Annotated in this window: 51 protein-coding genes and 2 pseudogenes (2 of these 53 only partly in view); 31 read left to right on the forward strand and 22 right to left on the reverse strand. The window is 60.8% G+C overall.

Translation table 11 applies throughout. The features are described 5' to 3' along the window. Positions 1–897 carry the 5' portion of a LysR family transcriptional regulator gene (locus LOY38_RS26205; protein ID WP_258697695.1) on the reverse strand. The gene continues 33 nt to the left of window position 1, outside the view, so only the first 897 of its 930 coding nucleotides appear in the window; it begins with the start codon at positions 895–897; its stop codon lies beyond the left edge, outside the window. 118 nt (positions 898–1,015) lie between these two features. Between LOY38_RS26205 and LOY38_RS26210 the strand changes: the two genes are divergently transcribed. Next, positions 1,016–2,029, forward strand: a complete 1,014-nt coding sequence (locus LOY38_RS26210) for a zinc-binding alcohol dehydrogenase family protein (protein WP_258697696.1) — start codon at positions 1,016–1,018, stop codon at positions 2,027–2,029. A gap of 268 nt (positions 2,030–2,297) precedes the next feature. Continuing rightward, positions 2,298–2,468, forward strand: a complete 171-nt coding sequence (locus LOY38_RS26215; protein WP_258697697.1) for a hypothetical protein — start codon at positions 2,298–2,300, stop codon at positions 2,466–2,468. An 8-nt stretch (positions 2,469–2,476) separates the two neighbouring features. Here LOY38_RS26215 and LOY38_RS26220 read toward each other — a convergent pair whose 3' ends face one another. Next, entirely contained in the window at positions 2,477–3,673 is a 1,197-nt protein-coding gene (locus LOY38_RS26220; RefSeq protein ID WP_258697698.1) for a multidrug effflux MFS transporter, read from the reverse strand. Positions 3,674–3,782: 109 nt separating this feature from the next. After that, positions 3,783–3,980 carry a heavy-metal-associated domain-containing protein gene (locus LOY38_RS26225; protein WP_258697699.1) on the reverse strand — a complete coding sequence of 66 codons (198 nt, stop codon included), beginning with the start codon at positions 3,978–3,980 and terminating at the stop codon, positions 3,783–3,785. A 161-nt stretch (positions 3,981–4,141) separates the two neighbouring features. Between LOY38_RS26225 and LOY38_RS26230 the strand changes: the two genes are divergently transcribed. The 3 genes from LOY38_RS26230 to cueR all read left to right on the forward strand — a co-directional run bounded on the left by LOY38_RS26230 (position 4,142) and on the right by cueR (position 7,437). Next, complete coding sequence (locus LOY38_RS26230) at positions 4,142–4,525, forward strand: hypothetical protein (RefSeq protein ID WP_258697700.1); 384 nt, start codon at positions 4,142–4,144, stop codon at positions 4,523–4,525. A gap of 108 nt (positions 4,526–4,633) precedes the next feature. Beyond that, entirely contained in the window at positions 4,634–7,027 is a 2,394-nt protein-coding gene (locus LOY38_RS26235) for a heavy metal translocating P-type ATPase (RefSeq protein ID WP_258697701.1), read from the forward strand. Then, positions 7,024–7,437, forward strand: a complete 414-nt coding sequence (gene cueR / locus LOY38_RS26240) for a Cu(I)-responsive transcriptional regulator (RefSeq protein ID WP_258697702.1) — start codon at positions 7,024–7,026, stop codon at positions 7,435–7,437. The genes LOY38_RS26235 and cueR overlap by 4 nt, the downstream gene beginning before the upstream one ends. A 164-nt stretch (positions 7,438–7,601) precedes the next feature. On the opposite strand, the gene LOY38_RS26245 is transcribed toward cueR, so the two are convergent. Next, the gene (locus tag LOY38_RS26245; protein ID WP_258697703.1) at positions 7,602–8,495 is read right to left on the reverse strand and encodes a PA4780 family RIO1-like protein kinase; all 894 of its coding nucleotides are present in this window, start codon (positions 8,493–8,495) and stop codon (positions 7,602–7,604) included. A gap of 436 nt (positions 8,496–8,931) precedes the next feature. Here LOY38_RS26245 and LOY38_RS30430 point away from each other — a divergent pair. Together LOY38_RS30430 and LOY38_RS30435 are read left to right on the forward strand one after the other, a co-directional pair. Continuing rightward, a pseudogene (locus tag LOY38_RS30430) lies at positions 8,932–10,020 on the forward strand (cache domain-containing protein); the annotation flags it as partial. Between the two features lie 129 nt (positions 10,021–10,149). Beyond that, on the forward strand, positions 10,150–10,878 hold the full coding sequence (locus LOY38_RS30435) for a methyl-accepting chemotaxis protein (RefSeq protein WP_408980642.1): 729 nt from the start codon (positions 10,150–10,152) through the stop codon (positions 10,876–10,878). Between the two features lie 102 nt (positions 10,879–10,980). Here the strand turns inward: LOY38_RS30435 and LOY38_RS26255 are convergent, their stop codons facing one another. Next, a complete protein-coding gene (locus tag LOY38_RS26255) occupies positions 10,981–11,772 on the reverse strand; it encodes a helix-turn-helix domain-containing protein (RefSeq protein ID WP_258697705.1) in 792 nt (263 codons plus the stop codon). A gap of 84 nt (positions 11,773–11,856) precedes the next feature. On the opposite strand from LOY38_RS26255, the gene LOY38_RS26260 reads away from it, so the two are divergent. Further along, the gene (locus LOY38_RS26260; RefSeq protein WP_258697706.1) at positions 11,857–12,885 is read left to right on the forward strand and encodes a bile acid:sodium symporter family protein; all 1,029 of its coding nucleotides are present in this window, start codon (positions 11,857–11,859) and stop codon (positions 12,883–12,885) included. Here the strand turns inward: LOY38_RS26260 and LOY38_RS26265 are convergent, their stop codons facing one another. Beyond that, the gene (locus LOY38_RS26265; RefSeq protein WP_258697707.1) at positions 12,886–14,163 is read right to left on the reverse strand and encodes an acetyl-CoA C-acetyltransferase; all 1,278 of its coding nucleotides are present in this window, start codon (positions 14,161–14,163) and stop codon (positions 12,886–12,888) included. It lies immediately after the preceding gene. Positions 14,164–14,429: 266 nt separating this feature from the next. On the opposite strand from LOY38_RS26265, the gene LOY38_RS26270 reads away from it, so the two are divergent. Together LOY38_RS26270 and LOY38_RS26275 are read left to right on the forward strand one after the other, a co-directional pair. After that, entirely contained in the window at positions 14,430–15,782 is a 1,353-nt protein-coding gene (locus tag LOY38_RS26270; RefSeq protein ID WP_258697708.1) for a 3-oxoacyl-ACP reductase, read from the forward strand. 2 nt (positions 15,783–15,784) lie between these two features. Next, on the forward strand, positions 15,785–16,639 hold the full coding sequence (locus tag LOY38_RS26275; protein WP_258697709.1) for a MaoC/PaaZ C-terminal domain-containing protein: 855 nt from the start codon (positions 15,785–15,787) through the stop codon (positions 16,637–16,639). A gap of 63 nt (positions 16,640–16,702) precedes the next feature. Here the strand turns inward: LOY38_RS26275 and LOY38_RS26280 are convergent, their stop codons facing one another. Together LOY38_RS26280 and LOY38_RS26285 are read right to left on the reverse strand one after the other, a co-directional pair. Beyond that, positions 16,703–17,113 carry a response regulator gene (locus LOY38_RS26280; protein ID WP_258697710.1) on the reverse strand — a complete coding sequence of 137 codons (411 nt, stop codon included), beginning with the start codon at positions 17,111–17,113 and terminating at the stop codon, positions 16,703–16,705. An 85-nt stretch (positions 17,114–17,198) separates the two neighbouring features. Next, a complete protein-coding gene (locus LOY38_RS26285) occupies positions 17,199–17,396 on the reverse strand; it encodes a Flp family type IVb pilin (protein WP_258697711.1) in 198 nt (65 codons plus the stop codon). Between the two features lie 324 nt (positions 17,397–17,720). Here LOY38_RS26285 and cpaB point away from each other — a divergent pair, with 324 nt between their 5' ends. The 5 genes from cpaB to LOY38_RS26310 all read left to right on the forward strand — a co-directional run bounded on the left by cpaB (position 17,721) and on the right by LOY38_RS26310 (position 23,004). Next, the gene (gene cpaB, locus LOY38_RS26290; RefSeq protein ID WP_258697712.1) at positions 17,721–18,650 is read left to right on the forward strand and encodes a Flp pilus assembly protein CpaB; all 930 of its coding nucleotides are present in this window, start codon (positions 17,721–17,723) and stop codon (positions 18,648–18,650) included. A gap of 89 nt (positions 18,651–18,739) precedes the next feature. Then, complete coding sequence (locus tag LOY38_RS26295) at positions 18,740–19,945, forward strand: pilus assembly protein (protein WP_258697713.1); 1,206 nt, start codon at positions 18,740–18,742, stop codon at positions 19,943–19,945. After that, entirely contained in the window at positions 19,942–21,222 is a 1,281-nt protein-coding gene (locus LOY38_RS26300; RefSeq protein WP_258697714.1) for a CpaF family protein, read from the forward strand. Before LOY38_RS26295 ends, LOY38_RS26300 begins: the two co-directional genes overlap by 4 nt. A gap of 10 nt (positions 21,223–21,232) precedes the next feature. Then, a complete protein-coding gene (locus LOY38_RS26305) occupies positions 21,233–22,117 on the forward strand; it encodes a type II secretion system F family protein (protein ID WP_258697715.1) in 885 nt (294 codons plus the stop codon). After that, positions 22,114–23,004: a type II secretion system F family protein gene (locus LOY38_RS26310; RefSeq protein ID WP_258697716.1), complete on the forward strand. Its 891-nt coding sequence runs from the start codon at positions 22,114–22,116 to the stop codon at positions 23,002–23,004. The genes LOY38_RS26305 and LOY38_RS26310 overlap by 4 nt, the downstream gene beginning before the upstream one ends. A gap of 199 nt (positions 23,005–23,203) precedes the next feature. Here the strand turns inward: LOY38_RS26310 and LOY38_RS26315 are convergent, their stop codons facing one another. The 3 genes from LOY38_RS26315 to LOY38_RS26325 all read right to left on the reverse strand — a co-directional run bounded on the left by LOY38_RS26315 (position 23,204) and on the right by LOY38_RS26325 (position 25,825). Further along, entirely contained in the window at positions 23,204–23,581 is a 378-nt protein-coding gene (locus tag LOY38_RS26315; RefSeq protein WP_258697717.1) for a DUF6124 family protein, read from the reverse strand. Positions 23,582–24,443: 862 nt separating this feature from the next. Then, positions 24,444–25,232: a response regulator transcription factor gene (locus LOY38_RS26320; protein ID WP_258697718.1), complete on the reverse strand. Its 789-nt coding sequence runs from the start codon at positions 25,230–25,232 to the stop codon at positions 24,444–24,446. A gap of 122 nt (positions 25,233–25,354) precedes the next feature. Further along, a complete protein-coding gene (locus LOY38_RS26325) occupies positions 25,355–25,825 on the reverse strand; it encodes a prepilin peptidase (RefSeq protein WP_258697719.1) in 471 nt (156 codons plus the stop codon). 75 nt (positions 25,826–25,900) lie between these two features. Between LOY38_RS26325 and LOY38_RS26330 the strand changes: the two genes are divergently transcribed. Together LOY38_RS26330 and LOY38_RS26335 are read left to right on the forward strand one after the other, a co-directional pair. Then, a complete protein-coding gene (locus LOY38_RS26330; RefSeq protein WP_258697720.1) occupies positions 25,901–26,341 on the forward strand; it encodes a TadE/TadG family type IV pilus assembly protein in 441 nt (146 codons plus the stop codon). After that, positions 26,338–29,106, forward strand: a complete 2,769-nt coding sequence (locus LOY38_RS26335; protein WP_258697721.1) for an ATP-binding protein — start codon at positions 26,338–26,340, stop codon at positions 29,104–29,106. The genes LOY38_RS26330 and LOY38_RS26335 overlap by 4 nt, the downstream gene beginning before the upstream one ends. Here the strand turns inward: LOY38_RS26335 and LOY38_RS26340 are convergent. From LOY38_RS26340 to LOY38_RS26360, 5 genes are all read right to left on the reverse strand, one after another. Beyond that, the gene (locus tag LOY38_RS26340) at positions 29,076–31,058 is read right to left on the reverse strand and encodes a pilus assembly protein TadG-related protein (protein ID WP_258697722.1); all 1,983 of its coding nucleotides are present in this window, start codon (positions 31,056–31,058) and stop codon (positions 29,076–29,078) included. The two genes, LOY38_RS26335 and LOY38_RS26340, sit on opposite strands and share 31 nt — an antisense overlap. A gap of 171 nt (positions 31,059–31,229) precedes the next feature. Continuing rightward, positions 31,230–31,787: a DUF4136 domain-containing protein gene (locus tag LOY38_RS26345; protein WP_258697723.1), complete on the reverse strand. Its 558-nt coding sequence runs from the start codon at positions 31,785–31,787 to the stop codon at positions 31,230–31,232. 38 nt (positions 31,788–31,825) lie between these two features. After that, positions 31,826–32,437, reverse strand: coding sequence for a DUF4136 domain-containing protein (locus LOY38_RS26350; protein WP_258697724.1), 612 nt, complete (start codon positions 32,435–32,437; stop codon positions 31,826–31,828). A 12-nt stretch (positions 32,438–32,449) separates the two neighbouring features. Next, positions 32,450–33,199 (reverse strand): methyltransferase domain-containing protein, encoded by a 750-nt coding sequence (locus LOY38_RS26355; RefSeq protein WP_258697725.1) that lies wholly within the window; start codon positions 33,197–33,199, stop codon positions 32,450–32,452. Beyond that, positions 33,199–33,501: a MazG-like family protein gene (locus LOY38_RS26360; protein ID WP_205887656.1), complete on the reverse strand. Its 303-nt coding sequence runs from the start codon at positions 33,499–33,501 to the stop codon at positions 33,199–33,201. Before LOY38_RS26360 ends, LOY38_RS26355 begins: the two co-directional genes overlap by 1 nt. 271 nt (positions 33,502–33,772) lie before the next feature. Between LOY38_RS26360 and LOY38_RS26365 the strand changes: the two genes are divergently transcribed. Together LOY38_RS26365 and LOY38_RS26370 are read left to right on the forward strand one after the other, a co-directional pair. After that, a complete protein-coding gene (locus LOY38_RS26365; RefSeq protein WP_258697726.1) occupies positions 33,773–34,066 on the forward strand; it encodes a hypothetical protein in 294 nt (97 codons plus the stop codon). Between the two features lie 181 nt (positions 34,067–34,247). Next, positions 34,248–35,588 (forward strand): MATE family efflux transporter, encoded by a 1,341-nt coding sequence (locus LOY38_RS26370; RefSeq protein WP_258697727.1) that lies wholly within the window; start codon positions 34,248–34,250, stop codon positions 35,586–35,588. Positions 35,589–35,611: 23 nt separating this feature from the next. On the opposite strand, the gene LOY38_RS26375 is transcribed toward LOY38_RS26370, so the two are convergent. The 6 genes from LOY38_RS26375 to LOY38_RS26400 all read right to left on the reverse strand — a co-directional run bounded on the left by LOY38_RS26375 (position 35,612) and on the right by LOY38_RS26400 (position 42,387). Continuing rightward, complete coding sequence (locus LOY38_RS26375) at positions 35,612–36,409, reverse strand: DUF4123 domain-containing protein (protein ID WP_258697728.1); 798 nt, start codon at positions 36,407–36,409, stop codon at positions 35,612–35,614. Then, entirely contained in the window at positions 36,406–37,728 is a 1,323-nt protein-coding gene (locus LOY38_RS26380; protein ID WP_258697729.1) for a contractile injection system protein, VgrG/Pvc8 family, read from the reverse strand. Before LOY38_RS26380 ends, LOY38_RS26375 begins: the two co-directional genes overlap by 4 nt. A gap of 233 nt (positions 37,729–37,961) precedes the next feature. Further along, positions 37,962–39,875 (reverse strand): arginine decarboxylase, encoded by a 1,914-nt coding sequence (gene speA / locus LOY38_RS26385; protein ID WP_258697730.1) that lies wholly within the window; start codon positions 39,873–39,875, stop codon positions 37,962–37,964. A 222-nt stretch (positions 39,876–40,097) separates the two neighbouring features. After that, positions 40,098–40,469 (reverse strand): translation initiation factor Sui1, encoded by a 372-nt coding sequence (locus tag LOY38_RS26390; RefSeq protein ID WP_105340398.1) that lies wholly within the window; start codon positions 40,467–40,469, stop codon positions 40,098–40,100. Positions 40,470–40,746: 277 nt separating this feature from the next. Continuing rightward, the gene (locus tag LOY38_RS26395; RefSeq protein ID WP_258697731.1) at positions 40,747–41,316 is read right to left on the reverse strand and encodes an NUDIX hydrolase; all 570 of its coding nucleotides are present in this window, start codon (positions 41,314–41,316) and stop codon (positions 40,747–40,749) included. A gap of 3 nt (positions 41,317–41,319) precedes the next feature. After that, on the reverse strand, positions 41,320–42,387 hold the full coding sequence (locus tag LOY38_RS26400; protein ID WP_258697732.1) for a DUF2333 family protein: 1,068 nt from the start codon (positions 42,385–42,387) through the stop codon (positions 41,320–41,322). Between the two features lie 316 nt (positions 42,388–42,703). Between LOY38_RS26400 and gcbA the strand changes: the two genes are divergently transcribed. From gcbA to fis, 12 genes and pseudogenes are all read left to right on the forward strand, one after another. Next, positions 42,704–44,374 carry a diguanylate cyclase GcbA gene (gene gcbA, locus LOY38_RS26405; protein ID WP_258697733.1) on the forward strand — a complete coding sequence of 557 codons (1,671 nt, stop codon included), beginning with the start codon at positions 42,704–42,706 and terminating at the stop codon, positions 44,372–44,374. A gap of 1,491 nt (positions 44,375–45,865) precedes the next feature. Continuing rightward, a pseudogene (locus LOY38_RS30440) lies at positions 45,866–46,372 on the forward strand (methyl-accepting chemotaxis protein); the annotation flags it as partial. 153 nt (positions 46,373–46,525) lie between these two features. Then, entirely contained in the window at positions 46,526–47,023 is a 498-nt protein-coding gene (locus LOY38_RS26415; protein WP_258697735.1) for a hypothetical protein, read from the forward strand. Positions 47,024–47,371: 348 nt separating this feature from the next. Beyond that, positions 47,372–49,111: a protein-disulfide reductase DsbD gene (locus LOY38_RS26420; RefSeq protein ID WP_258697736.1), complete on the forward strand. Its 1,740-nt coding sequence runs from the start codon at positions 47,372–47,374 to the stop codon at positions 49,109–49,111. A 132-nt stretch (positions 49,112–49,243) separates the two neighbouring features. Beyond that, positions 49,244–49,696 (forward strand): type II 3-dehydroquinate dehydratase, encoded by a 453-nt coding sequence (gene aroQ / locus LOY38_RS26425; protein ID WP_123358611.1) that lies wholly within the window; start codon positions 49,244–49,246, stop codon positions 49,694–49,696. 46 nt (positions 49,697–49,742) lie between these two features. Continuing rightward, positions 49,743–50,204, forward strand: a complete 462-nt coding sequence (accB, locus tag LOY38_RS26430; RefSeq protein WP_258697737.1) for an acetyl-CoA carboxylase biotin carboxyl carrier protein — start codon at positions 49,743–49,745, stop codon at positions 50,202–50,204. Between the two features lie 17 nt (positions 50,205–50,221). Beyond that, positions 50,222–51,580: an acetyl-CoA carboxylase biotin carboxylase subunit gene (accC, locus tag LOY38_RS26435; protein ID WP_258697738.1), complete on the forward strand. Its 1,359-nt coding sequence runs from the start codon at positions 50,222–50,224 to the stop codon at positions 51,578–51,580. A gap of 156 nt (positions 51,581–51,736) precedes the next feature. Then, positions 51,737–53,290 carry a Fic family protein gene (locus tag LOY38_RS26440; protein WP_258697739.1) on the forward strand — a complete coding sequence of 518 codons (1,554 nt, stop codon included), beginning with the start codon at positions 51,737–51,739 and terminating at the stop codon, positions 53,288–53,290. A gap of 178 nt (positions 53,291–53,468) precedes the next feature. Then, on the forward strand, positions 53,469–54,347 hold the full coding sequence (gene prmA / locus LOY38_RS26445; protein ID WP_258697740.1) for a 50S ribosomal protein L11 methyltransferase: 879 nt from the start codon (positions 53,469–53,471) through the stop codon (positions 54,345–54,347). Positions 54,348–54,377: 30 nt separating this feature from the next. Further along, a complete protein-coding gene (locus LOY38_RS26450) occupies positions 54,378–55,601 on the forward strand; it encodes a DUF3426 domain-containing protein (RefSeq protein WP_258697741.1) in 1,224 nt (407 codons plus the stop codon). 185 nt (positions 55,602–55,786) lie between these two features. After that, complete coding sequence (dusB, locus tag LOY38_RS26455) at positions 55,787–56,797, forward strand: tRNA dihydrouridine synthase DusB (RefSeq protein WP_258697742.1); 1,011 nt, start codon at positions 55,787–55,789, stop codon at positions 56,795–56,797. Next, positions 56,794–56,991 carry the 5' portion of a DNA-binding transcriptional regulator Fis gene (gene fis / locus LOY38_RS26460; protein WP_003186237.1) on the forward strand. The gene runs 123 nt beyond the window's last position, so only the first 198 of its 321 coding nucleotides appear in the window; the start codon lies at positions 56,794–56,796; its stop codon lies off the right edge, out of view. The genes dusB and fis overlap by 4 nt, the downstream gene beginning before the upstream one ends.

Below are 56,991 nucleotides of genomic sequence, written 5' to 3' on the forward strand. Positions count from 1 at the left end.
ACTGCTTATCCGAGCGCATCGGCTGGCAAGCATTTCCCGCAAAAGGTTCACCGGCTTACTCAATTGTGCGCGATGGGCGCACAGCAAATTCAGCGGTGCGCGCTCACAGAGCAGCTCTGGCATTAACACGTTCAATCGACCGGCGAGCACATCGGCGGCGACATCGAGCCAGGATTTATACGCAATCCCCGCCCCCGCCACGGCCCACAGCCGCACCACATCGGCATCGTCACTGAAGCGATCGCCGCTGACGGTCAGGCTCACTTCGCGTTTGCCGTCGTGGAAACTCCAGTGATCGTGGACCCGGCTGCCGAGCATGAATAACAGGCAATTGTGCTGAGCCAGTTGCTCCAGATGCCGCGGTTCGCCATGCCGGGCCAGATAGCTCGGCGCAGCACAGAGCACGCGGCGGTTGTGCGGGGCGACAGGTAGCGCCACCAGGCTCGAATCTTCCGGCTCGCCGTAACGCAGGGCGATGTCCACCGGTTGGCGGAACAGGTCGGCGATGCGGTCACCGAGCAGCAAACGCACCGTGAGCCTGGGATGTTCACGCTGAAACTCGTCGAGCCATGGCAATAGCAAGTTGCGCCCGAAATCCGAAGGCGCCGACAGCTGCAAAATCCCGCTGACCTGATCCTGACCGCTGGCCAGCAAGCGGCGGCCCTCATCGAGGCTGCTCAAGGCGGCCCGGGCGTACTCCAGAAAGCCCTCGCCTTCGGCCGTCAGGCGCAGGCTGCGGGTAGAACGGGCGAGCAAGCGTGCGCCGAGCTGTTGTTCGATGCGTTTCAACGCCGCGCTGGCCACCGCCGCCGACATATCCATCCCCCGCGCCGCCGCCGACAGACTGCCCAGGTCCGCAGCCCGAACGAACAACTGCAAGTCATCGAAACGCAACATCGTCAGCCCCCATTATCAAAAAAATATTGAAAGAGACTGCTCTTTTAGCGGGTTTTATCTTGCAGAGAAATAACCAATCATCCTTCCCATCGAAATCATGCCTTCCCCGGAGCCCACCATGAAAGCCGTTGCCTACTACGCCTCCTTGCCAATCAGCGACGAAAAATCCCTGCAAGACATCGAACTGCCAGAACCGGTCGCCGGCCCGCGCGACCTGTTGGTGGAGGTCAAAGCCATCTCGGTCAACCCGGTGGATACCAAGATTCGCCAGAACATCCAGCCTGAAGGTGGCGTGGCAAAGGTGCTGGGCTGGGACGTGGCCGGTGTGGTCAAGGCCGTCGGTAGCGAAGTGACCTTGTTCAAGGCCGGCGACAAGGTGTACTACGCCGGCTCCATCGCCCGTGCCGGCGGCAACAGCGAGCGGCATGTGGTGGATGAGCGCATCGTCGGCCATATGCCGAAGACCCTCGGGTTCGCCGAAGCCGCCGCTCTGCCGCTGACCGCCATCACCGCGTGGGAACTGCTGTTCGAACGCCTGCAAGTGCATGAGGGCAAAACCGATGAAGGCCAGAGCCTGCTGATCGTCGGTGCCGCTGGCGGTGTGGGTTCTATCCTTACGCAACTGGCCAGCCAGCTCACCGGACTGAAAGTCATTGGCACTGCTTCCCGTGCGCAAACCCAGAGCTGGGTGCGTGACCTGGGCGCCGATCAAGTGATCAATCACAGCCATCCGCTGAGTGAAGAACTCAAACGTGCCGGGTTCGAGCATGTGACCCACGTCGCCAGCCTGACCCAGACCGACCAACACCTGGATCAATTGGTGGAGGCGTTGGCGCCGCAAGGCAAGCTGGCGCTGATCGATGATCCGAAGGCGCTGGACGTGACCAAGCTCAAGCGCAAGAGCCTGTCGCTGCACTGGGAATTCATGTACACCCGCTCGCTGTTCGAAACCGCAGACATGATCGAGCAGCACAAACTGCTCAACCGCGTCGCCGGGCTGATCGATGCGGGCACGCTGAAAACCACGGTCGGCGAGCACTTCGGCACCATCAACGCAGCCAACCTGCGTCGTGCCCATGAACTGCTGGAAAGCGGCAAGTCCAAGGGCAAGATTGTGCTTGAAGGGTTCTGAGTAGCAGCGCCTGCGCACCTGTGGGAGCAGGCTTGCTCGCGAAAGCGGAGTATCAGTCAACATTGATGTTGGATGTGATGGGCCCTTCGCGAGCAAGCCCGCTTCCACATTGGGCGCCGCGATCTTTTGCCGTCAGTCAGAGAGTTGACCTTTGTCACAATTGCGATCGTATTCGGGTCTACAATCGAACACTCTGCGAACAATCATTTATGTGATGTCTTTTACGAGACGTCTTTTGCGAGACGTCTTTTACAAGAGGAGATCAGCAATGAAGATCCTGATAAAAGAACTGGCAACATCCCGCTGGCAGGTCCGCCTGGATCAACATGCTGTGACGTTCCGCAGTGAAGCCGAAGCCTTGGCCTTCACTAAAACGCTTGAAGCGCGCCTGCACGCGCCCCATCAGTTTCCCGACCGTCAGCAGCGCGCTGCTGGCTGAGTCCGTCCTCAGACTTGGGCTTGCGTCAGCGCCCGAGCATTTTGCAAACGCTGGGTGAGCATCGCCACGCTCACCACCAGAATCCCGCACAGGCTGATGACCATGGCCATCGGCATGGCGCTGCCATCGTGCAAAACACCCAGCAATGCTGCGGCCCCGGCGGCGACGCTGAACTGCAGGCAACCGAGCATCGCCGAGGCGCTGCCCGCCCGCGCGCCCTGCCCGTTCATGGCGCAGGCCGAGGCGTTGGGCACAATACAACCCAGGCTGGCGATGCAGAGGAAAAGCGGGATCAACAACGGCCACAGGTGCATGGTGTGCAACGCGCTGACCGCCAACAGGGCCAGACCGCCCGCCAGGTAGAACCAGACGGTACGCGCCAGTAAAAAGGCCGGACCGCGCTTTGCCAGCAACCGTGCATTCAACTGGGCTACTAGAATGAATCCCGCCGCGTTAATGCCGAATAGCCAGCCGAAATGCTCGGCCGGCACACCATAGAGTTTGATGAACACGAACGGTGAACCGGCGATGTAGGCAAACATCCCGCCGATGGCGATACCACCGGTCAGGGCGTGGCCAAGGAATATCGGGTCCGCCAACAACCGACCATACTGGCGCAGCGCGCCCGACAACGGTTGGCGCGGCACATGGGACGGCAAACTTTCCGGCAGACCGAGGGCCACGGCCCCCCCTACCAGCGCACTGAAACCGGTCAGCACGAGAAAGATCGACTGCCAGCCCGTCGTGTTGACCAAGAACCCGCCCAGCATCGGCGCAAGGATCGGTGCCAGGCCCATCACCAGCATCAGCTGCGAAAAGACTTTCGCCGAACCCACCGCATCGCATTTATCGCTGACCACGGCCCGGGAAATCACCATGCCCGCGCAACCGCCCAGCGCCTGGACGAAACGCGCGCCAATCAGCCACTCCAGATTCGGCGCGTAAGCGCAGGCCAACGAGGCTGCGGTGAACAAGCCGACGCCTGTCAGCAAGGGGATGCGTCGCCCAAAGCGATCCGCTACAGGGCCATACGCCAGTTGACCAATGGACAAGCCGAGGAAATAGGCCGCCAGGGTCAGTTGAACGTGTTTTTCGTCGGTACCGAAAGCGAGCGCCATTGCCGGAAATGCCGGCAGGTAGAAATCGATCGCCAGCGGACCGAAAGCGCTCAAGGCGCCGAGAATCAGGATTGTGCGGAAGTTCATCAGGCGTCCAGGTTGGGCATGCAGGTTAGCCATGGATCGGCAGGCTGACAGTCTAGCCGGGCGTGGACGCCTTGAACATTCCGTTAGGTCGCTAACTATTAAAAATAACTTAGACCTGTTTTACGCCGTAACCCTCTTCGGTGATGGCGGCGATCACCTGATCGGCCGTCAGCGCACTTTCTACGCCGACTTCTTTTGTCGCCAGATCGATACGCACGCTGGCCGCCGGATCCTTGGCTTGCAGCGCCTGAGTAATGGCCTTGACACAGTGACCGCAGGACATGCCTTCAACATTGAACACTTGCATGGGACGTCTCCTTGAATGAAGCCCTTTCATGAGGGTTGTGTGCAGTCTCGAGCTTGCCACCATGGCAAGGTCAAGTTCTAAAGTGAGCTGCCGGGCTGGCAATCAGCGCCGCGCTCGGCCAAGCTGCGTCCATCTATGACTCGACATCAGGAGATTCAGCCATGCGCTGGTCAGTTCTCAGCCTGTTTGGCTTCCTCAGCCTCTTTGCCGCGACACCTTCGGTCCAAGCCGCCGGGGAGGACTACGGCGTGCTGATCATTTCCCGCGAGCGCCTGGAAGTGTCGACTTCCTGCGAAATCGGCGTGTACATCCAGGATCAGTTATCGGGGCGCCTGTTCCAGGAACAGAGCACCTCGTTCAACCTGCCGCCGGGCACTGTGTCCCTGCGCCTCAAACTGCTGCCGGGCCAGGCGCCGGGTTGCAACCCGGGCATGCTCGCGCCGGGGTCGCAGAACATTACGATCAAGGCCGGGGATGTGTTGAAGTTCCGGATTGCGATGACGCAGGAAGGGATGTATCTCAAGCCTGCGGCTCTCGGGTATTGACGCAAGCCCGCTCCCACATTTGGTCTGCGGCGACTTGTAGACTGGCGCTTGACCTTAACCGCATGGCAAGGTTGATCCTGTAGGCAATTTCTACAGGGAGCGTGACCGATGTCCGAATCCACCACCTTCGATCTGCCGATCGCCGGCATGACCTGCGCCAGTTGTGCCGGGCGTGTCGAGCGCGCCTTGAGCAAAGTCATCGGCGCCACGGCCGTCAGCGTCAACCTGGCCACCGAACAGGCCCGGGTTCAAGCGCCCAGTGACAGCCTGCCGGCCTTGATGGACGCGGTGCAACAGGCCGGTTATAGCGTGCCGCAGCAGAGCCTGGAATTGAACATCGACGGCATGACCTGCGCGTCCTGCGTCGGCCGCGTCGAACGGGCGCTGACCAAGGTGCCGGGGGTGAAGACTGTCAGCGTCAACCTGGCCAACGAACGTGCGCACCTCGAACTGCTCGGCCAGGTCGACCCGCAAACCTTGATCGGCGCCGTGACCAAGGCCGGTTACTCCGCCAGGGTCTGGGAAGTCGAACACCCGCAAGCCGATAATCAACCACAACGACTGCACCGCGAGCGCTGGGCCTTGCTCGCGGCCATCGCCCTCGCCTTGCCGCTGGTGTTGCCGATGCTGCTGCAACCTTTGGGCGTGCACTGGATGCTCCCGGCGTGGGTACAGTTCGCGTTGGCCACACCCGTGCAGTTCATCTTCGGCGCACGCTTCTATGTCGCGGCGTGGAAAGCCGTCCGCGCCGGCGCCGGCAACATGGATTTGCTGGTGGCCCTGGGCACCAGTGCCGGTTACGGCTTGAGCGTTTACGAATGGGCCACCGCCGTCGGCCGCCTGCCGCACCTGTATTTCGAAGCGTCGGCGGTGGTGATCGCCTTGGTGTTGCTGGGCAAATACCTGGAAAGCCGCGCCAAACGCCAGACCACCAGCGCCATTCGCGCCCTCGAAGCCTTGCGTCCGGAACGAGCCATTCAGGTAATCGATGGCCGTGAGCAGGAGGTTGCCATCAGCGCTTTGCGCCTCAACGATCTGGTCATGGTCAAACCCGGCGAACGCTTCCCGGTGGATGGCGAGGTGATGGAAGGCCAAAGCCACGCCGATGAAGCCCTGATCAGCGGCGAAAGCCTGCCGGTCCCGAAACAACCGGGCGACAAAGTCACCGGGGGCGCCATCAATGGCGAAGGTCGTCTGCTGGTTCGCACCCTGGCGCTCGGCGCGGAAACCGTGCTGGCGCGGATCATCCGCCTGGTCGAAGACGCGCAGGCGGCAAAAGCGCCGATACAGAAACTGGTGGATAAAGTCAGCCAGGTGTTCGTGCCTGCGGTGCTGCTGATCGCGCTGGCGACTCTGGTCGGTTGGTGGTTGTACGGCGCGCCGCTGGAAACCGCGTTGATCAACGCCGTGGCGGTGTTGGTGATCGCTTGCCCTTGCGCACTCGGCTTGGCCACGCCGACGGCAATCATGGCGGGCACCGGTGTGGCTGCGCGCTACGGGATTCTGATCAAGGACGCCGAAGCCCTGGAGCGCGCCCACGAAGTCAGCGCGGTGGTGTTCGACAAAACCGGCACACTGACCTCCGGCACTCCGCGTATCGCGCATTTGAGCGCCATCGAGGGTGATGAAACCGCCTTGCTGCAAATGGCCGGCGCTCTGCAACGCGGCAGTGAGCATCCGCTGGCCAAGGCGGTGCTGGATGCCTGCGCCGAACGCGGCTTGACCGTGGCCGATGTCGGCGACAGTCAATCGCTGACCGGACGCGGCATTGCCGGCAGCCTCGATGGTCGACGGCTAGCCCTGGGCAATCGGCGTCTGCTGGAAGAAAGCGGCCTGAACGCCGGGCCATTGGCTGACTCCGCAACTGCCTGGGAAACCGAAGGCCGGACCCTGTCCTGGCTGATCGAACAAAGCCCCGAACCACGAGTGCTGGGCCTGTTCGCCTTCGGCGACACGCTCAAACCCGGCGCCTTGCAAACGGTGCAACAACTGAGTGCACGGAACATCAGCAGCCATCTGCTGACCGGCGATAACCGCGGCAGCGCCAAGGTCGTCGCCGAGGCGCTGGGCATCCGCGACGTGCACGCCGAAGTACTGCCGGCGGACAAGGCCGCCACCGTCGCCGAACTTAAAAAGACCGGCGTGGTGGCGATGGTCGGCGATGGCATCAACGACGCGCCGGCCCTTGCCGCGGCAGACATCGGCATCGCCATGGGTGGCGGCACCGACGTCGCCATGCACGCCGCCGGCATCACTCTGATGCGCGGCGACCCACGGCTGGTACCGGCTGCGCTGGAGATCAGCCGCAAGACCTACGCGAAGATTCGCCAAAACCTGTTCTGGGCCTTCGTCTATAACCTGATCGGCCTGCCACTGGCGGCATTCGGCTTCCTCAACCCGGTGCTGGCCGGCGCGGCCATGGCGTTGTCGAGCGTCAGCGTGGTCAGCAATGCGTTACTGTTGAAAACCTGGAAACCCAAAGACCTGGAGGACAACCGATGAACATTGGCCAAGCGGCCCGGCAGAGCGGCCTGAGCGCGAAGATGATCCGCTATTACGAGTCCATCGGCCTGCTCAAGGCGGCCCTTCGTACCGACAGTGGCTACCGGGTCTATGGCGACGACGACCTGCACACCCTGGCGTTCATCAAGCGTTCTCGGGATTTGGGGTTCTCGCTGGAGGAGGTCGGCAAACTGCTGACCCTCTGGCAGGATCGCCAGCGGGCCAGTGCCGATGTGAAGGCGCTGGCCCGTCAGCACATCGACGAGCTGAACCAGAAGATTCGCGAACTCGGCCAACTGCGCGACACCCTGCAAGACCTGGTGGAACACTGCCATGGCGACCACCGCCCAGACTGCCCGATCCTCAAGGAACTGGCGTCGGGCTGCTGCGCCGAACCCGCCCTTTCCTGAGCGCGCGCCCTTCACCGGGGGATGGTGTGAACACGGTTTCACTTACACCAATAATCTAGTGTGGGGGCGGGCTTGCTCGCACACATTGGATCTTCGCCAAATTCTGGCTTTCGGTGACCGTTTGAACGAAAAACCCGGCCGAAGCCGGGTTTTGGGTCAACCGTTCACTGCATCCACGGTGGAGGCGGTTCTTCGGTCTTGCTCGGTGGCGCATCGTCCGCCGCCCGAACCGCTTGGCGACGCTCTTCATCGAGACGGGCCGCCTCGATCTCGCGCATGATCCCGCCCACGTCCGCCAGCTCTTCCGGCTCGTCGAACTCGCCAGTCAAGACACTGGCCGGGTGCAAGGTGCCGGCTTCGTACAACGCCCACATTTCCTTGGCGTACTTGGTGCGTTTCAACTCCGGCGCAAAGCGACCGAAGTACGACGCCATGTTGCCCACGTCCCGCTCCAGCATGCTGAACGCGTGGTTGTTGCCCGCCGCGTCCACCGCTTGCGGCAAATCGATGATGACCGGACCGGTCGGCGTCAGCAGCACGTTGAACTCGGACAGGTCACCGTGCACCAGACCGGTACACAGCATCAGCACGATTTGCGAAATCAGAAACCCGTGATATTCGCGCGCCTGGTCCGGCTCCAGCACCACGTCGTTCAGACGCGGCGCGGCATCGCCGTACTCGTCGGCCACCAGCTCCATCAGCAGCACGCCTTCGAGGAAGTCATACGGCTTGGGCACCCGCACACCGGCACTGGCCAGACGGAACAGCGCCGCCACTTCGGCGTTCTGCCAGGCGTCTTCGGTTTCCTTGCGGCCAAACTTGGAGCCCTTGGCCATCGCGCGAGCCTGCCGGCTGTTGCGCACCTTACGGCCTTCCTGATACTCGGCCGCCTGACGGAAACTGCGTTTGTTCGCCTCCTTGTAGACCTTGGCACAACGCAGCTCGTTGCCGCAGCGCACCACATAAACAGCTGCTTCTTTACCACTCATGAGTGGGCGCAGCACCTCGTCGACCAGACCGTCCTCGATCAGGGGTTCAATGCGTTTGGGAGTCTTCATCAGCTTTTATTGTGGGTCCTTTATTACCAAACACGCGAAAGTCATTCGTTATACGGCAATCCTCTCATTCGGGGGAGGGGTTGCCGACCTATGAACGTTCCCATGAACATCAAGAAGCACACAATGTGCCGGAATAATCGGGCACAACCCATTGAGCGCTCAGGATCATAGCCGAGCCTGCGCCACTTGTTGATGAAGGGCTACAGGGGCATTTGCGACAGAATCTGACACGTGGATCCCGACCCTTCGCCGTTTTTTTCTCGACAGACCTAAATTTCCACGTTCCTCAGCCGAAGTCATTAGAGAGAAAAGGATTTGTCCGACAATCGCCCCAACGAGGGCGAACCCAAGGATTGGGCTATCAAACGTTTTCGGCTGCCAATAATCCGCGAGTCATCTGCACTGCGTGGGCCTACAAGAAAAAACTGGAGCGCGGATGAACATCAAACAGAAGTTGACCTGGGCGTTTGCAATCATCGCCTGTTTGCCCGTGGTGCTGGTCGCCACCCTCGTGGTGCTGAACTTGCGCAGCGATGCCAAGGATAATTTTGTCGACGGCAGTGGTCGCGAGATTCGTCAGGTCAGCAATGCCATGCAACTGTTCTTCGACGGCATCAGCCAGAACGTCGATTACCTGGCCACCCAACCGCTGATCAAGAACTCCGACGACAGCCTCAAGACCTACATGAGCGCCAACGCCGAGAGCATTCCCCAAGGCGAGATGGACAAAAAAGTCTTCGCCCTCCTCCAGGACCTGGGCAACAGCCACCCGGCCTACGCCTATGCCATCCTCGGCACCGCGGCGGGCGGTTACGTGTCCTGGCCGGACGATGCGAAGCTGAGCAATTACGATCCGCGCCAGCGCCCGTGGTACAAAGCGGCCCAGGCCAAACCGGGCAAGCCGCTTCGCACCGAGGCCTATTACTGGGCGCAGGATGACGCGACGTACGTCAGCACCGTGCGCACCATCGATAACAAACTGGGCACCAACGGCGGCGTCGTCAGCATCGACGTGACGCTCAAGCAGCTCACCGAAATCGTCAAACAGATCAAACTCGGCGAAACCGGCTACCTGATGCTGGTGGAAAACACCGGCGCGGTGCTGGTCGATCCGAAGCAACCGGAACACAACTTCAAAACTCTGAGCAGCCTCGGCGACGGCTACGCGCAACTCGCCAAGGCCGGTAAAGGGCTGGTGGAAGTCGAGCTCAATGGCGAGCGCTACATGGCCAACGTCTGGCCGTCGGAGCAACTGGGCTGGACCTTTATCGGCCTGATCAAGCAGACCGACGTGATGAGTTCGGCCACTCAACTGACCTGGCTGATCGCAATCATCGCAGCGGTATTGGCGGTGTTCTTCGCCATCGTCGGCGCCAGTTTCGCCAGCCTGATCGTGCGGCCGATTCGCAGCGTGGCCAGCGGTCTGGAAGGCATCGCCCAGGGTGAAGGCGACCTGACCAAAAACCTGCACATCCGTGGCAGTGACGAAACCGCGCAACTGGCCAACTGGTTCAACCAGTTTCTGGCGGCGATTCGCAACCTGATCCAGAGCATCGGCGGCGCCGCGACCAAGATCCTCGCCACCTCCCAGAGCTCGACGCAAGTGTCCAGCGACATGGCCGAAGCCGCCGGGCGTCAGCGTGAAGCGGTGGACATGGTGTCCACGGCATTCCACGAAATGGTCGCCACCGCCAACGAAGTCGCGCGCTCTTGCAGCCAGGCTGCCGAGTCGGCCGACAGCGGTCAGCGCCAGGCGCGTGAAGGTCAGCAGCAGATCGATGCCGCGGTGAGCAGTGTCGATCGCTTGAGCCAGGAAATCGAACAGTCGGCGCAGTCGATGCAACAGCTTGAGCGCGATAGCAACGACATTCAGTCGATCCTCGGGACCATTCGTTCCATCGCCGAACAGACCAACCTGCTGGCACTGAACGCCGCCATCGAAGCGGCCCGGGCCGGTGAACAGGGTCGTGGTTTTGCGGTGGTGGCGGATGAAGTTCGCGCCCTGGCCAAACGGACTGCCGATTCCACGGCGGAAATCGACGGCCTGCTGGGCAACCTGGCCAAGCGCACCAGCCAGGTGACGCAGCAGATGCATGCGAGCCTGGAGGTGTCTCAGCAATCGGTGACCCGCATCGGCGAGGCGCGCAACAGCTTCGGGCAGATTCGTGAGTCGGTGGATGTGATTCGCGACATGAACACTCAAATCGCCACGGCGGCTGAGGAACAGCATCAGGTGGCCGAAGACATCAATCGCCACATCAGCCAGATTCATGGCGATGCGCAGTTGGTGGCGGAGCTGGCGAACTCGGCGCGCCTGGATTCTCAGAGCCTGGCGGGGTTGTCGAATGAGCTGGACGGGTTGGTTCGACGGTTCAGAACCTGATCCAATATCCCGGTGGCCGCTTCGCGGCCAATCGCGAGCAGGCTCGCTCCCACAAGGACAGCGCAAAACCCTGTGGGAGCGAGCCTGCTCGCGATGAGGCCTTCACTGCCTAAACAATTCGCCGGGGGTAAATCCGAACAGCCCCTTGAACGCCGCAATAAACGCCGACGTCGAGTCATACCCGCAAGACAGCGCGGCATTGGTCACGCTGTCTCCCTCCTCCAGCAAACTCAAGGACGACAGCAGCCGCATACGCTGCCGCCAGCCTCTAAAACTCAACCCGGTTTCACGCTGAAACAAGCGCATCAGGGTTTTCTCCGACGTGCCCAAACGCTCGGCCCATTCCTGCAAGGTCACCGTGCGCTCGGGGCTTTCGATCAGCTCGTTGCACAAGCTCAGCAAACGCTCATGCCGGGGCAGCGGCAGGGAAAACCCCACCTCCGGCAGACTCGCCAACTGATCCAGCAGCACACCCACCAATCGCGCCTCCTGGCTGTCGCCCTGTGGATATTCCACGGGAAGCAGGCAAAAGCGCTTGATCAACTCCCGCGCCAATGGCGTGACTTCCAGCACCCGGCAACGCCCGTCCGCCCATTGGCAGTCCTCGCGACGTACGTACAGGCTGCGCATTTCGGCCCGCATCGAGGTCACGACCTGGTGCTCGAGATCCGCCGGAATCCAGATGCCCCACTGCGGCGGCGCAAAGAAACTGCCCTCGGCGGTGTGCACGCCGAGAACGCCGCTGATGGCGTAGGAGAACTGCACCCAATCGTGACGATGTGGCGGCGTCCACGAACCGGCGTTCAGACTTTCCGCCCGCGCATACAACGGGCGCGGCAACACCGTCAGCGCCGGGATGGTCCGCTCGAGGGAAAGTTGTCCGTTAGTCGGCATTGATTGGCCTTATGTCGCAAGACGGCTGATGGGGCCGACGTTAGGCTAAGTCATCAATTCTTACAAATGTATTCGGTGCCGGTTATGCATGCCTTCAAACACCTCAAACGCGTGGTCACCGACTGGTTCTTGTGCGGCATGCTGATCGCCACGCTGCTGGCGTATGTCTTCCCGAGCTTCGGCGCTACCGGCGGCGGGATGCACGCGGAGTACGTGATCAACATCGGCGTGTTTCTGGTGTTCTTCCTGCATGGGGTCAACCTTTCCAGCGAGCAGATCCGCCACGGGCTGAAAAACTGGAAGCTGCACGTGATGGTTCAAACCTTCACCTTCGCGGTGTTTCCGTTGATCTGGCTGCTGAGCGACAAGCTGCTGGGCTCACACATTCCATCACTGCTGATGCTCGGTTTCCTCTACCTCTGCGCCCTGCCCTCGACCATTTCCTCCTCCGTGGCCCTGACCGGCAGCGCGGGCGGCAACGTACCAGCGGCGATTCTCAACGCGAGCCTGTCCAGCGTGCTGGGGATTTTTTTGACACCGTTGCTGGTGAGTTTCGTGGTCGGCAGCGGCGCGGGTGGTATTGACCTGGGTTCAACCCTGCTCGACCTGTGCGCGATGTTGCTGTTGCCGCTGGTGCTCGGGCAATTGCTACGGCCGTTGCTGGGCAAGTTTTTCGCTCGGCACAAACGCTACACCAACATTGCCGACAAACTGGTGATCCTGCTGCTGGTGTACTCGGCGTTCTGCAACTCGATGGTGTCGGGGATGTGGCAGAAACAAGGCAACAGCGTGATTCTCACTGCGCTGATGGGCAGTGCGATGTTGCTGGCGATCATTCTGTGGATGACCACCCGCACCGCCCGTGCGCTGAGGTTCAGTCCCGCCGATGAGATTGCCGCGGTGTTCTGCGCCAGCAAGAAATCCCTGGCGGCCGGCGCGCCGATGGCGGCGCTGATCTTCGGCGCCAACCCCGGCCTTGGGTTGATCCTGCTGCCGATCATGATCTATCACCCGTTGCAGTTGATCGTCTGCTCGGTGATGGCCGAGGGTTACGCCAACCACCACCGGGAACTGGCCGCGCAGCACAACGCGGCGGAGCCCAATCCTCAATAATCAGCGCTCGATAATCGCCGTCACGCCCTGACCGCCGGCAGCGCAGATCGAGATCAACCCTCGGCCCTTGCCCGCGGCGTCGAGCAGCTTCGCCAGGTTGGCGACGATGCGCGCACCGGTGGCGGCAAACGGATGCCCGGCGGCCAGTGAACTGCCCTTGACGTTCAAGCGGCTGCGGTCGATGGAGCCCAGCGGTGCGTCGAGGCCGAGGCGGGTTTTGCAGTACTCCGGATCTTCCCAGGCCTTCAACGTGCACAGCACCTGCGCGGCGAATGCTTCGTGGATTTCGTAGTAATCGAAGTCCTGCAAGGTCAGGCCATTGCGCGCCAGTAAACGCGGCACCGCATAGACCGGCGCCATCAGCAGCCCTTCGGCACCCTTGACGAAATCCACCGCCGCCGCTTCGCCGTCACGCCAATAGGCAAGAATCGGCAAACCGCGCTCTTTCGCCCATTCCTCACTGCCCAACAGCACCACCGACGCGCCATCGGTGAGTGGCGTGGAGTTGCCTGCGGTCAGGGTGCCCTTGGCACTTTTCTCGAAGGCCGGTTTGAGTGAGGCAAGTTTTTCCAGGGTCAGCTCCGGGCGCAGGTTGTTGTCCCGGGTCAGGCCGAGGAACGGCGTCATCAGATCGTTGTGCCAGCCTTCGGCGTAGGACGCGGCCAGTTTCTGATGGCTTTCAAGGGTCAGCCGATCCTGCTCGTCACGGGGGATGCTCCAGGTCTGGGCCATCATTTCACAGTGTTCACCCATCGACCGGTGGGTGCGCGGCTCGCCGATGCTTGGAAAGTCGGGCATCAAGTGTCGGGGACGCAGTTGCAGGAAGGTTTTCAGTTTGTCGGCGGTGCTTTTGGCGCGGTTGGCCTGCAAGAGGATCTTGCGCAGGCCTTCGTTGACGCCGATCGGCACGTCGGAAGCTGTGTCGACACCGCCGGCAATGCCACATTCGATCTGGCCCAACGCGATTTTGTTCGCCACCAACAACGTCGCCTCCAGCCCCGTGCCACAGGCTTGCTGGATGTCGTAGGCCGGCGTCGTCGGCGACAACCGCGAGCCCAGCACGCATTCTCGGGTCAGGCCGTAATCGCGCAAATACTTGAGCAACGCCCCGGCCGCCACTTCGCCCATGCGCACACCGTGCAGGTTATAGCGCTCGATCAGGCCTTCCAGCGCTGCGGTGAACATCGCCTGGTTACTGGCAGTGGCGTACGGCCCGTTGGACCGGGCAAAGGGGATACGGTTACCACCGATAATCGCGACGCGGCGCAGCTGAGTCATGAAAAAGCTCTCCTTCCTGATATTCAATTGTGAATACATATCCCTGTGGGAGCGGGCTTGCCCGCGAAGGGGCCGGCTCATTCAACATCTCTGCTGACTGACACACCGCTATCGCGGGCAAGCCCGCTGCCACAGGTTCTGCACTCCCCGAAAGTCCCGTTACAAACTAACCTGCAATGATCAAGCGTAGGCCTTATCTCGTGGCCCGAACGACTAATTGCCATTCGTGGTCCACACTTTCAACCCCGGCTACTGGAGCGTAATCCATGTCTGATCGCTATATCGACTTCGCCAATTCGTCCATCGGCCATCGCGTGGTCGGTGCCCTGGGTCTGCCGTCGCCGGTACGACTGGAACGCTGGCAAGCAGGCCGGCTGCGGCCTATCGAGGGTGCCCTGTTGATTGGCGGTGGCCCATTGGCGGAAAAAGTCAGCACTCTCGCCAACCGCCTGACCGACACGATTTACAGCTACGGCACCGACCCTACCCTGGCCACCGCGTGGATTCCCGGCCACGGCCAGAAACTCAAAGCCGTGGTGTTCGACGCCAGTGACCTGGTGCAGGTCGATCAGTTGAAACAGCTGCGCGAGTTTTTCCAGCCGCTGATGAAAAACCTCGATCACCATGCACACCTGGTGATTCTTGGCCGGGCGCCAGAGACCTTGAGCGACCCGTTTGCCGCCAGCACCCAGCGAGCCCTGGAAGGTTTCAGCCGTTCGCTGGCCAAGGAACTGCGCAGCGGCGGCACCTTGCAGCTGATCTATGTCGGCGAAGGGGCCGAAGATCAACTGGAAGGCCCATTGCGGTTTTTCCTCTCGCCCAAAAGTGCCTTCATTTCCGGGCAAGTCTTACGCTTGAAGGCGTGTGAGGCGCAGGTGATGGACTGGACTCGCCCCTTGTCAGGGCGCAAGGCACTGGTGACGGGCGCGGCCCGTGGCATCGGCGCCTCGATCGCTGAAACCCTGGCCCGCGATGGCGCCGAGGTGATCCTGCTCGACGTGGCGCCGGCCAAAACCGATCTCGACGCCCTGGCCGCACGCCTCGGCGGGCGCGGCATCACTCTGGACATCTGTGCCGAAGACGCCGCCACGCAACTGATCGAACACTTGCCGGACGGCGTCGACATCGTGGTCCACAACGCGGGCATCACCCGAGATAAAACCCTGGCCAACATGACCCCGGAATTCTGGGACGCGGTGCTGGCGGTCAACCTCAACGCGCCGCAAGTATTGACCAAGGCTTTGCTCGACAGCGGCACCTTGCGCGACAACGGCCGAGTGATCCTGCTGGCGTCCATCAGCGGCATCGCCGGCAATCGCGGGCAAACCAACTACGCCGCGAGCAAGGCCGGGTTGATCGGCCTGGCCCAGGCCTGGGCGCCGCTGCTGAGTGAGCGCGGCATCAGCATCAATGCGGTGGCGCCCGGGTTTATCGAAACCCAAATGACCGCGCACCTGCCCTTCGGCGTACGCGAAGCCGGGCGGCGCTTGAGTTCGTTGGGCCAGGGCGGGCTGCCGCAAGACGTCGCCGAAGCCGTGGCCTGGCTCGCGCAACCGGGCACCGGAGCGTTTAGCGGGCAAGCGCTGCGTGTGTGCGGGCAAAGCGTTTTGGGAGCCTGACCATGACCACCGACTGGCACACACTCGATAGCGAACCGGGCCTGCAAAAGCTGTATGTGAAGGCGGCGACGCGACGCAAAATCACTGGCGCCACACTGCCCGACCTGGGTTATCACTGCTGGGTCAACGTCGATCCGAAACGCCTGGAGGCTTATCGCAAGGTCTGTGGTTTCGCCGACAACGGCCTGCTGCCACCGACGTATCCACACATCCTGGCGTTTGCCTTGCAGATGCAATTGCTCACGGCCAAGTCGTTTCCGTTCCCACTGCTGGGGCTGATTCACTTGAGCAATCGCATCCGCATCTTGCGCCCCATGGGCGGCGTGCACCGAGTGCGGGTCAGCGTGAAAGTGCAGAACCTGAAACCTCATGCCAAGGGGGCGACGTTCGACTTGGTGACGACACTCGACGATCAGTTGGGGCCGCTGTGGGAGGCTGAAAGCCAGATGCTCTGCCGCGGCGTCAAGCTGGAAGGCGAACCCGTCGAGCAAGCATTTGCATCGACGCTGTCGCTGACCGAGGTGGCCCACTGGAAAGCACCGGCGGACATTGGCCGCCGATATGCCAAGGTGTCCGGAGACTACAACCCGATCCACCTGAGCGCGATCAGCGCGAGACTCTTCGGTTTTCCCAGCGCCATCGCCCATGGCCTGTGGAACAAGGCGCGTACGCTAGCAGCCCTGAGCGATCATTTGCCGACGGCCAACGTCGAGATTGCGGTGCAGTTCAGAAAACCGGTGCGCTTGCCCGGCGAAGTGACGCTGATGTCCAGCGCGGCGGGGGCCAGCGGGGATTTTCAGTTGATGGGTGCCGGGGAGATTGAGCACATGGTGGGACAGTGGCGGCCTGTTGCCTGATTGTCGGCACTGGTCGGCTGTCAGACCGCCAAAATCAAAAGATCTTTTAATTTTGACCGTAAATCAGAAACCCACCAAATCCCGAGGCTGCGGAAACAAATTATTCAACGTCTCCAACAACCGCACGTGATAAATCGGCTTGCGAAACAAATCCAGTACCTGCAACCGCAACATATCACTCACATCCTCCATATCCGCATGCCCCGACGTCACAATCACCGGCAAATGCTGACGAGCCGTATGCTCACGCAGACGCTTGATCAACGACATGCCACTCTCCTCCGGCATGCGCAAATCAGTAATCACCAAGGCAATGTCAGGATGACAAGTCAAATGATGCAGGGCGAGTTTGACCGAAGTTGCCGTAAAACAAGTAAACCCCTCGCCCTCCAGCAACTCCGCCAGTTCCAGTAACGCATCCTCCTCATCATCGACCAGAAGAAGCTGTTGGCGTTGGAGCGCTGGAGCGTTCATGGAGTAACACCTGCAATGGACTAAGCCTTGACGTTAGAAGCCCTTTGCGGGATTGGCAAATGACGGCCCATGACCAGCCTTCAAATCAAAGCGCGGCTGAAATCGTAGTGAACATCGCAGTGACCGCCGTGGAGATGGGTGTCACAAACGCAGCAAGCGCGAGTGCCACCATGCCCGCAATAATTGCGTACTCGATCCCCGAAGCCCCTTCAGTGTCTTTGGCCAAGTCTTTGTAAAAAACGATTTCGGATTTGATCTTCTGAACAACTTTAGTGAAGGACATGACGTGTCTCCTATGACAAAGGATGTTGCACAATCGCAACATGATTCCCCTATGCCAGCATCAGCATTGTCGGCAAACCCACTACCAACAACTGTAAGAACCTATTAATACTTAAGTAGTAACCGGTTAATTGACGTCACAAAACAGCGTTTTTGGCCATAGCCCGTTACTTTTGTCAGTTAATTCCCGCCCCGTAATGGCGTTTTGCTCTACCTGCGCTACCGTCAAATAGCGAAATAGTTCCAGCTTCATAGCTGCCTGATTGCGAAGTCATCTCGTTAGAACTCTTGGGGAGCGTTACGCAGCAGCAAAGGGGGAGCCGTCATGAACAGCCGCGTCACTATGGGCCTGGCCGGTCTGTTTCTGGTAGGCGCCATCATCGCCGGTTACTGGGGGCTGGCGCTGAGTCGCCAACAGCCCCCCGAATCCGTCGCGCAACCCGGCGCGTCATCGGCTCCACTACTGGCGTCGATGGACGACCCGACCCGCCAGCCCGTGGTTGTGTTACTGCGCGATATCGCGCCGTTCGAGCAGATCACCGCCGCCGACGTGGCCCTGGAAAAACTCCGTACAGCCCCGGTCGGCAGCCTGACCCGACTCGATCAAGCCGTTGGCCGTACGCCTTGGCGCGCCCTCACTGCCGGCAGTTGGCTCAACGATGAAAGTTTCGAAGCCGGCGGTGTGCTGGCGCGGATGATTCGCGCCGATGAGCGCGCCCTCGCCGTGGCGGCGGATGACGTGATCAATGTCGGCGGTCAACTGAGCCCCGGCGACTATGTCGACGTCCTGCTGTTTCTGCGCATGGACACCAACAACGTCCAGCAGTCGGCCCAGGTCGTGGTCCCGGCGTTGCGGGTGCTCGGTGTCGGCGATCAGCTGGGGCTGATGAACGATGGCCAGCCTGCCAACCCGGCACGCAGTCACGAAGAGAAACTCAAGCAGGAACAACTGCGCGCCAGCGCTCGCACCGTTTTACTCGCCGTTCCCGAACCCCTCCTCAGTCGCCTGATGCTCGCGGCGCAGGTCGGGGTTTTGCGCCTGGCCGTGCGCAGCGCCGAGGAAAAACGTCTGAGCCATTACTGGGCCGGTCACCGCGATTCACAGGCGAGCCTGGCCAATGCCAACCGCGAACTGGTGCAGTTCAGTCAACTGGCCCTGGCCGGCACTCCCAAATCCCCCGCCCCCGGTGGCGCACCGCGCAAGCCTGGCGTGGAAGTCATCCGCGGCAATGAAGTCACCCAACAAACGCCCTGAATCGAGCGAGGACGCTTCTCCATGCGCAGACGTTTCATGCAGTACTTACTCGAAAGCGGCTACGTCGATAAACACGGCGGATTATCGCAATGAGCCAGAGCCAAAACCTGAGTCAGACCTTCCTCGCGATCACCCGCAACAGCACCGACTTTGAGTGGCTGCAGGGTGCGCTCGCCCCTTTGGGCCGTGTGATCAGCGCAGGTGGCGGCAACCTCGACGAACTCCTGATGCTGGTGGACGTGACCTTTGCCAACCTGGTGTTCGTGGGCCTGGACCGTGAGCATGTGGTGGCCCAGTGCACGTTGATCGAGGGTGCCCTGGAAGCCAAACCGATGCTGGCAATCGTTGCCTTGGGCGATGGCATGGACAACCAGCTCGTGCTCAATGCCATGCGTGCCGGCGCGCGGGATTTCGTCTCTTACGGCTCGCGTTCCAGTGAAGTCGCCGGCCTGGTGCGACGCCTGAGCAAACGCCTGCCGACCGTGGCGCCGAACCTGCAACAGGGTCAACAGGGTAGCCTCACCGTGCTTTACGGCGCGCAGACCAATGCCGACGGAGCGTTGCTCGCCAACCACCTGGCACACGTGGTGCAGAAGAGCGGCCAGCAAACCCTGTTGCTGGATCTGGGGCTACCCCGTGGCGACAGTCTGGCCTTGCTGGGGCTGGAGAGTTCGTTTCATTTCGGCGATGCGTTGCGCCATCTCAGGCGCCTCGATGCAACGCTGATCGACAGCGCCTTCACCACCTGTGATGCCGGGCTGCGAATCCTTGCCTACGCCAGTAACGACGAACCGCTGGAGCACACCAGTGCCGCCGAGCTGTACATGCTGCTCAGCGCCTTGCGTCAACATTTCCAGCACATCGTGGTGAACCTCACCGGCCAGTCGGACAGCGAAGCGTTGCGCACTTTCATCAGCCATTGCGACAAGTTGCTGTGGTACACCGATCAGAACGTGCTGGACTGCCGACGCAACCTGGCGGTGCTCAGCCAATGGCGCGAAAAAGGCCTGAAGCTCGACCACGCCAGGCTGCTGGTGGACCGCTACCTGCGCAGCGTTGCGCCAGACTCCGACACCTTGAGCAAAAGCTTCGACATGGACCTTATCGCGGTCCTTGCCTATAGCCCGGAAGTGCGGCTCAACGCCAAGAATCAGGGCATGAGCCTGTTCGAGCTGGCCCCACGCGAGGGCCTGACCCAAAGCCTGCGCACCCTCGGCGAACGACTGGCCAAGCGCTCCGAAGATCCGGACAAACCCAAGGCCGGCTGGTTCGACCGATTGAGGGGCGTGCAATGAGCGGGGAAAAACTCTTCGGCGCCCCCCCGCACGGGCCGGCCGGCAATACCGATCACGAAGGTCTGAAACTGGTGCTGCACCGCTACATCATCGACGCCATCGAAGAGTCCGGAAAAAACCTGCTGGAAGGTTCGCGGCCAATGCTGTCGCAGTTCGTCATCGACAAAGTCGGCGAGTACATCGCCCGTTTGCACCTGGCGATTTCCCGGTACGAGATGGAGCGGCTGGCCGAAGAAATCGTCGACGAACTCACCGGTTTCGGCCCGCTGGAGGTGCTGCTGCGTGACTCGGCGGTGACCGAGATCCTGGTCAACGGCCCGCACCGGGTGTTCGTCGAGCGTGAAGGTGTGTTGCACCTGAGTGACCTGCGGTTCATCGACGACCACCACGTCGAGCGGGTGATGCAACGAATTCTCGCGCCCCTGGGCCGACGGCTCGACGAGTCGTCACCGATGGTCGATGCGCGCCTGCCCGATGGCAGCCGGGTCAACGCGATCATTCCGCCGATTGCCCTCGACGGCCCGTGCCTGTCGATTCGAAAATTTCGCAAGGACATGCTCAAAAGCTCCGACCTGATGGCGATGCAAACCATCGACCAGGCGATCCTCGAGTTCATTCAGGAGGCCGTGGGCAAGCGTTGCAACATCCTTGTCAGCGGCGGTACCGGCACCGGCAAGACCACGCTGCTGAACATTCTCAGCCAGTTGATCGCCCCTCACGAACGGCTGGTCACCATCGAAGACGTCGCCGAACTGCAACTCGGCCATCCTCACGTGGTGCGCCTGGAAACCCGGCCACCCAATGCCGAAGGCCACGGCGAAGTGAAAGCCAGCGATCTGATTCGCAACGCGCTGCGGATGCGCCCGGACCGGATCATCCTCGGCGAGATTCGCGGCGTCGAAGTCGTCGACGTGCTCACGGCAATGAACACCGGGCACGACGGCTCCATGAGCACCGTGCACGCCAACAACGCCCAGGATGCGCTATTGCGCCTGGAAACCCTGGTGGGCCTGACCGGACGGGTCATCGCCGAACGCACGCTGCGGCAAATGATCTGTGCGGCACTGGACGTGGTGATTCAACTGACGCGCCTGCCCGATGGCCGCCGTTGCGTCAGTGAGGTGGTGGAGGTCGTCGGTATTCGTGATGACGTCTATGTGACCAATACGCTGTTCCGCTTCGACCGACGCACCGGGTTCGGTTTTCTGCGCGAGGCGGTCAACCCCGCTGGCGACAAACTGCGCCATGAGTCGGCGCTCTCTCCCTCCTCGTACTGAAGGTCACGGCATGCTCAAACCGGTGCTGCTCATCCTGACTTGCCTGACGCTGCTGGGCGTGTCGATCCGTTTGTTCTACAACGGTCTGCGCCAGACCGGCATCGATCGAACCCTCACTCGCCTGACCCAGGGGCAACCGCAACTGACGGTGGTGAAATCATCCCGGGCTGGGCTGGAACGCGCCTTTCTACGCGCCGGCCTCGGTCGTCCCACCGAGCGCATCGGGTCGTGGCTGCTGCTCTGGGCCCTTGGCGTCCTGCTGGGGCTTGCCCTCGCCGGCTGGATCGGTTTGCTGGTGTTGTCGCTGATGCCACCCCTGATTCTGCGGCTGTACATCAGTTGGTGCTCTCAGCGCCGGCTCAAGCGCATGATCGAACAGCTGCCAGCGCTGCTCGATTACACCGTGCGCAGCCTGAAGTCCGGACGCACCCTGGCCGATGCGGTGCTGGGTGCCATCGACACCACCGAAGATCCGCTGAAAAACGCCATGGGCCGGGTTCAACGCAACGTGCACTTGGGCGTCAGCCTGCCGGATGCCGTCCAGGACTTTGCCGAACTGTATGAGAAAGACGAGTTTCGCTTGTTCGCGCTGGGCCTGAAGGTCAATCACCGCTACGGCGGCAATGCCAGTGAGCTGTTTGAGAACCTGATCAAGATGGTCCGCGAACGAGACCAGGCGGCGCGCCAACTGCGTGCCATGACGGGCGAGACCCGCGTCACGGCCGTGGTCCTGGGACTGATGCCGGTCGGGCTCGCCGGTTACTTCCTGCTGTCCAATCCGAAATACCTGCTCGCCATGTGGAACAGCAGCTCGGGGCAAATGATGCTCGCGACCGCGTTCGGCCTGCAGGTGGTGGGTTGCCTGGCGCTGTGGCGCATGTTGCGTAGCATATGAAAGCGCTTCTGCTGGTCAGCGCATTGCTTTTCCTTGCGGCCGCGGTGTTGCTGCTCAGTGGTCTGCTGGACCAACGCCGGCGTGCCCGTCAGGTGGCCCAACGACTGGATGGCAAACCGCTGAGCGACCATCGCGTCAGTCACTGGCTACAAAGGCTGGGCGACAGCCGCATCGGCCAGCGCTCGGTCAAACTGGACAACGAGACCCAGACACTGCTCAACCGCCTCGGCTGGCGCAGCGCCCGACAACGCTCGCTGTTCGCCGCCTGCCAGATCGGCACACCGGTGCTAGCACTGGCCCTGAGCTTGTTGATCCAGGGCCTGTTCTTTGCGCAGGCGGACAACCATTGGATCACCCCGGCCTTCGCCACCGCCCTCGGCTACCTGCTGCCCAAACGCTTGCTGGCCGCCGCCGCGCATCAACGGCAAAAGCAACTGGCGATCGAGATTTCAACCTTCATTCCACTGCTGCGCATCCTGTTCGAATCCGGCATGGCGGTGGAGCAGTCACTGCGAGTGTTGAGCGTCGAAGGCAAACAATTATTACCGACCCTGACCCACGAGCTGCGCCTGGTACTGGCCCGGGTAGATTCCGGCCTGGAACTGGGCGAAGAACTGAACAAGACCACCCGGTTGCTGGCGGTAGACGAGTTCACCGACACCTGCGTGATCCTTCAGCAGTTGATCCACCAGGGCAGCGGCGCCATGAAATCACTGCTGGGGCTCAAGCTACTGCTCGATGATCGGCGCCTGACACGCTTGCAGGAATACATCTCCAAGATGTCCGCCAAAATGTCCGTGGTGATGATGTTGTTTCTCTTCCCGGCGTTGCTGATCGTGCTGGCCGGACCCAGCTTCACCGCTTTGGCCCGGGCCTTTGCTCATTGAAAGATCAACGGCGATCCCGTAGGAGCGAGCGGTGCGGCGATCCGACTTGCCCGCGAAGGCGACCTGACAGCCAACCAATCCCACGCAGATGCACACGGTTCAACTGTGGGAGCGGGCTTGCCCGCGATGGCTGAGTGTCAGCCAACATCAATGTTGAATGTTTATCCGCCATCGCAGGCAAGCCCGGCTCCCACAGGGATTAGCTGTGTGGCGCAGGTTTTGGTACACCCACGTTATCCAGCATCCGGTTCGCCGCCAGTTCTGCCAGCATGACGATCTGTTGAATCGCCATCGCCGTGTGCCGGTGCGGCCCTTCCAGATACCCCGCAAAATCACTCGCCATCACGCTGGCCTGGGCCAACGATTCACAGGTGTGGGCCAACAGGTCTTCGTCTTTGATATCCGGCGCGACCCTATACATGGTGCTCGGTTTGCGGGCCACAGGGGATTTGAGGGCGGATGGATTGAGGTAGTGGTCGAGCGCGCGGTTAGCGGCGACGTGGAATTCTTTTGAATCAGCAGATTCGTAAGGGGAAACGTTGTCGGTTTCTGGGGGATTCGGGGTTGCTTTGAACATGATTACACCTCTGGGATGAAATGGAGCCACTTCCAAATTGCCGCGACGCAATTTGGGGTGGCAGCTGTACGCGGGTTCGCGGACCGATCCCAGAGGCATATCTCGGCATACCCGAAGGTATCCCGCGCACAGTCGCCATGACACGAAACGACAGACACCCAAAAGTGTTGTTGTTCGGTGGAGCGATTATGCCTCAAGAATCGAGCCGCGACGCCCGGTCGCTGAATTGTCAGCGACGGACAAAGGCTAGAGACGCAGCTTCCGACGGGCAACCTGAAAAACATGTGGGAAGGTTCTGATATTTTTACCGAGCAATAAACATCGTTGGCTGTAAGGTCGCCTTCGCGAGCAAGCCCGCTCCCACAGTGGGTTGGCGTCATCTGGGAGAGCTTGGTCGGCTGTCAGGCCGCCAAAATCAAAAGATCGCAGCCTTCGGCAGCTCCTGCGGGGAAATGCGGTGAGCCAAACCACGAGGTCGAGCGTTAGCTCGCCTCGCGAGCTTTTGATCTGTCCGCCCCTTCGGGAGGCTGAGTGGAGGTGTTCATCTGGGGATTGGCGCGCAGCGCCGTTCGACGCAGTCGAACCCATCGCATGTAGGTTGAAGCGAAGCCAACCGTAGGGCGATGCCCCCAGATGGATACCGGAGCGAAGGAACGCCGAGCCTTAGCGAGGGGCCGGACGCTTGGGGCGAGACCTTTTGGTTACTTTTTGGGGCGTTTGCCAAAAGTGACCCGCTGTAAGAGCGGAACCATAGGTGGCCGTTACCGCAGAAATGGATATGTACTCAGTCAACAAACTACAGGTCGGCTGTCAGGCCGCCTTCGCGGGCAAGCCCGCTCCCACAGTTGATCAGCGTACTCGCCTAGTGTGCAGTAACCCCCCGCACACCTGCATTACCGGGCGACAACGCCAACGCCACTTGTGTGCGGTTATGCATATGCGTCAACCGCAACACCTGCGACACATAAAGCTTCACCGTGTTCTCGGTAATCCCCAACTCACAGGCAATCTGATAATTGGTCTGCCCCTTGCCCACCAGCCGCGCCACTTCCAACTGCCGCGGCGACAGCTGATTGAAAACCGCCGGCATCGCCACCCGCTCCGTCTCACTGAGCACACCGTCAGCCGAATCTGACGCAGGCACCGAGGACGGCCCCCGACGAACCTTGTCCAGATCCTGATAAAGCTCGTCGATCGATTCACAAAGGTACTGCAGCTTCTGACTCAAATGCCCCAACTGCAGGTTTTTCTGCCGCTCCTGCAAGGCCACTTCCTGACGCTGCAAACCTTCGAGCAACTCAGTCAGATCAATCGGCTTCTGATAGTAATCGGCGAACCCGGTCCGCAAGGCCTTGATCACATCCTGCTTGTCCGCCCGCCCGGTGAGCATGATCGCCTCGAACGCCCGGTGCTTGCCGGACAACCGTTGCAGCGACTGGACGAGCTGGATGCCATCCATGTCGGGCATCTGCAAATCACAGAGCACCAGGCCGACATTCACGTCTTCTCTGAAACGTTCGATCGCCTGTTTGCCGCAGACACAAGGCACACAGCGATAACCGCTGCGCTCGAGAAACTCGCATAGCTCTTCGACAATCAATGGCTCGTCATCGACCACAAGGACTTTTATTGCCGAGGTAAGCTTGTTCACGTGTTACTCCATACCTGGTCAGGCTTGACCGCTCCCGTACTGACAGCCACAGGCTGTGCCACTACAGTGTTGAAAGTAGACGCACTTTCCAGCTCTGTACATAGAACGGCTGGCGCCTGCGACTAATGCATCCAGGCCAGTGTGAGCAACATGCCCACCAGCACGAACGGCGCAAAGGGCTGTTTTTTTGACGGTCCCGGTCCCAGGTAGCGAAGACGATCCCTAAGTCTCTGGCTCATATACAGCCAGAGTCTTGGCGCCAACAGCAGCCAGAACGCACTGGCCAATCCGGCGCCGATGAAACCGCCGAGCAGGTGCATGCCGTCCGTCGCAAGGCCCAGCGTCGCCATCAGTTTCACATCGCCCGCCCCCAGACGTCTCAAGGCATAACCGGGCAAGGTGAAGGCCAATGCCAACAAAAAAGCCCACCCCCCCTGTACCGCATCGGCCCCCAGCCACGTGGTGCCCGTCCACAGCAGATACGCCAGCGCCAGCCCACCCGCGCCAAGGGTCAGGCCATTGGCGATGTGCCGCTCCCGGACATCCTGTGCGGCGCAAAGCGCCAGCCAGATAAGTAGGACAACGTTCTGCATCCGGTAAAAAACGTCCGTTTTGGCTGAATGATTCTATGCTGATGTTACGCCGTGATTGTCAGGGTAGACGCACTCATGAAAACAGGCCTCCCCCGCAAACAAAAAGGTGCCGTGGCGATTGAGTTCGCCTTGGTGTTCATCATCTTCTTCGCCGTGTTTTATGGGCTGGTCAGTTACAGCCTGCCGCTGTTGCTGATGCAATCGTTCCATCAATCGACGGCCGAAGCGGTGCGCCGCAGTGTGGCGCTGGACCCGAGTACCGCCAATTACGACATCGCCGTCAGAAACATAGCGACCACCGAACTCACACGGCAACTGGCCTGGATTCCCGCCGCACTGAACTTCAACGTGGCCACCGACGCCAGCGCCACCTACACCGGCGGCGTGCTGACGGTCACCATCAACTACCCCACCAGTAAACTGAATCAAGTGCTGCCGTTCCTGGTGCTACCGGGGATCGGCTCGGTGCCCAATCTGCCGGCGACTCTTACCGCCCGATCGAGCCTGCAGTTTTGAGTTCCGGGGACAAACTCTTCGGGCGTCTGCTCAATCGCCAGCCACCACAGCCCCCGAACACGCCAGACCCTGCGAGCGTGCAACGTGTCGGTTTGCAGCTGCATCTGGATGACGAAGGTCGAGTGATTCACCTGAACGGCCCGCTGCGGCATTTGCTGACGCAACAAGTGCCACACGCACAGACACCGCACCTGCTCGATTACCTCATGCCCCATAGCAGCCTGTCGGTCGAAGGCGCGCCAGCCGACTGGCAGGGACAGAGCCTGGACCTGGACTTTTTCAGCCTCGCCGGGCAACCGCTGCACCTGCGTGGCTGGGTGCAGCCGTTGGGCGAAAAATGGCTGTTGCAGTTGATCGACATCGGCGACCTGTTGCTCGAACGCCGACAAGCACGCAGCCGTGAACAATGCCAGTTGCTCGCGGCTCAGGTCAGTGAACAGTTGCGCCTGTGCAGCCTGACGCGTCTGCCCGAGGTGCTGGCGGAGCAACTGCAAGGCCTGGCCCTGCGCTTTCAGATCCCGTGCATGGCCATGGCCTTGCTCGACGAACAGGCAGAGGGTTGGCTGATTCACCAGCATTACGCGGCCTTCGATGCACCCCGCTTGTGGGACATCAATCAACGCCTGGGCACCGGCCTCGACAGTTTGAATGGCTCCGCGCCCCAACACCTGACACCCAGCGAGCACCCGCGTCTGCAAAGCATCTTCGGCAATGCCGAAGGGTTCGCGGTGCCTTATCACAATGCCCAGGGTGTGGTCGCCTGGTTACTCTGTGGTTTCTACCCGGTGCAAGAGCGCGCCCCCGACCTGAGCGAGCGCGACTGGTTGCAACTCACCGCCGCCCTGGCCGGGCCGCTGCTTGAGCGCTTGCGCGAGCATCAGCACCATCTGCAACTGGAGCGGCTGGAGTCGTTGCAAGCCTTGCTCGGCACCGGCTGGTGGGAGGTCTTCAGCGACACCGCCGAGGTGCAATTGGCGCCGTCACTCGCCAGTACGCTGAACCTTGCGAGTACTCGTTTGCCGCTGCACGACTGGCTCGAACAGATTCACCCCGCCGACCGTGAAGAGCTGACGACTCGCCTGCAAACCTTGCAAGACGAAAGCACACCGCTACTGCTGTGCGTGCGCCTGCATCGCCCCGACATGGCGCAAACACCGATCTGGTACCGACTGCAAGGCCAGGCCTTGGGCATCGGCAAAAACCGGCGGCTGGTGGGTTTCATGCTCGACATCAGCGACATCAAAAATCAGGAACAGAACGCCGCTGCCGCCCATGCCCGGCTGGACAACCTGATCGCCAGCTCACCGGCGGTGATCTACGTGCAGCGCTATGTCGAAGGGGCGCTGCAACCGACATTTTTCAGCGACAGCCTGCTGCCGCTGCTCGGCTGGTCGCTTGCCGATTGCGCCGCCGGCGCGCTGGTTGAACGGGTCCACCCCGAAGACCGTGATCGCTATTTCGAGCGCACCCGGCAACTGCTGCGCGAAGGTTCGGTGCGCGCCCGTTATCGGCTGCGCGACAGTCGCGGCGATTACCACTGGCTGCTCGACGAAGCCAAACTGCTGCGCGATGACCTCGGGCTGCCGGTGGAAGCCGTGGGGCTGTGGCTGGATGTCACCGAGGCGACCCTGGCCGCCGAGCAAGTCAAACAGAGTGAAGAGCGCTATCGGATTCTCGTTGAAGATTCCCCGGCGATGATCTGCCGCTACCTTCCAGACCTGACGCTGACCTTCGGCAACCGGCCGCTGGCGACCTACCTGGAATGCCAGCCCGAGCAACTGCCGGGGGCGAACCTGGGCAGCTGGATGTCGCCGGAACAGCGCGAAGCGTTCCTCCAGCGGCTCAGTCGGCTGAGCCCGGAGTTCCCGGTCAGCACCGCGGAAATCAACCTGCAACTGCCGGGAAGGGAACACGCCTGGTGGGTCTGGTCGGATCGCGGAGTGTTCGACGAGCAGGGTCGCTTGCTTGAGATTCAAGCCGTAGGCCGCGACAACACCGAAGTCCGGCGCGCCCAGCAACAGCTCACTCAAAGCGCGAAAATGGCCACCCTCGGCGAAATGGCCACCGGGCTGGCCCATGAAATCAATCAACCACTGAACGTGATGCGCATGGCCATCGTCAATGTGCTCAAGCGCCTGAGCAATGGCGATGCGCAAATCGATTACCTGACAGACAAGCTCAACCGCATCGACGCGCAAGTTCAGCGTGCGGCGCGGGTGGTGGATCACATGCGGGTGTTCGGCCGGCGTTCGGAGATCGAGCAGCACCCGTTCAATCCGGCTCAAGCCATCGAGGGCACGCTGTCACTGCTGTCCGAAGGCATGCGCGGCAAAGGCGTCGAGCTGCGGGTCAGCGAGACCGCTTTTGAAGTGCAGGTGCGCGGTTACGTCGATCAGCTGGAACAAGTGCTGATCAATCTGATGGTCAATGCGCGGGATGCGCTGCTGAGCAAACGCGAGGCCGACCGGGAGTTCAAACCGTGGATTTCGGTGTACGCCGAACGTGATGAAGACTCGGTTCGACTGTGGGTCGAGGACAACGGCGGCGGTATCGATCCACGGCTGCTGGAACGGATTTTCGAACCGTTCTTCACCACCAAACCGGTGGGCGTCGGCACCGGGCTCGGGTTGTCGGTCAGTTATGGCATCGTCGAAAACATGGGCGGTAAGTTGAGTGTAAGAAACTCGACCGAGGGCGCGCGGTTTTGTATCGAGTTGCCGATTGCCACGGGCGATCAGATCACCAGCGTCGCGCGCCCCGAGTGACAGCTGAGGTTGGCACCGACGTCGACCATGTTCAAATCGATCCCGAGGCTTAACAGCAAGATGTTGATCAAGCTGTCGAGCAACGGGCTGAGCACGCTGTTGATCGCGCTGACCAGCAAAGTGGTGACACTGCTCAGGATCGTCCCCAGATCACTGACGAGACTGCCCGACGGACCATACATATCCACGTGAATGTTAAGCGGGGTGTTGAGCAGACTGCTGACGATGCTGCTGGTGGAAAACGAGTAGTAGAACGGTGGCTGGTTGATTTCCGGCAGGCTGCTGGCGGGTGGTGCGGAGTAGATGTGGGAGATGTTGGCGTTCGCCGCCACGCTGGTGTCGGCAACGATATCGATACCGCCACCGACGCCGGGCACACGCGGATCGCAGGTGATGGGCAGAAAGAGAAGCCTGCGACAGGTTTTGATCCCGATATCGATCACCTTCAACGGCTGCACCGTGACCGTCGGCGGCGTGGTGTTGCTGCCGAACATGCTGGCCGCATCGATCCGGCCGATTTTCAGGTTGACCAGCGACGTATTGGTGCTGGTGGTCAGGGTTTTGTTGGTATTACTGACGCAGCTGTAGGCCGTGACGTAACTGCTGGCACTGGCGACCTCCAGCGCTACATCGAGCCGTATCGGCCCCGGTAGGACGATGATATCGGGCGTCTGGCAGGGCACGCCCAAGGCACAGGTCAGTGAATTGAGCACCGCCACCAGGTTGAGGTTGAGCAAGGCGTTGAGGGTGTTGGTCAGCGGCCCTGCAAGGTCCGCCACTGCATTGACCAGCGCCACAATGGCGTCGAGTGCCGGCAAGTCGATCGACAACAATGTGCGAACCTGCGCGGTTCTCACGTAGATCCTATTGGGGCCCAGTGGATCCAGCGCCGCGTTTTTCGGGTTGCCGATTGCCGAGAGTTGCGGCGGCTCCAGGACCTGCACCCGGGCCGTGATTTGCGCCAGCCCTGCCAGATTGATCGGCAGCGTTGCCACCAGACCATTCTTCTTGTTGGCCAGTTGCACGATGCCTTCGATCAGGTTGAACACGCTCACGTTTGTCGCCAACGCCGACATATTGCTGCCGTTCTCGACGTGCAGCATATTGCCCAGCACCACGGTCGTTGAGCCAGCGGCAACCTTGAGTGCTTGCAGCCCGACGATGGTCGCCGTCGCGCCGAGAGTGCCGCCGGGGTCCAGCACATTGACGGTGGTCTGGATCAACTGGCTGACGGTCACCGAAGCGCCCAACACCTGGTCATACCCGGCGGCGTTGAGACCGAGGTCAACCTTCAATCGATCGAGGTAACCGAGCAGGCTGATATTGGTGTTCACCAAACCGTTCCAGCCTGCCACGGAGAGGTTCAGACTGCCGCCCAGCAAACCGCCGAACAGCCCATTGAGGGTGGCCGACTTGCTGGTATCGATCGTCAGCACCGTGCTGCGAATGGTCAGCGATGCCAGCGGTGGCGGCAACGCTGCCACGGCGATCGCGGTCAGGTTGAGGGTCGCCCCGGCTGGAGCACCGCCGAACAGGGCGCCAATGCCTGCGGCGAAACTCTGCGGAACCGAATGGCTGACGCTCACCCGAATGGCTTCGCTGCTGCTCGGATTCGCCGCAAATACCCGAAGATTATTGGCATCCAGACTCAAGGTGCCACAGGCCACCGCCAGGCTGCGCGTGGGGTCAGGAAGGGTGAAGCCGTTGCGGTTTGCACTGGCGGTGGCATAGGCGGAAGCGGTGTCACCCACGGCGCAATCACCGTTGCGCGTGGCAGCCTCCAGCGCGGCCATGTCCGCTACTTGCTGCAGGTGGCGTTTTTCCAGGTACAGGCGACCACTGTCGACCACGATCAGCAGGAACACCAAGGCCATGCCGAGCGTCAGCACCGCCATCAAACCGATCGCTCCCCGTTGCCGGGCCGGGCTACGAAACTGCAAGCCGGGAGACATGACGCACTCCTTTGCCGGCGCACTGCCGAGGGTTACCTCCATGGGTGAGCAGCAGTGTAGACAAGGGATCGCCAGATTGCTGGCAACTCGCCATCCCAGATAACAAAAAACCCATGTGGGAATGGGCTAATTGTGGGGGCGGGCTTGCTCGCGAAGGCGGCCGTTCAGCGTTTAGCGCGGTGGATAGTTAGCCAATATCCGCCCAACCGTCTCGCGGATCGTATTGCTGCGCTCCTGCGGATTCGGTGTGCGGCTGAGGGTCTGCTCGTCGCTGCCGCGCCACACCAGTTTGCCGTCCTTGCCATCGAGCAGGTCGACCTGGATGGTCGCCACCTTGTAGCTGATGTTGCGGGTTTCGTTATACATCGGCCCGCCCCAATAACCGTTCCATGGGCTGCCCCAACCGCCGCCATAGTTAGTGGTCACCTGTTGCTGACGATCTTCGACGATCAGGTAGGTCTGCACCTTCAGATCCGAGCTGGCGCCGGCGGCGGCTGGGCGCAAACCGCGCTGATCCAGCTGATCGGCAACGGCCTGGCGGATGCGTTGTTCGGTCAGGTCACTCTTGATCCGTGGGTCGTCGGGACGGTATTGCAAGGCGGGCTCTTTCCAGCTCCAGCTACGATAGGCGGCAAAGTCGCGGCTGGCATCGAAGTCATGGTAGACCTGGTTGGCGGCACAGGCAGTGAGCAGCGCGGCCATGGCCAGTGAAACGAGACGGCGGAACATGATTTTTCTCCGATGAAGACATGCACCTGAACAGGAGGCTAACTGGGAGGATACGCCGACATGGCCTTTTCCACAGCTTCGCGAATGGCATCGGCACGCTCGCCCTGGTTGCCCTGACTGCTGGTTTCAGCGCTGGCACTCCACACCGGTTGACCGGTACTCGCGTCGAACAGATCGACCCGCACCACCACGACTTGCACCTGATAAGTACGGATGACCGGCACCGTGTTGTACATGCCGTAACCACTGCCGTAGCGGTTGTAGCCGCCATAACCGCCACCGTAATCAGAGCCGTCCTGCACCTGACGCAAACGGGTTTCCAAGCGCAAATCGGCGCTGACCCACAGGTCTGCCGGGCGGTTGTCGTGCAACGGGCGCAAGCCGCGTTGATCGAGGGCATTGCTGACGGCTTCGGCCACCTGCGCCGAGTCGGCCCAGGCCGTGCCCGGAGGCAGGCGCCCGTTGAGCCAGGCCCAACTGCGATAGCGGCCGTAATCGCGTGGTGCCGCCGGGTAGGCGCTGCGGTCGAAGGTGCTGGCGGCCTGGGGCGGCGCCGGTGGCAGGGGATTGGACGTCGCGATGTAAGGGTTGCTGCCCTGACAGGCCGCCAACCCGAGACAGATCACCAGTAACCCTGAACGACTATGCATTTTGTGCTCCGGTCAGATCGGCCGACAGATCCAGTGCAAGTAGCGCCCAAGCCCGGCGAAGCTTGGGTGACGGCGGTGCGCCAGTTCCATTTCGAGCAAGTCCGGCAGTTCGACGCGGGCCTGGAACTCCACCGGCATGTAGTCGTAAAAAACCCGCACCCCACTCTGGGTTTCGACCTGCCACATGCCCTCAAGTTGCGCCGCCAGTTCCCGTGGATCCAGTGGCTGCTGCGGCGTCAGGCTCTGCTTTTCGCCGGCCATGTCATTCTTGCGCATCTTGCGAAAATGGCCCTTGAGCAGGTTCCGGTAGATCAACGCGTCACGGTTGTAGAACGCCAGGGACAACCAGCCATCCGGCTTCGTCAGCTGATGCAGCACCGGCAAAATCGCATGGGGTTCGGCCAACCATTCCAGCACGGCGTGGCACAGCACCAGGTCGTAGGGTTCGGTGAGCTGACCGAGCAGGTCCTGCCACGGCGCCTGAATGAATGTCGCCGTCTGCCCGGCTTCGGCGAAACGCTGGCGGGCGCCTTCAAGCATCGGTTCGGCGGGCTCGGCGAGGGTTACCTGATGACCGCGCTGGGCCAGCCACAACGACATGTGGCCCAGGCCGGCGCCGATGTCCAGTACCCGCAACGGGCGGTCCGGCAGGGTTTCGGCCAGGTCGGCCTGCAACACGGCAAGACGGATCGCACCTTTGGCGCCACCGTAGATTTTTTCAGCGAAACGGGTCGCCAACTGATCGAAATGACGGTCGCTCATCAGCTGAACCGCCGTTCGCTGTCCGCGAGTTTGTTGCGCACCACTTCATTCATGTCCAACCCCAACTCGCTGCACAGCAGCAGTAGATACAGCACGATGTCGCCGATTTCCTGCCCGGCATGGGCGAGTTTGTCCGCCGGCAACTGGCGCGACTGGTCTTCGCTCAGCCACTGGAAGATTTCCACTAGTTCGGACATTTCCACGCTCGCGGCCATGGCCAGGTTTTTCGGGCTATGAAATTGCCGCCAGTCATTGCGGTCGCGGATGGCGTGCAGGCGTTCGGTCAGTTCAACAAGGTTCATCGGGCTCTCCTGAAGGCGTATAGCTTCAGGGGGATGGCGGGTGAAGGCAAGTGGCAGTGGTTAAGCGGCGGAGGCGATTTTTTGTGGGAGCGAGCCTGCTCGCGAATGCGCGTTGATATTCAACGTAGATGTTGACTGACAGACCATCGCGAGCAGGCTTGCTCCTACAGGAATAGTGCAACCCTCTATGCTTGTGGGGAACCCGGGAGCACGATCAGTAGCCCAACGCTCGGATCCGGCAACCACGCCACCACTCCATCAGGACGTACACATGCAGGTAGAAAGTTTTTTCGAATGGCTCGGCCAGGCAATCGGTTCGGTCATCCGCTTTATAATCGATACCCTCAGTGGTCTGTTCAACCTGTTGAGCAACGCCGGCAGCAATTTTGTCGAAGGGCTGGCCCAGGCACTGGGCATGGAAACTTCGATCATCAGCATCATCATCTTGATCATCGGGCTGATGCTGCTGTGGTCGGCGATCCGCGCCTTCATGAACGCGTCGATCATCATGGGGATTGTCTGGTTGCTGCTGGGGCTGTGGTTGCTGAGCTGGATCATTCACTAACCCCAATCCCTCCCGCCCTGATCGTTCCCACGCTCTGCGTGGGAATGCAGCCCGGGGCGCTCCGCGTCCCTGACGGCGTGACGCAGAGCGTCACAGGAGTCATTCCCACGCAGAGCATGGGAACGATCATGCAGATCGCGCTCACCTGCCGCTACAATGCAGGCGCCCCCAAGGAGCTTGCATGTCCAACCTGATTGCCGACTGGCGCGACCGTCCAACCCATCGTCGCGTCTGGGCGCTCGCCGCCCCCATGATTCTCTCGAACATTTCCGTACCGCTGGTGGCGCTGGTCGACAGTACCGTCATCGGCCACCTGCCCCATGCTCATCAGCTCGGTGCCGTTGCGGTGGGCGCCAGCCTGTATACCTTTCTCGCCTGGGCCATGGGTTTTCTGCGCATGGGCTCCACCGGGTTCGCCGCCCAGGCTGCCGGGCGCGGGGATGGCGCCGCGTTGCGGCAGATATTGCTGCAAGGTTTGTTGTTGGCCATGGGCCTGGCCATTCTGTTGGGGGCGTTGGGCGTGCCGTTGAGCGGGGTCGCGTTGCACTTCATGCAACCGTCGGCGGAGCTGGATCAACTGACCCGCGAGTTCTTCCACACGCGGCTGTTCGGCTTGCCGGCGGCGCTGGCCAGTTATGCGCTGGTCGGCTGGTTCCTCGGCACCCAGAACGCCCGGGCACCGCTGGCCATTCTGTTGAGCACCAACCTGGTCAACATCGCGCTGAACCTGTGGTTCGTGCTCGGCCTGGAGTGGGGCGTGGTCGGCGCGGCGCGGGCCTCGGTGATCGCCGAGTGGACCGGCGCGCTGATCGGCCTGTTCATGACCCGCAAAGCCCTGCGCGCCTATCCCGGCCATATCGCCTGGGCCGCGCTGGCGTTGTGGCAGAGCTGGCGCCCATTACTGGCGGTCAACCGCGACATCTTCATCCGCAGCCTGGCGTTGCAGTCGGTGTTTTTCCTGATCACCGTGCAGGGTACGCGGCTGGGCGACGCCACGGTCGCCGCCAACGCATTGCTGCTCAACGGCCTGCTGCTGACCGCCCACGCACTGGACGGTCTGGCCCACGCCGTGGAAGCCCTGTGCGGACACGCCATCGGCGCTCGCGACCGAGAGGCCCTGCGCCGCTCACTGGTGGTAGCGTGCGGCTGGTCGTTGCTGGCGAGTGTGGGGTTTGCCTTGCTGTTTCTGTTCGCCGGGCACCTGTTCATCCAGATGCAGACCGACATTCAGAGCGTGCGCGACACCGCCTTCATCTACCTGCCTTACCTCGCCGCACTGCCGCTGATTGCCGTCTGGAGTTACCTGCTCGACGGCCTGTTCATCGGCGCCACCCGTGCCCGGGAAATGCGCAACGGCATGCTGTTGACGGTGCTCCTGCTGCTGCCCTTCGCCTGGGCGCTGCAAGGTCTGGGCAACCATGGCCTGTGGATAACCTTCCTGCTGTTCATGTTGCTGCGCAGCCTGACCCTTGGCGCGTTCGCCTGGTACTTGCGCAAGAACGACAGCTGGTTCAAAGGCTGACGAGGGGCAGACCTTCAACTCATTCAGGGTTGATCGTTCTGCCACAGGTTGCGCAGGCTATCGAGACGTTCCTGCTGAGTGATTCCCGGCAACGGTAGCTGGGGCATAGCATCGGGGTGCTGCAAGCGTAGCCATAACCAGCCATCGAGCACCGGGCGTTCGCTGAAACCCAGCGCCAGCCCTTCCTGCAGATGGGCCCACAAGCTGTTGTAGTCAGTCCCGGTGGATCGGCTCCAGCGCCAGGCATGTTGCTCCAGCAGGCAGGTTTGCAAGGAGTCTCGCTGACGCAGGCTGAGGTTTTCTTCGATGGCCAGCGGCCTGACGGCAAGCCGCGGATTGAGCAACTGCTGCCAGCCCGGACAGCCAATGGCTCGATCGGCCCAGGTGCCTCCGAACCAGCGCAACTGGTCGATCGGACCGAGCCAGCGACTCAGCTCCAGCGCGTCGCAGGCATCAAAAAAGTAACTTGCCGCTTGAGGGTTGTAGTAGCTCAGCAAGGCCCGGTGATGCAGACCGAAGGTGACTGTGAGCATGCGTCGCAAATGCTCCAGCAACTGCGATGGCGGTGCTTCACTGACCAGCAGCAACCCACTCCAGATGTGCGGCTCACTTGAGTACAGCTCGGCGAGTGCCGGGCACTCGCGAAGGTCGACCAACGCCGGCCCGCGCTCACGCAACGGGTGAAACTCGGTGCTTTCGAACAGCCAGAACCATCGGGCATGAGCGAACTGTTGCCGCAGCATCACACCGGCCCCAGGCACGCCCGGTATATCGAGCAACAGCCATTGCGGGGTCGAGTCGGGCGCCTGAGCGGCGATCATGCCGCACCGCTCTGGCCGAGCTGCGCCGCTGCCCGGCACGTGCAAAAGGATTGCGCGCAATGACTGAAACTGCCCCCGCCCGGCAGCAGGCACAGAAGCACCAAAGGTTCGCTCGATTGCAGTAAACCCAATAAACCATCGACCGCGCGGCTGGCTTCAGTCGTCGAGGCGGATAGCAGGTCGGGTAGGGCTGGCTCTGCGCTGGACGGTGGTCGGGGAAGAAATCCGCTGATCAAGGGTTGATCCGGATCGCCTTCGATAAAACTCACCAGCACCTGCGTGCCTTCACTCAACGGCATGGCTCCTGCGCTTTCCAGCTCGGGAGCCAACGGCAACCAGCAGTGGCTGGGGGCTGCGCCTTCGCCCTGATAAAGCCAGTCAAACTGCACGGCAACCGGCCTGGATGGATCGGGGCGAGGCTCACTGACGTTGACTACCCACGCCCGCTGCAAGCTGTGCATTCTGGGTTTCACACCCGCATAAGCCGCCACGAAAGGCACTTCCTGCGCAATGGCGCGCAACTGATTGCTATAAGACCCCCCCGGTTCCTGTCCTCCCTGATGCCCGACATGGGTCAACAGCCAGAGACGATTCAAGTCCGCGCAAGGATGGCCGGACAACGGCATCAGCTGACCGCTGCGCAGCGTCGCCAGGTTCGTCTGGCCTTCAGCAATCTGCCCGCAGCCGTGAAGCTTGAACGGGTGCCCCCCCGGCCGTTCGCTCTCACCCTCGAAGACGCTCTCTTCGCCACGGTGAAACGGCCCCAGGCCATCACCGAAAACCAGGCAGTGCCCGTGCACGCGGTGCTCGAAATAGTAATGAAGCCGTTCCTGGGCGCACAGACGCTGGAGAAATTGCAGGTCCGATTCCCGGTACTGCGTGCAGAAATCACGGGGTGGGTAATCGCCGCTCAACTCGAAGCGACGATCCTTGCCGGCAATGCCGTGCTCCTTGAGCACCTGAGCGAGAATCTGCGGCACCGAGCGATTGCTGAAGATTCGCTGATTGAAGCGCTGGGCCAGACACGCCAGCCTGGGTCCCAGATGCACACGGCAAAGCCTGGGTTCGTCGCCATGGCCGGGTTGAGCGAGGCCAAGCAACTGCCCGTGAATACCCTCCCCCGGCGGCCCGAAGTGCAAAAAGGCCGAACGGTACAGCAGGCTAGCAAGGTCCAGCGTCGGGTCATCGTTCAGCAGATCCACGTCGAACACAAAAGGCTCGCTGATGGCTTCACTACCGGTAAAGGCCAAGACCTCAAAGGAGTCGGGCAGACCCGCTATATCCAGACGAAATGACGGCTCGTTGACTGGATCGAACATCGGCGATTCTCTACAGGAGGGGCGGCTGGGGATTCTCGCTGAGAGACATGGCCGAGTAGAGTGCCGAAGTACAACTTAGGAAATGACCTACGTGAAAAGAAGACCACATCGCTTGGATTGCTAGGAATGTGGGTCATTTCGCGTGAAAAAAGAGAAGCCCCGCACCAGGTCATCTGAAATTTCCGCAACGTACGGAGAATTTTCAGACAACCCGATGGGCGCAGCGCCTTACCTCAAGAAGACAGGTAAGACGAACGGGTCAGGCCCAGACGCAAGGCATCGAGGAACTGGGTGCGCTCGGCGGCGCTGATGCGGGCACTGGCGCACTTGTCGCGGTAGTGGGTCATCAGCTCTTCCGGCGACAAGTGCACGTAACGCAGCATGTCTTCGATGGTGTCGTGGGTTTCGATACCGGCGTGGTACACACTGCCGTCGGCGTTCTGGTAGATGTTCACCGAGTCGGTGTCACCGAACAGGTTGTGCATGTCGCCGAGAATTTCCTGGTAGGCACCCACCAGGAAGATCCCCAGCAGATAGTCTTCGCCTTCGTTCAGACCATGCACCGGCAAGCTGGTCTCGATGCTCTGCTCGTCGACGTATTGCTTGATCTTGCCGTCGGAGTCGCAGGTCAGGTCTTGCAGCACCGCACGGCGCAGCGGCTCTTCGTCGAGACGGTGCAGCGGCAGGATCGGCAGGACCTGGCCGATGGCCCAGGTATCCGGCAGGCTCTGGAATACCGAGAAGTTGCAGATGTACTTGTCGGCCAGCTTGTCGTTGAGTTCGTCGAGCACCTGACGGTGGGAACGCTGACGGGCCTTCAAGGAGTTGTGTAGACGACGGCACACGGCGAAGTAGCATTGCTCGGCCAGGGCTTTTTGCGCCAGGGTCAGCTTGCCATCGGCGTATTGAGTGGCCACGTCGCTCATGTAGTGCGTGGCGCGCCAGTAGGTCTCGGTAACCATTTCAATGTCGGTCGGACCGAGCAGGTCAACCAGCCACTGCACGGTTTCCGGCAGCTCTTCCTTGTTATCGATCTTCGGCACGTCGTCGTTGTGTTTCTCGACGTCGGTCACCTGCACCACCAGCATGGCGTGGTGGGCGGTCAGGGAGCGGCCGCTTTCAGAGAAGATGTTCGGGTGCGGCAGGCTCTGCGCGTCGCAGAATTCCTTGAGCATCCCGACCACGACACCGGCGTAATCGTCCATGTCGTAGTTGATCGAACTGGCGTTACGCGAGTGAGTACCGTCGTAGTCGACACCCAGGCCGCCACCGACGTCGATGTGGTCCACCGGCAGGCCGAGGTTGCGTAGCTCGCCATAGTAACGGATCGCTTCCTTGAAACCGTGCTGGTAGTCCGCCAGGTTGGCGATCTGCGAACCCATGTGAAAGTGCAGCAGGCGAATGCCCTGGTCCAGACCCGCAGCGCGGAAACGATCGACCACCGACAGCAGCTGCGCCGCCGACAGGCCGAACTTGGATTTTTCGCCACCGGTGTCTGCCCACTTGCTCGACGCCAGGGACGACAGACGCACGCGCAGGCCGACCTGCGGCTTGACCTTGAGCGCCGCCGCTTCTTCGATCACCAGACCGACTTCGGATTCTTTCTCGATGACGATGAACACGTTGTGACCGAGCTTCTGGCCCATCAACGCCAGACGGATGAACTCGCGGTCCTTGTAACCGTTGCAGACGATGGTGCCGCCCTTCGGCGCCAGCGCCAGTACCGCCAACAGCTCAGGCTTGGAGCCAGCTTCCAGACCGATCGATACGTTCTGGGTGGCGATGATGTTTTCGATCACCGCTTCCTGCTGGTTGACCTTGATCGGGTACAGCGCGGTGTACTTGCTCTGGTATTCCAGACGCTCGATGTTGGCGTCGAACGCACCGGTCAGCTGACGCACGCGGTCTTGCAGAATGTCGGGGAAGCGCACCAGCAACGGCAAGGACAAACCGCTTTTGCGCAGTTGGTCGACTTGCTCGAACAGGTCGATAGGCGAACTGGTCGGGCCGTTCGGACGAACTTCGACGCGACCGGCGTCATTGATCGCGAAATACCCGGCCCCCCAATGGCGAATCCCATAAACACTGCGGCTGTCCGCAACTGTCCATTGGCTGCCATCGTCTTTGCGTGTGCGTCTTACGGACATCGAAGTCCCCTATAAAGAAGTCATAGAGCGTCGCCTTGAGTTCAGGCCGGCGCAGTCTAAAGAATGAAAATGACGGTTCGTCAACGAGGGGGTAGACCTCGTTGACCGCAGTGAGTTTAGAAACCGGTCATGAACAGGCTCTGTGAAAACCATGGAGACGACGCCAGGCCAAAATGAAAAATCAGGACTGGATCAAGCCGCGGGTGGTTTTCACAGAGGCTGCTAGCCGCCGGACTTCTTCGCCTTGAAACCGTGTTTGATCAGCTCAGCCAAGAGTAGCTCGACATGATCGCCCTGGATTTCGATGATCCCGTCTTTCAACGCCCCACCGGTCCCGCAACGTTTCTTCAACGTGGTGGCCAGTTCCTTGAGTGCGTCTTCGGCCAACGGCACGCCGGTGATGGTAGTCACCGTCTTGCCGCCACGGCCCTTGCTTTCGCGACGCACGCGAGCGATGCCGTCGCCGGCCGGGATGACGGTTTGTTTGCAGATGCAGGCATCCACCGGTTGACGGCAATCGGGGCAATGACGACCTGCGTCGGTGGAAAATACCAGGCCACCAAGGGCGGCGAAGGATGCGGCTTTTTTGGCCACCGGCAATCCTCTTGGGAGGACAAAGACTGGTCGCGGCAACTGAGTGCCATCGACCGCGAAGCCCCACTCAGGCAGGGGCAGCGCTACTGAAACGGAAAACCCGGTGTAGGAGCTGACGAGTGCAACGAGGCTGCGATCTTTTGATTTTGACTCAAAAGCTAAAGTCAAAAGATCGCAGCCGCGGCAGCTCTTACAACAAGCATTACCGGTTCAGCTTGAAAAGGTCGCGCAGTGTAACGGCAAAAAGCCGACTTGCTAAGAGCCAATCGGCGCCAATTTACAGCTCTTTTGCGACGTTCTCCCCTTGGGCACGAAGATAGCGCTTCAAGGCCGCCAGAGAGTCCGGGCAATAAGGCTTCTGCGTGATTTCCAGCAGAACCTGATCGATCGGGATGAAGCGCGCTTCAAGCACTTCTTCCGGCTGCAGGATCAACGGGCCATCCCACACCGCCGAAAACGCCGAACACCAGAGCCGGTTGCCGGTGTCCTCGAAGAAAAAGTGATCATGGGCGCTCAGTTCCACACCGCTCACACCCAGCTCTTCTTCCAGCTCACGGGCCGCCGATTCGGCGTAGGTCTCGGTAGCCAGCACCATGCCGCCGGCCGCCACGTCCCAATAACCGGGATATATCGCTTTGCTCAGGGTACGCCGGTGCACGCACAGCTCACCGGCAGAATTGAACAGCATGATGTAGGTGCCGCGCCCGATCAGCCCTCGTTCACGCAGGTCGGAGCGGACCAGTGCGCCGAGCAGGTTGTCCTGCTCGTCGACCCAGGCGATCTGCTCGGCATCCGAGGCCGCACGGTGGGCGGCCTCCCGCATGCTATCGACGGAGTTATCGACCATGACTCAGCCCTGATTGAGCAACTGACGCAAATCGATCACCGCGGCGTTGGCCCGGGAGATGTAATTGGCCATGACCAGCGAGTGGTTGGCCAGCACGCCGAAGCCGCTGCCGTTGAGGATCATCGGGCTCCAGACCGGCTCTTGCGAGGCCTCCAGCTCACGGATGATCTGGCGCACGCTGACCGTGGCGTTTTTCTTCGCCAACACATCGGCGAAGTCGACTTCGATGGCGCGCAGCAGGTGGGACAAGGCCCAGGCCTGACCGCGGGCCTCGTAGAACACGTTATCGATCTGCATCCACGGGGTTTCGACGACTTCTTCATCAACCTGCGGCACTTGACCGAGCGCCGGGACTTCGGTTTTCAGCGCGGTGTTGAGCTTGACCCGGCCTACGCTGGCCGACAGCCGTTGCGACAGCGAACCCAAACGGGTTCCCACATCACCCAGCCAGTTGTTCAGGTTGTCGGCGCGGGCATAGAACAGCGCGCTTTTCTGGTCAGCCCCCGACAGACGTGCCTGATAGCGGCTCAGGGAATTGATGCCTTCCTGATACTCGGACTCACTGGACGGCAGCACCCAGCTCTTGTTGTCGAAGTTGAAACGCGGCTCGGCCTTGGCCAGGTCGGCGTCTTCGGCGGACTGCGACTGGGAACGGGCGAAGTCTTTGCGCAACGCACGACTCAGGTCGCGAACCTGGACCAGCACGCCATATTCCCAGCTCGGCATGTTGTCCATCCACAGGCCCGGCGGAAAGCGGTCGTTGGAAATATAGCCACCCGGTTTGGTCAGCAGGGTACCGGCAACCGTCTTGAGGGTTTCCACCGTGGTGTAACCCACGACCATCTGCTTGCCTTCTTTTTCGGCCGCCATCTGGGCATTCTGCTGAACCGGGAACAATGCGGGCTCCTGGCTCCAGTACCAGCCCAGCGCGATAGCCACCAGCAGGTAAAGGCCAGTCAGAGTGGCCAGCGCCCGGCTGAACAACAGGCCGCCCAAATAACTGCGGGTGGCCGATTTCGGTTCAGCGGCACGTTCAGGCGCGCTGCCCGTGCGGTTCTTCCAGTCCAGCATGGCGGTATCCTTTCAATCACTTGAGTTCATCGGTTCGACCACAACCCTACGCCATCGTGCCTCATTTTGCCGCGCATTAATCCGCGCGGAGCACTGAGCCAGTGCAATCGCATGGTCGATGCGCCACTATAAATGAAGCACGCCCCTTGTAGCAGCTGGCGAAGCCTGCTGCTACACGGCTATCCGACCAGTCGGTCGGGAACTGAATGAAGTCGCTTTGCAGATTATTGACGTACGACACTCATGCAATCGAAAAGAGGTGCTAGCATAGAGCCATCAGTCGATCTCAGCATGCACCCTAACTAGTAGTCAGGATATGACCGAGCCAGAAGACCCCAGCCGTGAGCGCCTCAAGCACCACTTTGCCCAGCGGGTAATTCATCAGGCGCGTCAGATTCTTGAAATATGGCAACGCCTGCAACGCAACGAATGGTCCACCACCGACTTGTCGGAGCTGAGTGAGGCCAACCTGCGCCTGCTGCGTTTTGCCGAACGCTTCGAACAACCGGAACACACCCAGCTGGCACGCCACATCGGCCAGTCACTGGAAGCGGTGGATGCTAACCGCGGACGCCTGAGCAGCGGACTGATCACTGACCTTAATCGCCTGATGCAGCGCTTGTCCCGCACGGGCCTGCGCCATGGCGATCAATTCGAACAAACCTTCCTGCCGCCGCTGCGCAAACCGATCTACGTGATGCTGCAGGATCACGACCGGGCCGAGCGGCTGGCCAAGCAACTTGAATTCTTCGGGCTCAGCGCTCAATCCCTCGACAGTGTCGCCGCGTTCCGCGCCTCGATGGTCGAGCGTTTGCCGGCGGCGATTGTCATGGATGTCGACTTCAGTGGTGCCGGCATCGGCCTGAAACTGGCGGCCGAAGCCCAGATCGGTCTGGATGAACCGTTACCGCTACTTTTCTTCAGCCTGCACGAAACCGATACCCCGACCCGCCTCGCCGCCGTGCGCGCCGGCGGCCAGGAGTTTCTCACCGGCACCCTCGAAGCCTCGAGCCTGCTGGAAAAGATCGAAGTCCTGACCTGCGTCGCCCAGTACGAACCTTATAAAGTGCTGATCATCGACGACTCCCGCGCCCAGGCCTTGCACACCGAGCGTCTGCTCAATAGCGCCGGGATCGTCACGCGAACCTTGATCGAACCGATCCACGCCATGGCCGAACTGGCGGATTTCCAGCCGGACCTGATCATCCTCGACATGTACATGCCAGCCTGCACCGGTACTGAACTGGCCAAGGTGATCCGGCACAACGACCGCTATGTCAGCGTGCCGATCATTTATCTGTCGGCCGAAGACGATCTGGACAAGCAGCTCGACGCCATGAGCGAGGGCGGCGACGACTTCCTGACCAAGCCAATCAAGCCACGGCACCTGATCACCACCGTGCGCAACCGCGCGGCGCGGGCGCGCAATTTGAAAGCGCGGATGGTTCGCGACAGCCTGACCGGTTTGTACAACCACACCCATATTTTGCAATTGCTCGAAGATTGTTCATTCCGCGCCCGTCGCGAGAACAAGCCACTGAGCTTTGCGATGCTCGACATCGACCACTTCAAACGGGTCAACGACAGCCACGGCCATCCCATGGGCGACCGGGTGATCAAGAGCCTGGCGCTGTTCCTCAAGCAACGGTTGCGCAAGACCGACTTCATCGGCCGCTACGGCGGTGAAGAGTTCGCCATCGTCATGCCGGACACCGATATCGAATCGGCCTGCAAGGTGCTCGATGAGATCCGCCAGCGCTTTGCCGAGATTCACTACCCCGCTCAGCCCCAGGACCTCTGGTGCACCTTCAGCGCCGGCGTCGTCGATCTGCGCGAAGACTCCGACAGCCTGCTGATGGCCAGCCAGGCGGACGAGGCGCTGTACCGCGCCAAGAACGCGGGACGCAACCGTGTGCAAGCCGCGCGGGAGTCAAAGCAAAGTGCCACTTTTTCATCGGAATCGACCGATTCGGTCATAACCCTGTAACAAAAACGCAATAACTTCAGGCACTTACCATTCTGCCGTTGGTAGACCACGATGCGCCTGAAGCTGCTGACCAATCTCAATACCCTCCTTCTGGTCGCCGTGTGCGTGGCCCTCGGCGTCACCCTCTGGTGGTCGCAAAAGGCCCTGGAACGCCCCTATCTGTTAATGGAGCACTACCTGGGCCTGTCTCAGCAGTTTCAAAATGAAGTGGCGCGCAACGTTGAGGATTACCTGGCCAGCGGCGATGCCTTGCGCCTGAGCAGCGCCAGCCAGGCCATCGACAGCCTGCAAAAGGAGCTCGGCGAGTTGCCGCCCCCCTTGGCTGACACCTTGCGGCCCAGCCTGTCGAGCCTGGATGAGTTCAGCAAGACGGACCTGTTGGCCGCTGGCAAACTCGCCGGCGATCCACAGGCCCTGCTGCTGCAAGCTGAACGCGAGCTCGGCGCCAGCCTCGATCAGCTCAGCCAGTACGCCAGTGGCAACGCAGCGTATCTTGCGCCCTTGCTCGCCGCCTCCCAGCATCTGGGCAAGCTGTCTCTGGCCCGGGACAAACTGGTCAGCAGCGGACGCAGCGAACTGGCTGCCGATGTCGAGCGCGAAGTCGCCAGCATTCGCATTCAGGCCGAACAACTGGGCGCCTTGCCGCTGCTGGGGGTAACCACTAGCAGTGAATCGAACACCGATGATTTCGCCGCCATGATGGGCCTGGAGAACACCGAAAAAACCGTCGACGAAGACGCCGGTGTCGCTCTCAAGCGTGAACTCAACAGCCTGCTCACCCGCTACCCCGCTGAACTGGCACGCACGCGCGAACAGATCCAGAAGCGCACCGACCTCAGCACCGCGACGCACTTGAAAATTACCGCCGTGCAACAGGCCATCGCCGGGCTGGAACCGGTGGTGCGCGCCCAGCACGGGCAAATCCAGGGCGAAGTACGGCTGATGCAGGGAGTGATGATCGGGCTGATCCTGCTGATCGCATTGCTCATCGATACCTTGCAGCGACGCCTGGCCCGAACCCTGACCAACCTGGCCCCGGCGCTTTCGACCTGGGCCGAGGGCGACTTCAGCCGCGACATTCAACTGGGCGCGACCAACCGCGAACTGCATGACATTCAAGCCTCGCTCAATCGCTTGCGCGCCTATCTGGTCGACCTGGTAGGTACCATTCGCCTCAACGCAGAACAGGTCGCCGGCAGCAGCCGAACGCTGGCCGAATTGAGCAACGACCTGCACAGCGGCGCCGAGCATCAGGCCGGCGACACGGCACTGATCCGCGACTCCCTCGGTGAACTCGAGGCGACGATTCAACAAGTCGCCGGTGACGCCAGTCAGGCCGCTGACGCCAGTCGCCACGCCGGGCTTGCGGTGGAGCACGGCCAGAAAGTAATCGGCCTGAGCCTCACCGGGCTGCATGCGCTGGTGGGCGAAGTGCAAGGCAATGCGCAGATGATCGAACATCTGGCTGAAGAGTCAGCGACCATCGGCGGTGTGCTGACAGTGATCCGCTCGATTGCCGACCAGACCAACCTGCTGGCCCTGAACGCTGCCATCGAAGCGGCCCGCGCCGGAGAAATGGGCCGGGGGTTTGCGGTGGTGGCCGAAGAGGTTCGCTCACTGGCCCAACGCACCGCCGGTGCCACGGCCGAGATTCAAACACTGATCGCCGGCCTGCAAACCGCCGCGCGGCAATCGGTCGAAGGCATGCGCGCCCAGGTCGAACACGCCGAAGCCACGGCCAATCAGGCCCAGGCGGCCGACGGCGCGCTGGATAAAATTGTCGGGGCGATCCAGACCATTTCCGACACCGCCGTGCGCATCGCCGATGTCACCGCCCAGCAGAGCGGCGCTGTCAGCGAAATTCGCGATCACAGTGAACGGATTCATCAATTGGGTGGGGATAACTTGCTGAGGATTGGTGAAGGCCGCAGCCAGGGCGAACATTTACTGACGCTGGGTGGGCAGTTGCATACGGCAGTGCAGGCATTTCGGGTCTAAGGGTTGCGGGCCCGAACGCAACTAACGGGCAGGACTATCGCCACCTAAGCCCTTGCATGAAAACTCCTGTTTATCCATGCGGTGGTTTTTAGTAGTCGTTTTGATGCTAGGGTTTAGCGCTTCAATTTATCGAGCGCGCAACAGGAGTGCCCCGTGATAGTTCCAACTTCGCCCCCAGACGCATCAATGCCCGGTTCAGGAACTAGAAAAAAAAATACTTACACAATTGTCACCTCCTGCCTGCTGGCTGTATGCCTGGCATACATCGGCTGGACATGGCTTATGTCTTCCAGCGCCCCGGTGCTGACCGATGTAGTACTCAAACTACCCCTTGGCGCTAATGGCTTCATCTACGGTCTCAAGGATGATCGAGGCGGAGCAACAGTGCCGTTCAGCTATCGATACTATGTCTATCGCGAACTGACATCCGATGAACAAATAGCATCTGAGCTAAAGAATGCCGGTCCGTTTCTCGTCACCCGGGATCCGGCTATAAAGGTCGATGCGCAAGGCTCGGTCATCAATGTATCGACCACTCAGGAAGTGTACGAGTATCACAGCAGCACGCTGTTTCGGCATACCAACAGCACCCAATACACCCCTGTAACAATCAACTTGTGCAACCATTCCAACGATCAATCAACAAAGTAAGCTCGACGCTGCCCACCGGAGCGACCAGAAAAAACGTCAAGATCCGGCAACATGGGCGGCCCCCTATACATGGCCGCTCATGCATTCAGGTGTCTGGTGAGCAAGGGGAGAATTTGTTGGTGCCGGGTGGACGACTGCATACAGTCGCTCAGGCCTTCCGCGTCTGATAGGCCACCTTCGCGAGCAGGCCTGCTCCCACATTTGATCGCATTCCCCTGAGCGAACTCGGTTAAATGTGAGAGCGGGCTTGCTCGCGAAGACGTCGGAACATTCACCACAGAACGCCCCACCCTGCACACCCCGCGACTGTCCGCTATCATGCCCACACTTTCGATACGCGAGATTGTCATGCGCCGTTTGCTCTGCCTGCTGTTTTTAGTGCTCGCCCTGCCGGCTACCGCCGCCGGCTTGCTGGACAGTCGGCCCAGTTCCACCCTGGGTTCGATCAACAACAGCGCCGACTTCCTGCCGGTGCGCGAAGCCTTTCAGTTGAGTCTGGTAGACAGCACGCCGCAATCGGTCAAGCTGCGTTTCGTCGCCACCGAGGGTTACTACCTTTATCGCCATCGCTTCCAGTTTCGCGCCGATCCGGCCGACGTTGGCCTCGGCGCGGTGCAACTGCCCAAGGGCGAACAAAAGCACGATGATTACTTCGGCGATGTCGAGGTTTACCACGGCATTCTCGATGTAGAACTGCCGCGCACCGATTCTCGCGCCTTTACGCTGGCCGTGACCTATCAGGGCTGCGCCGACAAAGGCCTGTGCTACCCACCCGAGACCGAGCGCCTGAGCATTGATGGCAGCGGCGTTGCGACGACAGCGTGGAGCTGGCGAGAACTGGCGCTGTTCTTCCTCGCTGGCCTCGGCCTGACCTTCACCCCCTGCGTGCTGCCGATGCTGCCGATCCTCTCCGGCGTGGTCCTGCGCGGGCAAGTCGGTGGTTTACGCGGTTTCAATCTGTCACTGGCTTATGTGTTGCCAATGGCAGCCTGTTTCGCCCTGCTCGGTGCCTTGATGGGCATGTTCGGCGCGCAGCTGAATCTTCAGGCGCGCTTGCAATCGGCTTGGGTGCTGGTGCCGTTCGCGCTGTTTTTCGCGGTGTTTGCCTTGGCCATGTTTGGCGTATTCGAACTGAAACTGCCCCACGCCATCAGCAGCCGTCTGGACCGGATCGCCGGACGTACCGAAGGCGGCTCGCTGTGGGGCGCGGCGGTGCTGGGCGTGGTGTCCAGTCTGTTGGTTTCGCCTTGTGTGTCGGCACCATTGGCCGGCGCGCTGCTGTACATCAGCGCCAGCGGCGACGCTCTGGGCGGCGGATTGAAACTGTTCATGCTCGGCTTGGGCATGGGTGCGCCACTGTTGCTGGTGGCGACCGGTGGTGCGGCCTGGCTGCCAAAAAGCGGGCCGTGGCTGATCTACGTGAAAAACGCGATTGGCGTCTTGCTGCTGGGGCTGGCGATCGGCTTGCTCAGCCGAGTGTTGCCGGGCCAGATCACCTTGCTGTTGATCGGCTTGCTCGCCGGTGGCGTCGGGTTGTTCATGGGCGCGCTGGAGTTCGTCTATAAACCGCCGAGAAAACGCCTGGGGCAATTGCTGGGAATGTTCCTGCTGTTTTATGCGCTGGCCTGCTGGTATGGCGCGCTCAGCGGTCAGACCGATCCGCTCAACCCCATTGGCCAACCGCGCATTGTCGCGGGCAACGATCAACCGCAAAACACCAGCAACTGGCAGACCATCACCACGCCAGCCGAACTGGATCGCGCCCTCAATGACGCCAAAGCCGCCGGCACACCGCTGCTGCTCGACTGGTATGCCGACTGGTGCATCAGTTGCAAAGTCATCGAACACGAAGTCCTCAACGATGCCAACGTCGTCGAACGCCTGAAAGGCTATCGACTGATCCGCTTCGACATCACCGCCAGCAATACCGAACAACGTGCCCTGCTCGACCGCTACACGCTGTTCGGTCCTCCGGCGCTGATGTTTTTCGGCAAGGACGGCGTCGAACGCACCGATGTGCGAGTGATCGGCGAGATCAATGCCACGGACTTCGCCGAACGTGTTGCGAAAGCAAATGACCGGATTTAATTACCCGGTCACAAATTTCGCGCAAACATCGGCCATCGTGCTGGCTATTGCATAGAACTGGACAGTCACAAAGGCTTTGCGGCATAGTCGCCGGGTTCTGACAATTGCACACAGATAACAAAGGAGCAGCAGATGGCGACCCTATTGGTTTTGCACGGCCCGAACCTGAACCTGCTCGGCACCCGGGAACCGGGCGTCTACGGTGCAACCACCCTGGCGCAAATCAACCAGGATCTGGAACAGCGGGCGCGCAATGCCGGCCACCATTTGCTCTACCTGCAAAGCAACGCCGAGTACGAATTGATTGACCGCATCCACGCTGCTCGCGGCGAAGGTGTGGACTTCATTCTGATCAATCCAGCAGCTTTTACGCACACAAGTGTCGCATTACGTGACGCGCTGCTGGCGGTGAGCATCCCATTCATCGAAGTGCATTTGTCTAACGTGCACAAACGCGAACCTTTCCGCCATCACTCTTACTTCTCCGACGTAGCGGTGGGAGTGATCTGCGGCCTTGGCGCCAGCGGTTATCGACTGGCCCTGGAGGCCGCCCTAGAACAGCTTGAAAGACCGGCAACAGCTTGAACAACAAGCGTAACGCCCCTGACCGACCCTTGGGAGTTGATGATTCATGGATATCCGTAAAGTTAAGAAACTGATCGAACTGCTGGAAGAGTCCGGCATCGACGAGCTCGAGATCAAGGAAGGCGAAGAGTCCGTACGCATCAGCCGTCACAGCAAGACGCCGGCTCAGCAGTACTACGCACCGGCTCCAATGCCTGCTCCGGTTGCCGCGCCTGTGGCTGCCGCTCCGGTTGCCGCTGCCGCCCCTGCGGCTCCGGCTGCCCCAACGCTGAACGGCAACGTTGCCCGTTCGCCAATGGTCGGCACCTTCTATCGCAAATCTTCGCCAAGCTCGCCGTCCTTCGTTGAAGTCGGCCAGACCGTGAAGAAAGGCGACACCCTGTGCATCGTCGAAGCCATGAAGATGATGAACCACATCGAAGCTGAAACCAGCGGTGTGATCGAATCCATCCTTGTCGAAGACGGCCAGCCGGTTGAGTACGACCAACCGCTGTTCACCATCGTTTGAACCGCGGAGAAACTTTGATGACTGCGAAGTTGGAAAAAGTTCTGATCGCCAACCGCGGTGAGATTGCCCTGCGGATTCTGCGTGCCTGCAAAGAGATGGGCATCAAGACTGTCGCCGTTTACTCCAAGGCCGACAAAGAGCTGATGCACCTGGGCCTGGCAGACGAATCAGTCTGCATCGGCCCGGCCTCGGCCGCGCACTCTTACCTACACATTCCGGCCATCATCGCCGCGGCTGAAGTGACCGGCGCTACCGCCATTCACCCAGGCTACGGTTTCCTTGCGGAAAACGCCGACTTTGCCGAACAGGTCGAGAACTCCGGCTTCGCGTTCATTGGCCCGAAAGCCGACACCATTCGCCTGATGGGCGACAAGGTATCGGCCAAGCACGCCATGATCGCCGCCGGCGTTCCAACCGTTCCGGGCTCCGACGGCCCGCTGCCTGAAGACGAAGAAACCGCTCTGCGCATCGGTCGCGAAGTCGGTTACCCGGTGATCATCAAAGCCGCTGGCGGCGGTGGTGGTCGCGGCATGCGCGTTGTGCATAAAGAAGAAGACCTGATCTCCTTCGCCAAACTGACCCGCACCGAAGCAGGCGCGGCGTTCGGCAACCCGATGGTCTATCTGGAAAAATTCCTGACCAACCCACGTCACGTGGAAGTTCAGGTGCTTTCCGATGGCCAAGGCCATGCTATCCATTTGGGCGACCGCGATTGCTCGCTGCAACGTCGTCACCAGAAGGTTCTCGAAGAAGCGCCAGCACCGGGCATCGACGAGAAAGCACGCGCTGAAGTCCTCGCTCGCTGCGTCAAGGCTTGCATCGACATCAACTACCGTGGTGCGGGTACTTTCGAGTTCCTGTACGAGAACGGCGCGTTCTATTTCATCGAAATGAACACCCGCGTTCAGGTTGAGCACCCGGTTTCGGAAATGGTCACCGGCATCGACATCGTCAAGGAGATGCTCAGCATCGCCGCTGGCAACAAGCTGTCGTACACCCAGGATGACGTCGTTATCCGCGGTCACGCGCTGGAATGCCGGATCAACGCCGAAGACCCGAAAACCTTCATGCCTAGCCCAGGCACGGTCAAGCATTTCCACGCACCAGGCGGCAACGGCGTTCGCGTCGATTCGCACCTGTACAGTGGCTATGCCGTTCCGCCGAACTACGATTCGTTGATCGGCAAGCTGATCACCTACGGCGCAACCCGTGACGAAGCCATGGCGCGCATGCGCAATGCGCTGGACGAAATCGTTGTCGACGGGATCAAGACCAACATCCCGCTGCACCGCGATCTGGTCCGCGATGAAGGCTTCTGCAAAGGTGGAATCAACATCCACTACCTGGAACACAAGCTGGCTGGCGAAAAGCATTAAGCTGTGATCCATACCAACAAAGCCGCTTTCGAGCGGCTTTGTTGTTTCTGGAGGTTTCATCCATCTCTGTGGTGTTTAACTGGCAAGAACTAGCATGTCCGGGCTGGCTATAATCGCCCCTTTAATCAGCGCACCGCCACAAACCAGAGCCCGCCCATGCCTGAAAAACTACCAATAAATCTGAACGACCTGCTGCGTCAGCGGACAGTCGAGGGTGAGCGAATCGAATACAAAACGGGCTGGAATCCTGACCCGATCATTCGCACGCTCTGCGCCTTCGCCAATGACTTTGAAAACCTGGGCGGTGGCTATGTGGTGATTGGGCAAGATTGCGACGCCAACGGTCAGCCGGTTTTTCCACCGTCGGGCCTTGCTGATCAGATGCTCGACAAGATCCAACTTGAACTGTTAGCAGCTTGCCAATCGATTCAACCCGCCTATTTTCCAGTACTGAGCGTGGAAGAAGTCGAAGGCCGCAAGCTGATCGTATTGTGGGCGCCGGGCGGGCAAAATCGCCCGTATAAAGCCCCGGCGGCGGTGACAGCCAAACACCGGAGCCTGCATTACTACATCCGCCGCTACAGCAGCACAGTGGAAGCCAAGGGAGAAGCTGAGCAGGAACTCTTGAGCCTTACTGCCAAGGTGCCTTTCGATGATCGCTTCCACTTGGGGGCCAGCGTCAGCGACCTGTCCAAACCGTTGATGCAAAACTTCCTGCAAGAGATTGGCAGCGCCCTCGCAGAAGACGCCGACCACCTGTCTACCGAGGCGCTAGGCCGACAAATGAACGTCGTGGGTGGCCCAACTGAATCGCCGTGGCCCAAGAATGTGGGTCTGATGTTCTTCAGCAACGCCCCGGAACAGTTCTTTCCCGGCACCCAGATTGATGTGCTCTGGTTTCCCGAAGGTGCTGGCGGCGACCGTTTTGACGAAAAAATCTTCAAAGGCCCTCTAGCAACCATGACCCGTGAGGCTTTGGCCTACATCCAGCGTAATTACCTGCATCAAACGGTTATCAAACACCCAGACCGTGCCGAGGCCACAAGGATCTGGAACTTCCCCTACGGGGCGATTGAAGAAGCTTTGGTCAATGCCGTGTATCACCGCTCCTACGAAGAACGCGAACCGATCGAGGTCCGCATCAGCCAGGAGGAGCTGGTGATTTTGAGTTTCCCGGGACCCGACCGTTCAATCCGCCTGGAGGACCTGCGAGCCGGTCGCGCCGTTAGCCGCCGCTACCGCAACCGGCGAATCGGGGAGTTCTTGAAAGAGCTGGACCTGACCGAAGGCCGCTCGACCGGGATCCCAAAAATCCTCAAGGTCATGGCTGCCAATGGTTCGCCCGCACCACTATTTGAAAGCGACGACGACCGGATCTCGTACGTCGTGAGGCTGTCCGCACACCCTCAATCGCAGAAGACTGATGCAACGACCGGGGAAGTCACCATGGAAGTCACCATGGAAGTCACCATGGAAGTCGCTGCGCTGCTGAAGGTCATTGACGGTGAGATGAGCCGACAAGAACTTCAAACCGCCATGAGCCTGAAAAATGCCGACCACTTTCGCAAGGCTTACATACTACCGGCAATCGCTGCCGGGACCCTTGAAATGACGCTGCCCGAACAACCTAACAGCCGTCTGCAACGCTATCGCCTGACGAACAAAGGCTTGCAATGGCTCAAAGCCAATAATGCAGGGAGCCAGCATTAAGATGTGATCCAGCGACAAAGCCGCTTTCGAGCGGCTTTGTTGTTTCTGGAGATAGCCTCGGCCCTACAAAAAAGCATGCACGTATCGGCCTTGTCGTCTTCTGCCTCGCGCTCGCGTAAACTTGCGCGCTTCTCGCAGCCCGCTAGGCTGCAATCTATATTTTTCAAAGGTGCCCGCCATGCCTTGGCTGCAAGTCCGTCTCGCCATCAGCCCAGAACAAGCCGAAACCTACGAAGACGCTTTCCTTGAAGTGGGCGCCGTGTCGGTGACCTTCATGGATGCCGAAGATCAGCCGATCTTCGAGCCAGAACTCAACACCACCCCGCTGTGGTCGCACACGCACCTGCTGGCCCTGTTCGAAGGTGGCACCGAAGCCGCCAGCGTGCTGGCCCACCTCGAGTTGCTGACCGGCAGCCCGCTGCCCGAACATCACAGCGAAGTGATCGAAGACCAGGACTGGGAACGCAGCTGGATGGATGGTTTCCAGCCGATGCGCTTCGGCCAGCGCCTGTGGATCGTCCCGAGCTGGCACGCCGCGCCCGAGCCTGACGCAGTGAACCTGCTGCTGGACCCGGGCCTGGCGTTCGGCACCGGCACTCACCCCACCACCGCGCTGTGCCTGGAATGGCTCGACGGCCAGGACCTCAAGGGTTGCAACGTGCTGGACTTCGGTTGCGGATCGGGGATTTTGGCGATTGCCGCCCTGTTGCTGGGCGCCAAGGAAGCCGTCGGCACCGATATCGACGTGCAGGCGCTGGAAGCCTCCCGCGACAATGCCGGGCGCAACAACATTGCCGAAGCGCTGTTCCCGCTGTATCTGCCGCAAGACCTGCCGCAGGTTCAAGCCGACGTACTGGTCGCCAACATCCTCGCCGGCCCGCTGGTTTCCCTGGCGCCGCAACTGTCCAGCCTGGTCAAGCCGGGCGGTCGCCTGGCGCTGTCGGGCATCCTCGCCGAACAGGGCGAGGAAGTTGCCGCCGCTTACGCTCAGGACTTCGATCTGGACCCGATTGCCAATCGCGATGGCTGGGTGCGCATCACTGGCCGTCGGCGCTAGAATGAGTGCCTGCATAAACCGGATTGCCGCATGACCGACAGCTTCGTCACCCAGTGCCCGCATTGCCAAACCAGCTTCCGTGTCAGCCATGCTCAGTTGAGCGTGGCCCGCGGAGTGGTTCGTTGCGGCTCGTGCTTGCAGGTGTTCAACGCCGCCAGGCAGTTGCTCGAGCAACGAGCAGCCGGCAAGGAAGCGGTCAAACCGGTTGCACCGGCACCCGTCGAACCGCCGGTACAGCGGGCCATCAGCCAAAAGCAATGGACCGCTGCCGAAATGGATCTGGACAGCCTGGACCTGGACGAAGAGCTTGCCCGGCTCGAACAGCGGGAAATCCAGCCAACAACGGAATTCGGTCGGCCCCGCGAAGACAGCCTCAGCGCTCGCCGTGATAACGCCGAGCACGACGAAGCCCCCTGGTCCGACAGTCTCTTCAGTGAGTCAGCCGCCGATCGCGCACAAGCCGCCGACGCGCCGATGCCAGAACCGACGATCGAGCCTGGCAAACACGCGCGCACCGAGCCTTCGCTGTCCCTGGAGCCCGTGGAGCCGAACGACGAGCCCCAGATACAACAGCTGCGCCTGCACGACCCGCTCGACGCCCCAATCCCCTTTGGCGGCCTGTCGGCGACAACCGACGAGATCGACGACGACCTGCCCTCGGTCGAACCCCTGCGCAAGCGACGCGAACGCAGCGAACCAGCCCTGCGCGCTGAAGTGCTGCAGGACCTGACCGACGACCCGTTGCAACTCGATTGGCAACGACGTCGCTCCCCCTGGGGTCGGCGCTTTTTCTGGTTGCTGCTGATCCTGCTCGGTGCCGCCGGCCTCGTCGGTCAATACGTCGCCTACCACTTCGACGAACTGGCTCGTCAGGACCAGTACCGTCCATGGTTCCAGCAACTGTGCCCGCACATCGGCTGCACGGTGCCGTCCAAGGTCGACATCGCCAAAGTCAAAAGCAGCAACCTGGTGGTTCGCAGCCACCCGGACTTCAACGGTGCGCTGGTGGTCGACGCCATCATCTACAACCGCGCCCCCTTCTCCCAGCCGTTCCCGCTGCTGGAACTGCGCTTTGCCGACCTCAACGGCCACCTGATCGCCAGCCGCCGCTTCAAGCCCGGCGAGTACCTCAACGGCGATCTTGAAGGCTTGGCGGAAATGCCGCCGCAAACGCCGATCCACATCGCGCTGGACATTCTCGATCCAGGCCCCAAAGCGGTGAACTACAGCCTGAGCTTCCACTCTCCCGAGTGAAACGCTCGAGCGTTACGGGCTTGACGGCGGTTTCCTGACTTAGACCGTTCCAACCAAACCGCTGGCGATAACGAATTAACTGTTCAGATTTTGTTCAATTCAGCCTTTATCCAGTCATCGAGAGCGGGTATCATGCCAACCCTTTTTCGAACTCTCATGATCCGGCCCCACAACAGGGAAGTCCTATGTCGGCGGTACGCATCGGTCCATATACATTGCACAACGGCTTGATCCTCGCCCCAATGGCGGGTGTCACCGACCAACCCTTTCGTCAGCTGTGCAAGCGGCTGGGCGCGGGTCTTGTAGTCTCGGAAATGGTCACCAGCGACATGAGCTTGTGGAATACCCGCAAATCGCGGATGCGCATGATCCACGAAGGCGATCCCGAGCCACGCTCGGTTCAGATCGCCGGTGGTGATGCGCAGATGCTGGCGGATGCGGCCCGGGCCAACGTCGAGCTGGGTGCACAGATTATTGATATCAACATGGGCTGTCCGGCGAAGAAGGTCTGTAACAAGGCCGCCGGTTCCGCCCTGTTGAAGGATGAAGCATTGGTGACCGAGATCCTGCAGGCCGTGGTGGCCGCAGTCGATGTGCCGGTCACCCTGAAGATCCGCACCGGCTGGGACCGGGCGAACAAGAACGGTCTGACGGTGGCGAAGATCGCCGAACAGGCAGGCATTACGGCGCTGGCGGTGCATGGCCGCACCCGCGCCGATCTGTACACCGGTGAAGCCGAGTACGACACCATTGCCGCGATCAAGCAGGCGGTGTCGATTCCGGTCTTCGCCAACGGCGATATCGACTCACCCGAGAAGGCCCGGTACGTGCTTGACGCGACTGGTGCCGATGGCCTGTTGGTGGGTCGGGCTGCCCAGGGGCAGCCATGGATTTTTCGTGAAATCGACCATTATCTGCGTACCGGCGAAAAACTCCCGGCACCGGAACTGATCGAGGTGGAATGTATTCTGCTTGAGCATCTGGCCGCGCTGCATGCCTTCTATGGCGACGTCATGGGCGTGCGCATAGCTCGCAAGCATGTGGGCTGGTATCTCGCAACCTTGCCGGGCGCCAGGGAGTTCCGCGCCCACTTCAATCGTTTGGAAGATACGGAAGCACAATGCGCCTACGTTCGGGCCTTCTTCGCCGAACGCTACAAGAGCCTGACAGGGGACGGAGAAGGGGTGGCTGCATGACGATGATGACCGAGACTTTAGTGAGTGGAACAACACCCGTGAGCGACAACGTGAATTTGAAACAGCACCTCAATACGCCGAGCGAAGAAGGTCAGACCCTTCGCGGGAGTGTCGAGAAGGCGCTGCACAATTATTTCGCCCACCTTGAGGGCGCTGCCGTCACGGATGTGTACAACCTGGTGCTCTCCGAAGTC

This window comes from Pseudomonas sp. B21-015, assembly GCF_024749285.1.
Taxonomy (GTDB): Bacteria; Pseudomonadota; Gammaproteobacteria; order Pseudomonadales; family Pseudomonadaceae; genus Aquipseudomonas.

Coding starts and splice junctions, on each gene's coding strand:
- LOY38_RS26230 (WP_258697700.1), top strand. CDS start 4,142: ATGCGCTGGTCAGTTCTCAGCCTGTTTGGCTTCCTCAGCCTCTTTGCC.
- LOY38_RS26345 (WP_258697723.1), bottom strand. CDS start 31,787: ATGTTCCGCCGTCTCGTTTCACTGGCCATGGCCGCGCTGCTCACTGCC.
- LOY38_RS26380 (WP_258697729.1), bottom strand. CDS start 37,728: ATGTTCGATCCAGTCAACGAGCCGTCATTTCGTCTGGATATAGCGGGT.
- LOY38_RS26225 (WP_258697699.1), bottom strand. CDS start 3,980: ATGCAAGTGTTCAATGTTGAAGGCATGTCCTGCGGTCACTGTGTCAAG.
- LOY38_RS26270 (WP_258697708.1), top strand. CDS start 14,430: ATGTCTGATCGCTATATCGACTTCGCCAATTCGTCCATCGGCCATCGC.
- LOY38_RS26360 (WP_205887656.1), bottom strand. CDS start 33,501: ATGAACCTTGTTGAACTGACCGAACGCCTGCACGCCATCCGCGACCGC.
- LOY38_RS26310 (WP_258697716.1), top strand. CDS start 22,114: ATGAAAGCGCTTCTGCTGGTCAGCGCATTGCTTTTCCTTGCGGCCGCG.
- aroQ (WP_123358611.1), top strand. CDS start 49,244: ATGGCGACCCTATTGGTTTTGCACGGCCCGAACCTGAACCTGCTCGGC.
- LOY38_RS26370 (WP_258697727.1), top strand. CDS start 34,248: ATGTCCAACCTGATTGCCGACTGGCGCGACCGTCCAACCCATCGTCGC.
- LOY38_RS26325 (WP_258697719.1), bottom strand. CDS start 25,825: ATGCAGAACGTTGTCCTACTTATCTGGCTGGCGCTTTGCGCCGCACAG.
- LOY38_RS26260 (WP_258697706.1), top strand. CDS start 11,857: ATGCATGCCTTCAAACACCTCAAACGCGTGGTCACCGACTGGTTCTTG.
- speA (WP_258697730.1), bottom strand. CDS start 39,875: ATGTCCGTAAGACGCACACGCAAAGACGATGGCAGCCAATGGACAGTT.
- LOY38_RS26400 (WP_258697732.1), bottom strand. CDS start 42,387: ATGCTGGACTGGAAGAACCGCACGGGCAGCGCGCCTGAACGTGCCGCT.
- LOY38_RS26245 (WP_258697703.1), bottom strand. CDS start 8,495: ATGAAGACTCCCAAACGCATTGAACCCCTGATCGAGGACGGTCTGGTC.
- LOY38_RS26280 (WP_258697710.1), bottom strand. CDS start 17,113: ATGAACGCTCCAGCGCTCCAACGCCAACAGCTTCTTCTGGTCGATGAT.
- LOY38_RS26365 (WP_258697726.1), top strand. CDS start 33,773: ATGCAGGTAGAAAGTTTTTTCGAATGGCTCGGCCAGGCAATCGGTTCG.
- dusB (WP_258697742.1), top strand. CDS start 55,787: ATGTCGGCGGTACGCATCGGTCCATATACATTGCACAACGGCTTGATC.
- LOY38_RS26275 (WP_258697709.1), top strand. CDS start 15,785: ATGACCACCGACTGGCACACACTCGATAGCGAACCGGGCCTGCAAAAG.
- LOY38_RS26255 (WP_258697705.1), bottom strand. CDS start 11,772: ATGCCGACTAACGGACAACTTTCCCTCGAGCGGACCATCCCGGCGCTG.
- gcbA (WP_258697733.1), top strand. CDS start 42,704: ATGACCGAGCCAGAAGACCCCAGCCGTGAGCGCCTCAAGCACCACTTT.
- LOY38_RS26295 (WP_258697713.1), top strand. CDS start 18,740: ATGAGCCAGAGCCAAAACCTGAGTCAGACCTTCCTCGCGATCACCCGC.
- LOY38_RS26420 (WP_258697736.1), top strand. CDS start 47,372: ATGCGCCGTTTGCTCTGCCTGCTGTTTTTAGTGCTCGCCCTGCCGGCT.
- accB (WP_258697737.1), top strand. CDS start 49,743: ATGGATATCCGTAAAGTTAAGAAACTGATCGAACTGCTGGAAGAGTCC.
- LOY38_RS26265 (WP_258697707.1), bottom strand. CDS start 14,163: ATGACTCAGCTGCGCCGCGTCGCGATTATCGGTGGTAACCGTATCCCC.
- LOY38_RS26235 (WP_258697701.1), top strand. CDS start 4,634: ATGTCCGAATCCACCACCTTCGATCTGCCGATCGCCGGCATGACCTGC.
- cueR (WP_258697702.1), top strand. CDS start 7,024: ATGAACATTGGCCAAGCGGCCCGGCAGAGCGGCCTGAGCGCGAAGATG.
- accC (WP_258697738.1), top strand. CDS start 50,222: ATGACTGCGAAGTTGGAAAAAGTTCTGATCGCCAACCGCGGTGAGATT.
- LOY38_RS26340 (WP_258697722.1), bottom strand. CDS start 31,058: ATGTCTCCCGGCTTGCAGTTTCGTAGCCCGGCCCGGCAACGGGGAGCG.
- LOY38_RS26305 (WP_258697715.1), top strand. CDS start 21,233: ATGCTCAAACCGGTGCTGCTCATCCTGACTTGCCTGACGCTGCTGGGC.
- LOY38_RS26395 (WP_258697731.1), bottom strand. CDS start 41,316: ATGGTCGATAACTCCGTCGATAGCATGCGGGAGGCCGCCCACCGTGCG.
- LOY38_RS26450 (WP_258697741.1), top strand. CDS start 54,378: ATGACCGACAGCTTCGTCACCCAGTGCCCGCATTGCCAAACCAGCTTC.
- LOY38_RS26330 (WP_258697720.1), top strand. CDS start 25,901: ATGAAAACAGGCCTCCCCCGCAAACAAAAAGGTGCCGTGGCGATTGAG.
- prmA (WP_258697740.1), top strand. CDS start 53,469: ATGCCTTGGCTGCAAGTCCGTCTCGCCATCAGCCCAGAACAAGCCGAA.
- LOY38_RS26285 (WP_258697711.1), bottom strand. CDS start 17,396: ATGTCCTTCACTAAAGTTGTTCAGAAGATCAAATCCGAAATCGTTTTT.
- LOY38_RS26210 (WP_258697696.1), top strand. CDS start 1,016: ATGAAAGCCGTTGCCTACTACGCCTCCTTGCCAATCAGCGACGAAAAA.
- LOY38_RS26350 (WP_258697724.1), bottom strand. CDS start 32,437: ATGCATAGTCGTTCAGGGTTACTGGTGATCTGTCTCGGGTTGGCGGCC.
- LOY38_RS26220 (WP_258697698.1), bottom strand. CDS start 3,673: ATGAACTTCCGCACAATCCTGATTCTCGGCGCCTTGAGCGCTTTCGGT.
- LOY38_RS26440 (WP_258697739.1), top strand. CDS start 51,737: ATGCCTGAAAAACTACCAATAAATCTGAACGACCTGCTGCGTCAGCGG.
- LOY38_RS26215 (WP_258697697.1), top strand. CDS start 2,298: ATGAAGATCCTGATAAAAGAACTGGCAACATCCCGCTGGCAGGTCCGC.
- LOY38_RS26315 (WP_258697717.1), bottom strand. CDS start 23,581: ATGTTCAAAGCAACCCCGAATCCCCCAGAAACCGACAACGTTTCCCCT.
- LOY38_RS26300 (WP_258697714.1), top strand. CDS start 19,942: ATGAGCGGGGAAAAACTCTTCGGCGCCCCCCCGCACGGGCCGGCCGGC.
- LOY38_RS26375 (WP_258697728.1), bottom strand. CDS start 36,409: ATGATCGCCGCTCAGGCGCCCGACTCGACCCCGCAATGGCTGTTGCTC.
- cpaB (WP_258697712.1), top strand. CDS start 17,721: ATGAACAGCCGCGTCACTATGGGCCTGGCCGGTCTGTTTCTGGTAGGC.
- LOY38_RS26355 (WP_258697725.1), bottom strand. CDS start 33,199: ATGAGCGACCGTCATTTCGATCAGTTGGCGACCCGTTTCGCTGAAAAA.
- LOY38_RS30435 (WP_408980642.1), top strand. CDS start 10,150: ATGGTGTCCACGGCATTCCACGAAATGGTCGCCACCGCCAACGAAGTC.